We start from the raw sequence: 57671 nt of genomic DNA on the forward strand, positions 1-57671 counted from the left end.
ACAACTTCACAGCCTCATTTTTGTCCATTACGCCTTTTCTGAATAACGCCATTGTGCAATATATCCATCTGATTAGGATTGTTCTCACTTTGCACTACTTTAAAACCATTATGCGTGAGTAACATCTCTAACTGCTGAAGGTTGCTAAACCTATATTGCAAAAGCTTCTCTATAGTAGCTTGGTGATTTGTGCCTAATACCTTTTCCATTGCCTTTGTTAAGGCTTGTTGGGATTTAAGTCGCTCAAAGCTGTCGTTTATCTTCTTGCCTGTGCTTTTATCTACACGGGTAGAAACAATATGCACGTGGTTGTTTTCGGTGTCCTTGTGAAAGACTACAAGATAAGGTTGCTGTCCATAGCCCATCTCTTGCATAAAATTATTGGCTATCTCAGTGAGCTGCTCCTTACTGTGTTCTTGGTACTTTGTTGATATTACAGCGTGAAATTGTGGTTTTCGGGTGCGTTCACTTTCTGAGATGGCTTTAAAGTAATTTCTTACCTCCTCTTGAGAGCTGCTCTCATTGATAAATGAAGGAAAGTTTTTCATCAGCATTAGCTCGCCCTTCTCGTTATGTACTTTCTTGTCGTTGTACTTTACTCCGTGAAAGTCCCTGCTTGCTGAGCTAAGAATTTTTACTATCATTCGCAATGAGTTTATATATCTGCCTAAAGATTTGGTTTTGTTCAGCCTTGAGCTTTACAATCTCGTCTAAACGCTGAGTAAAAGCAATGAGTTCTACTCGGTGTACCTCTTTCTTAGCGTTGGCTATATAAGCGAACTGATTGATATTGTTTTCAATCTTAGCAAAGATGTTGTCTTGCTTTTCAATGAACTTTAAAACCTCACGTCGTTCTTGTACGTTCATATTACCTTCCACGGCTGATATTATCAAATCGGTGAGGGTAGTTTTTCTTTCTGCGCTTAACCTTTTCCACCGTTCTTTCTGACTTTCAGTAATTCTAAGAATAAGGTATTTTGATTTGTTAAGTGATGTCTTTTCCAACGCTTTTAGGTTTAATTTTGAGGCAAAGTAAGGGAGGATTTTTAAGGTGCACAATAGGTGAAGAGGGGGTGTAGACTATAATAGACTATAAACAACATAAAAGGACGTTAGAATTTGAAAAATAGACTATTTTATACATAAATAGACGTAAATAGATAGTATTGGTATTTATTGGACTCTATTAGACTCTATTGGTATATGAAATATTAGATTTTTGAAGAATTTTAAATGTATGATTGTTATTTTCGTTGTAGAAAGAAAAACAAGTTCCGCAGTTTTTCTCCCCTTTTAGCTTCTTTGTGAAAATGCAGACGATAGGCTAAATTTTTCAAAGAAGCTAAAAGGCAAGATGAGTCTTTGTATACCGGTTTTTTCAAAACTGTGTATATACAAAGACACATCTTGCCCCTAAAACCGCGATAGAATATAAAGCTAAAAATATGTTTCTGATTAATAGTGAGTTATAATTTTAGAAGATTTTGCTTGCAAAAAAAGAAGATATGGGGTGTAGTGTGTGTATCAAGTCTTTTAATATATAATTATAATATATATGGGAGCGTTATTTACTTACTTTTGAAAAATCAAAGTATTTATTTGTAAATCAGAAGTTTATAAATTAATAAGTAGTATCAAAATTAAGCTACTTCGTAGGTAGGTAGTATTAAAATTAAGCTATCTAATAGAGTAGGTAGTATCAAAATTAAGCTACCTAATGAGGTGGGTAGTATTAAAATTAAGCTACCTAATAGGGTGGGTAGTATCAAAATTAAGCTACCTATAGTTTTTTAATAAGACAAGGACTAAAAATAAGGTTAGTCCCTATTTTAGTCCCTGCTATAGTATAAAACATTGATTTTCAATGTTGTTTGCGGAGAGAGAGGGATTCGAACCCCCGGAGGTGTTACCCTCAACGGTTTTCAAGACCGCCGCATTCAACCGCTCTGCCATCTCTCCAATTGCACAATTGCTATTGTTATTTCAATTATGCGGGTGCAAAGGTACAACTATTTTTATTACTTGCAAATTTTTGAGACAAAAAATTGCGATGTTTTTTTAACTTATTTTATAACTTATTGTTTTACAAGAAATACAAAAATAACTTTTTAATAATTAGTTATTCATTGTCGCTAAAAACTCTTCGTTATTTCGAGTTTGTTTGATTTGTTTTTCCATAAATTCCATTGCTTCTATAGGATTCATATCGGCTAAATATTTACGTAATACCCAGATGCGATTGAGCGTATTTTCGTCTAAAAGCAAATCGTCGCGACGAGTAGATGAAGCCATTAGATCAATAGCAGGGAACACACGGCGGTTGGCAATACGGCGGTCTAACTGCAATTCCATATTACCGGTTCCTTTAAACTCTTCAAAAATCACCTCATCCATTTTAGAACCTGTTTCGGTAAGTGCGGTAGCTATGATAGAAAGAGATCCTCCGTTTTCTATATTGCGAGCAGCCCCAAAGAAACGTTTGGGTTTGTGAAGTGCATTGGCATCTACCCCACCTGTAAGCCCTTTACCTGAAGCAGGCTGCACAGTATTGTAAGCACGAGCCAAGCGTGTAATAGAATCTAACAAAATTACCACATCGTGACCACATTCTACTAATCGTTTGGCTTTTTCAAGAACTATATTGGCTATTTTCACGTGTTCAGAGGCTTCTTTATCAAAGGTAGACGAAATAATTTCACCACGTACACTTCGTTGCATATCGGTTACTTCCTCAGGGCGTTCATCAATGAGAAGCACCATCAAATATACTTCAGGATGGTTTTTGCTAATAGCATTAGCTATATCCTTTAGTAACATTGTTTTCCCCGTTTTAGGTTGTGCTACAATCATCCCACGCTGTCCTTTTCCTATAGGCGCAAAAAGGTCGATGAGGCGTGTAGAAGGCGTTGCTCCTTTTCCTGCTAATTCAAATTTTTCAGTAGGAAAAAGTGGTGTAAGGTGTTCAAAGAGCACGCGATCTCGTACCACTTGAGGATCTAAACCATTAATTTTGATTACTTTGAGAAGAGGATAGTATTTTTCACCATCTTTAGGCGGACGCACTTCACCGTGAACTGTATCACCTGTTTGTAAGCCAAACAAACGGATTTGAGAAGCTGATACATAGATATCATCGGGGGAAGCTAAGTAGTTATAATCAGACGAGCGCAAGAAACCATACCCTTCTGGAGTAATATCTAAAACTCCTTCGCAATCTACAATACTATCAAACTCAAAATCAGGAGCTCTATAACGATTCTTTTTCTCCTTATCGAAGTTTTCATTATTGATATTCAAATAGTTATTGCTATTATTGTTTGCAATATTACCATTATTATTGTTATTGTTGTTATTATTTGAAAGGGGGAGTGTTTTAGATTGATTATTGTTAGTAGAAGAAGAGGTAGGAGAATTATTTTTTCGTTGAAAATTAGATTTAGCATCTGTTTTTATTTCTACTTTATTATCTTCTGCAGTTTCTTTATTTATTGTATTTTTAGACAAATTTTCTTGTTTAGAGCTTCCTACTTTTTGAGGGGCATCTATTTTTTTCTTTCGTTCTTTTTTAGATGGTGAATTAGTGTTTTCGGCTGTTGTAGCAGCATTTTTTTTAGGAAGTTCTTGAGAAGTTTGATTGGTTTGTTTTTCTTGAAAATCAATAATTTGATTAATAAGTTCAGGCTTGTTTAAGTAGCGATACTTAGGCACATTTAGCCCCTTTGCTATTTCCTGCAATTCAGGTAGCTTTTTAGATTTTAAATCTGTAATGTTAGACATTTTATAAAATAGTTGTTAATAAAGTAAATGATTTTTTTCAGTAGAATAAGATAGTGTTTTTCCTCTTTTTAAATTAAGATATTATTGAATAGAATTTTGTAGAGGGACTGAAAACGCGGCAAAGGTACGAAATATTTTTGATATACAAAATATTAATTTGCTAAATTGATAGATTATTTATATCTTTGCCGAATAATTTAGATTTTTAAACTAATCAAAGATGAGTAAAGGACATATTTCTCAATTCATTGAGAAAAACTTTTTACACTTCAATGCAGCAGCTTTAGTAGATGCTGCTAAAGGGTATGAAACCCATATTACTGAAGGCGGAAAAATGCTCGTGGCACTTGCTGGAGCAATGAGTACGGCAGAATTAGGAATTTCATTTGCTGAGATGATTCGCGCAGGTAAGGTAGATATCATCTCGTGTACAGGAGCTAACCTTGAAGAGGATGTAATGAACCTTGTGGCACACTCTCATTACAAACGTGTACCTCACTATCGCGACCTCACTCCTGAGCAAGAAAGAGAACTCCTTGATGGTCATTACAACCGTGTAACTGATACTTGTATTCCTGAGGAAGAAGCTTTTCGTCGTTTACAAAAGCACTTGGAAGATGTATGGCACACAGCCGAAAGTAAAGGTGAACGCTATTTTCCTCACGAATTTTTATACCAAGTAGTAAAATCAGGAGTATTAGAGCAATATTACGAAATTGACCCTAAAAATTCTTGGATATTAGCAGCTGCCGAAAAGAATTTGCCTATCGTTTGTCCAGGTTGGGAAGATTCAACCACTGGTAATATTTTTGCAGCTAATGTAATCAAAGGGAATTTAAAAGCCTCTACTGTGAAAACAGGTATTGAATATATGATTTACCTCACCGAATGGTATCGTGCAAATTCAGGAGGTAAAGGCGTAGGGTTCTTCCAAATAGGAGGTGGTATTGCAGGAGATTTTCCTATTTGTGTAGTACCTATGATGTATCAAGACTTAGAATGGGAAGGCGTACCTTTCTGGTCGTATTTCTGTCAGATTTCTGACTCAACTACTAGCTATGGCTCATACTCAGGAGCTGTGCCTAATGAGAAAATCACTTGGGGTAAATTAGATATTGACACCCCTAAATTTATTGTAGAATCGGATGCTACTATTGTAGCTCCACTTATTTTTGCCTATCTTCTTAGCAAATAAGAAATAGAAATAAGAGGTAAGATTTTATATTTCTTACCTCTTATCTTATATAAAAAACCTCTTTAGGCTGTTCTCTTCTTATAAAAATATACCCTTGATAATATACATCTATACAAGCGGTAACTTTTTCATTTTCTATAACTTTTTTCCATAAAGGTTCATTTTCTTTTCGGTGAATATTATTGATGATGAGAGTGCTATCGTTGTGCATATAATTCAGATAAAAATCCAAATTCTCTTTGGGATAATTGATAAAAATAAGATCGTAAGTCGTTGCAGTTTGTAATTCGGTTATAAGACTGCAATTTTCGTTTATAGAAAGTTCCTTTTCATCTGTAAAAATAGTTTTTACTTCCAAATAACGAATAATCTTCAGCAATGAAATAAATTGTTTTTTAGATATAATTGATGAATAATCAGTAATTTCACTTGGTTTTACCAACTGTTTATTGTACAAGCAACGAGTTACAAAGTTGTAGATAAAAGGAGAATGCACTCCGTGTTGATTCGTTGATTTTATAAGAAATTTTAAATAACTTATGAGCGACATATTTTTCTTTGTTTTACAAACACGGCAAAGATAAAAAAAATTCACGAGTTTATAAATTTACAATTGATTATTTTTTTTGCGGATGTAAAATATTATTTGTACATTTGCAGACTATGAGAGAAATTTTATTTAAATATTTACCCGAAAACGCTGTAACTCCTTGTTTCGAACTCATTAAGGCAAACAATATTTATTTGCGTATTGTAAACGAGCGAAAAACAAGGCACGGAGATTATCGGCAACTTCCTAACGGGCAACATCTCATTACAATGAATGCTTCTGCTAATAAATACCGCTTTTTGATAACCTTTATTCACGAAGTAGCACATTTGATAGCTTTTGAACGGTTTGGCAGACTTATCAAGCCACACGGTAATGAATGGAAATACACTTTCCAACAACTAATGAGACCTTTTATCACTCCAGAAATATTTCCTCAACAATTATTAGGCGTATTGCAACGACATTTTTTAAACCCTATGTCCAGCAGTGATGTTGACCCTGTGTTGGCTATAGCCCTCAAACAATTTGACACGAGTGAAAATGTAAGTTTTATTTATGAAATTCCAATAGGAAGTACTTTTCGTATCAAGGATGGACGTGTATTTCGCAAAGGGCAACGCCGTGTGAAATGTTATGATTGTATAGAAATAAGCTCTGGCAAAAAATACATCTTTCAACCTCACGCTGAAGTTGAACTTATTAAAAGTTAAAAAACTGAATTAAAATATTACAAATATATGGTGAACAATTATTATGCAGTGATTATGGCTGGCGGAGTAGGTTCGCGCTTTTGGCCTGTAAGTACTACTGAATACCCTAAACAATTCCACGATATGCTCGGCACAGGGCAAACACTCTTGCAACGCACCTATTCCCGCTTGCAGAAGTTTATCCCTCAGGAAAATATCCTCATTCTCACAAACGAGCGATACAAGGAAATTGTAGAAGAACAAATCCCTAATATATTGCCTAAAAACTTGGTATTAGAACCTTGTATGCGCAATACAGCTCCTTGCATACTCTATGCGGCAATGAAAGTGAACAAGCGTAACCCTAATGGAGTAATGATTGTAGCCCCCAGTGATGCGTGGATTGAAGACGAAAAGGCTTTTATGCACAATGTGATTACGTGTTTCAATGCTGCACAAAAGGCTAACAACATCCTCACTTTAGGAATCGTACCTACTTTCCCTAACACAGGTTATGGCTATATACAATACGACAAAGACGACAATACTAACATCAAGAAAGTAAATCAATTTCGTGAGAAACCCGATTATGCCACTGCCAAAGAGTTTTTAAAACAAGGTAATTTTTTATGGAATGCAGGTATTTTTATATGGAGTACCCAAACCGTACTCAACGCTTATAAAACCTATCAACCTGCTATGTATGAACTCTTTGAAAAAGGGGAAGACACTTATAATACCGAAAACGAAGTAGACTTTATAGCTAAAGCCTACCCTGAAGCTGAAAATATATCGGTAGACTACGCTATTTTAGAGCCTTCTACTAATATTTATGTACTCCCTGCCAATTTTGATTGGAATGACTTAGGATCTTGGGGCTCTTTACACGAGAAATCACCAAAAGATAGTGCTCAAAATGCCGTTATCAACGCAAGAGTATTACTCAAAGATGCTGAAAACAATATTATCCGCACTGAAGGCGCTAAATGTGTGGTAATAGATGGACTCAAAAACTACATTGTAGTAGATAGAGATGATGTGTTACTTATCTACCCCAAAGCAAAAGAACAAAACATTAAGGAAATAGTAAATGAAGTAAAAAGCAAATGGGACTTACATTAAACAAATTACTCATAGAGAAAGGATATATTGCTATTCCGCTTGAGTTTACTCTTACCCAACACCTTGTAGTGCAAGCTAAAATTAATGGTATTGAAGGACGTTTTATTTTAGACTCTGGAGCTTCTAATACTTGTGTAGGAATAGAGTGGATAACCTATTTCAATTTAGAAGCTGAAGCCTCAGAGATAAAAGCTGCTGGTGCAGGAGCAAGTGCTATGGAAACACAGGTCGCTATAAAAAATCACTTAGAAATAGGTTCATTAAGCATCCGTAGAGTTCCTTTAGTTTTATTTAATTTGACCCACGTAAACGAAGCATTACAACAATTTAACTTGCTTCCTGTACACGGTGTTATAGGAGCTGATTTACTACTGAAGAAAAAAGCTGTGATAGATTACTCCAAAAAAAAGTTATATTTACTTCGTTAAAACTTATAAAAAGAGGCTACCTGATTTTGTTTAGGTAGCCTTTTTTCTTCTATGATTTGATATGGGATTTTCTTACTTCATTGTCTCTAACTTCCCTTGTGATTTTAGCAGTTCAATTTCTGCCAACTTATAGTCTAACAAGGCAGTAGTATAGTTATTCTTAGCATCGGATAGAGAGCGTTCAGCTTCTAATAAATCAGTGAGAGAAGCTAACCCTTGTTGATAGTTGTTTTGAGTATTGAGTAACACCTCTTCAGCGAGTTTTACGTTTTCTTTTTGTGAATCAATAGTAAGGAGGTTGTTAGTGAGTTGGCTACGAGCATTTTCATAAGCCAAATCCATTGCCAAACGAGTATCTTTGAGTGTAGCTTCAAGCGCTTGACTTTCTATCTGAGCTTGACGTATTTTAGCACGTGTACCAAAACCTGAAAAAATAGGTATATTCACTCCTAAAGTGATAGCTGAATAATCAGAACCGTATACTTTATCTTTTTTACCGTAAAAAATTGGTGTTTTAGGTCCCATACTCAAATAACCATAAGTTGCTTGCAATGCTAATGATGGATAGAGCGCTGCACGTTGTACCTTTACATTAATATCTAAAAGTTGTTTTTGTTTTTCAAGTACTTGTAACTCTATACGGTTATTGGTATTTCCTTTATCGAAAGCCAAATCATAATTAGCTTCAAATCCTTCTTTAGGCAATGTAATAGCCTCATTCATAGGCATACCAATCATATATTTAAGTGCATTTTCGGAAAGTTGTAATCCGTTAAGTGCTTGCTGCCGTGCCGATTTAAGATTGTTTACAGCTACTGTAGTACGATCGACATCTATTTTTTTAGATAAACCTGATTGGTTTAAGCCTTTTACTACATTAGCTGTTTTCTCAGTAAGAGCTAAATTACTTTCTATATTTTCTAATGTTTGTCGGGTTTGGTATACTTGATAGTAAGCTTTGGCTACCTTTTCTATAATGTCATTTTCAGTAAGTTGTTGATTGAGCATATAGAACTCACGGGTAGTACGCGCTGCTTTTAGTCCCATAAATACCGATTGATTGAAGAGTACTTGGGTAAGTTTAGCTTCGGCATTAGCTGTCCATTTTTGTCCCATTTCCATTTTTAATGGTTCATCACTTGCGGGCATACCTGGAAAAGCAAAGGTACTAGCATCAATATAAGTAGCTTGTAGTTTATGATTATAGACCATACCTCCAGAAGCTGAAATATTAGGAAGTGCATTAGCACGTACTTCTTGTATTTGGTATTCACTTTTCTTTACTTCTAAGCGAGCTTTTTCGGCATCAGCTTTATTTTCTAAAGCATAACTAATAGCATCTTTCAAAGTCAATTCTTTTTGTTGTGCAAAGCTCACAAAACTGAGGCACAACAAAGCACTCGTAATGATTTTTTTCATTGATATTTGTTTTTAGTCATTAGTTGTTAGCAACTGAAATTAGTTTATTTTTTTTGCTTTCTTTCTTGTTCTAATACCCGTTCTAATTCTTTAAGTCCTTTTTCATTGACAAGTATCCTGAAAAAGTACTCTATAATAGTATAAATAGTTTCCCAGAAAGGAAATTCTCTTTCAGGAAAAGTGCGGGTTATAGAACGAAGACGTTGTACACTAGTATAAAAAATCTTATAGAAGTCTACATTAATATCTTTTCTAAAAAGGCCTTCTTTCCATCCTTTTTCTAAGAGTTTATCTATAAAAAGTGCATCAGATTTAGCGAACTCACTTTCCATACGTTCGTATGTTTTAGGATAGTATTTTTGTAGCTCCCAGATAGGGCGATCGCTATTGATGTTGAAAACTTCCTGAACCTTTTTTTGGTTGCGGTATACATTTTCTATCACTGAACCTTCTCCTTGTACAAAAGTATCTGCATTTTTACAACTCATCTCTAAAGCGTAATCTAATGTAGCTTCTACCAAGTCGCTTTTAGAGGGAAAATGTTCGTAAAGTGTCTTTTTAGACATCCCCATTTTGTTAGCCAAATCGTCCATTGTAAAGGTTTTAAACCCGTACTGCATAAAGTCGTTTAAGGCTCTTTTCACGATTTCTTCTTTCATACGCTGTTTTCTCTAATTCGGGGGCAAAGGTATAACAAAAAAACTTAATAAACAAAAAAAGTTTCCTTTATTTTAGATAAGAAGTAAGAGGTAAGAGATAAGATTGGTTTATTTAAAGGCTTAAGAAGGTAAATCCTACGCCTACAACTGTTTGTTTATAATTATAATCGATGAGGGAATCGCCATAACCGTGAGATGCTTGCAACAAAATACGCAGGTCGCGACTCAGCGGATATACCCAATTCAGCTCTATGTGTCCGCGATTATGATTAAAATTTAAATTATTTCTCACTCGCAAATTAAAAACATTTTTACGGAATGGATAAGCAATGCCCAATTCACAACGTCCTATATAATTCTCAATATCGGGATTGTCATCTTCTCTTGCTTTTTCTGAAAAACGCCACCAGAAACGGCTATTAATCATTAAATCATTCCATAGGAAAATACCTGATAAAATAATTCTGTTCCAACTGCGGGAATGTGCCGCTTCTTTACCATTAGATTGGTGATTTACGGATAAGCCTATCATTTTCATTTTTAGGTTACCTGCTGAGAAGTTTAGCGGATAGGTAAAGATGAGTTCAGGTTCGTAATTCAGTTCCCTAAACGGACGTGAAAGCTCACCGTTGTACATCTGCCAATACAATTGCTGGGTGAAAGCGACCCACACATCGCCTTTACCAAAAGCGTCTTGCATAATTTTAGCTTTTAGGCTGACTTGGAATTTTGTTTCTACGTGTTGATAATCTCTCCATTCGGGGATGGGTCGGTCGGGGTTGAGACTTATGGGTTGCTCGGTAGGGACATCGGTATAGCGGAAGGGCATTATATACATAGGGAGGTATTCTACGAGTTTAAAAGTACCACGTTGGTCTTCGCGGTCGAGTTCCCACATTTTTGACAAAGTACGTTCTAATTGTGCTTTTCTATGAGCTCTCTGTTCTGCTTTAGGGAGTTCTTGTAGAGAATCATTTATTGCTTCTTGGGCAAAAATAAAAGGTGATGCTGCTAAAAATAGTATAAATAAGGAGTGTTTCATTATTCTGTTCTTTGTTTTGCGGGTGCAAAGGTATGGATAAAAACTTTATAAACAAAAAAAGTTTTTTTAAATAAAAAAGAAGGTCATTTACTTTTTAAAACAAAATAACGCAGAGCGGAAACTCTGCGTTATTTCGAACATAAATTTTAATACAAAATGAAACAAATTCTCGTGATCACGACAGGATTCGAACCTGTGACCGTCTGCTTAGAAGGCAGATGCTCTATCCAGCTGAGCTACGTGACCCTATATTTCAAAAAAAATATTTCAAAAATGCTACTTAAAGGAACATTAATGAAATATTTTATTGTCGGGGCGGCAGGATTCGAACCTGCGACCTCCTGGTCCCAAACCAGGCGCGATGACCGGACTACGCTACGCCCCGAGAAACTTATCTAATGAGTACATTTAGATGCGGAGAGACTGGGACTCGAACCCAGGCGACGGTTACCCGCCGACAGATTAGCAATCTGCTCCGTTACCACTCCGGCACCTCTCCGTTTATGTATATGAACTTATTATTTCTGTTTTGCGGTTGCAAAGGTATAACGATTTTTCATTTCTTGCAAGTTTTTCGCAAACTTTTTTTAATATTTTTTATAAAACATTTAGTAAACAGTTATTTATCAAACACATAGTATTTACATATTTTTATTTTAGAAAAATATATCACTTATTTTTCTATACATTTCTTCTTCAAAAAATGCACTTCATCATTTATTTATACTAAATGTAACAATCAACAAAATATTAAAAAACTCCAAGCAATTGTATTACTTGGAGTTTTTAGATATTTGTTTAAATTTGTAGGTACTAATTAAATATCAATAGCTTCACCATAAGCAGCGGCTACAGCTTCTTTTACGCCTTCGCTCATAGTAGGGTGAGGGTGTACAGCTTTGATGATTTCGTGACCTGTAGTTTCTAATTTACGAGCTACTACAGCTTCAGCAATCATATCGGTAACACCAGCTCCAATCATATGGCAGCCTAACCATTCACCATATTTAGCATCGAAGATTACTTTGATAAAACCTTCAGTAGTTCCTGCGGCATTAGCTTTACCAGAGGCTGTGAATGGGAATTTACCTACTTTTATTTCATAGCCTTTTTCTTTAGCTTGTTTTTCGGTCAGACCTACTGAAGCAATTTCAGGAGTACAGTAAGTACAACCAGGGATATTACCATAGTTAAGTGGCTCTACGTGCATTCCTTTAATCTTTTCAACGCAAATAATACCTTCAGCAGAAGCTACGTGTGCTAAGGCTTGTCCTGGTACTACGTCACCAATAGCATAATAACCAGGAACGTTAGTTTGATAGAATTCATTTACTTGAATTTTGTCGCGTTCGGTTTTGATACCAACTGCTTCTAAACCAATATTTTCTATATTTGTTTTGATCCCCACAGCAGAGAGTAAGATATCAGCTTCAAGTATTTCTTCACCTTTAGCGGTTTTTACGAATGCTTTTACTCCTTTACCTGAAGTATCTACTTTTGTTACCTCAGCAGAAGTCATAATATTAATACCTGATTTTTTGAGGCTCTTTTCGAGTTGTTTTGAAATATCCTCATCTTCTACAGGAACGATATTAGGCATAAACTCTACAATAGTTACTTCGGTACCCATAGCATTGTAGAAGTAAGCAAACTCAATACCAATAGCACCACTACCTACTACAATCATTTTTTTAGGTTGCTCAGGAAGAGTAAGTGCTTGACGATAACCGATGATTTTTTTACCGTCTTGAGGAAGTGCAGGTAACTCACGTGAACGAGCTCCAGTAGCGATAATGATATGGTCGGCACTATATTCAGTTACTTTACCGTCTTTATCTTTTACATCTACTTTTTTGCCAGGTTTAAGAGTACCATAGCCCATAATCACGTCTATTTTGTTCTTTTTCATTAAGAACTGTACCCCTTTGCTCATTGTAGAGGCTACATCGCGACTACGTTTGATAACAGCAGGAAAATCTTTGTCGAAAGAGCCATCTTTTACTTTGATACCATAGCTTTCAGCGTGTTTAAGATATTCAAACACTTGTGCTGATTTTAGCAAAGCTTTAGTAGGGATACACCCCCAGTTGAGGCAGATACCTCCGAGGTTTTCTTTTTCGATTACAGCGGTTTTGAAACCTAATTGAGAAGCGCGAATGGCAGTGACATAACCACCAGGACCACTTCCTAATACAATAACGTCGTATTTACTCATTTCTTTTAAAATTTATCAATTTTGATATTTAGGATACAAAGTTACGAATAATATTTTGATTAGTTGCTATATAAAGCGCTTTTTTTCTTAGTTATTTTTTTTAGTTGTTTGAAAAATAGCAAATTAAAAAAGTTTTAGGTTTGGTAATTTTTAGAGTTATATTTATAGTTGTTTCATAACTATAGATTTTTAGTGAGTAACTCTACAATCTTATTATTAGGAAAAAATTCTTTTAAAACTACTTTCAGTACGGTATAGGCTGGGATAGCTACTACCATTCCTACCATACCGAAAAGCGTACCACTGATAAGCGTGATGAGAAAAATCTCTAAGGCAGTAGATTTTACGGAGTTTGAAAATATAAGAGGTTGTGAGAAAACATTATCTATAAATTGTCCTACAATAAAGCCTATAAGTACATAGATAGTAGTAGGTAGACTTACCGTCATAAAATCGTTTTGCAGATTACTGCTCATTGTAAGGAGTGCCATTAATACAAAGCCTATCATTGGTCCTACGTAAGGAATAAGGTTTAGCAATGCACAAAGTAGTGCGATAATAAAGGCGTTCTCTACTCCAAAAATAAGCAATATAACAGTGTAAATCACAAAAAGTATGGTGATTTGAAGTATCAATCCTACAAAATAACGCGATAAGAGGTTGTTTATTTTGAAAATAGAGGTTTTGAGTTTTCGTTTTCTGTGGACAGAAAAAGTTGAAAGAAGGGCTATAAGAATTTTTTCACCATCTTTCATAAAGAAAAAGCTGATAAAGAGTACTGAAAAGACTCCCACTCCAAAATCACTAATAAAAGAGATAAAAGAATTAAGAAAGTTAGGAATATCAATAAAATTCAACATTTCTTGTACTCCAAAAGAATAATCTTCTTTTTGAAGACCTACCTTACTGAGGGTTTGTTGAATAAGGTTGTCTATATTAGTTTTGAGTAAATCGATATTAAGCCCTGATAGGTTCTTGCCTTGTGAAACAAGTAGTGGGATAAACAAGCTAAAAACACTCAAGGCTAACAAGATAAAAATTGTCATTGTAAGAATAACACAGACGGTTTTACTCTTTATTTTTAACCTTTTATAGAAGAACTGAATAAGAGGTTTCCCCATTAGTGTCAGTACCAATGATACAATGAGATAAATAATAATAGATTGCAGTAAGTAGAGTGTATAGAGCCCTAATACTACTAAAACAATGATTCCTACGGCACGAAGTATGCCATTTGCTATTTCTTTTGAGTTCATAATTAATTTATTGATAACCAAAATCCTCTCCGTCTTCATCTTGAAAAACGATAGGGGTTTGCTTTCTTATCCAATTTAAAAATTGTGTAAGGGTTCTCTCTATACTTGGGGGATGTGCACTGATTTCTATAAAAATATAGTCCTCTTGATCTAAAAAGATACGTACATTATATGGCCAATCAGCTGGTGGAGGCTTACTCTCAATACCTTTTAGCCAATATTCACCTTCTCTCATTAGATAGGAGCCTATTTGCATTGGATGATGTACATAAGTATCTAATGAAATAATCTGTTCTTTAATTTCTTCTTTATGCTTTTGATACCAAGTAGCATCTTCAAATATTACATATCCTTCGGCTGCCATAGTTAATGTGTAAAAAATGAAAAACTTACAATTTCTTTATTTGTCCAAGCTGATAGAATATCTATTTGGCAAATGGTATCATTTTCTTCTTTCCAAAAAGAAGAATGTATCTCACTAATATCTTCATTGAGATAATTCTCAAATGATAATGCAATGACATTCTCAAAAAGGTACTTATGTATTGTGTTTTGATAGTCTTTTAATGCTAATTGTAAGGTTCCTTTCTGATAGGACACCTCTACTATTTGTGCATCACTCCAATTATTTTTGAGGATATCAAGCTCCATAATTGCTAATAAAACTATAATACGTTGCAAATATACTTCTTTTAGATTTATAGTTCCAAATTTTTAGTTAGTTTTTTATCTTTTACCATCTTACCTAACAAGCGAAGAATCAATGTTAAATTTGCTAATTTGCTAATTATCTCTTACCTTTGCGCGGTGATTTTAGATAAGCCGTTATGCAAATACCTAACACTTTCAATATCAATACCAAAGCAAACATTTACCTCCCTATACACAACGAAGAGGCTTTAGTTGAGGCTTTGCAACAACACAAAAATCCTTTTGTTTTAGGTGGAGGGAGCAATATGTTACTCACCCAAGATATCACACAACCTGTATTACATATTCTTCTAAAGGGTATTAGCATTGTAAAAGAAAATAACGATAATGTATGGATTAAAGCACAAGCAGGTGAAAACTGGCATCAGTTTGTGCAATATACTTTATCTCAAGGTTATGGTGGACTTGAAAACCTCTCACTTATCTATGGAAATGTAGGAACTACCCCTGTGCAAAACATTGGAGCTTATGGGGTTGAAATCAAAGATGTAATGGAGAGTTGCGAGGCTATCAATATTCACAGTTTGCAAAAGCAAAATTTTACTAACGCTGAATGTAGTTTTGGCTATCGTGAATCTATCTTCAAAGGAAAAGAAAAAGGCAATTATATTATTACAGCAGTTACCTTTAAACTCACCAAACGCAATCATCTTTTGCATACCGAATATGGGGCTATCCAACAGCTACTCGCCGAAAGAAGGCTCTCCTCCCCTACTCCTAAACAACTCTCGGAAATAGTAATAAGTATACGCCAAAGCAAACTGCCTAATCCTGATACATTAGGGAACTGTGGTAGTTTTTTCAAAAATCCTATTATTTCAAAAACAAATTACGAAGAATTAAAAATTCAATATCCAGATATTCCTTCTTATTCTATTGATGAAACACAAGTGAAAGTGCCTGCTGGTTGGTTGATAGATCGCGCAGGACTCAAAGGATATAGAAAGGGAGATGCAGGGGTACACAACTTACAAGCCTTAGTGCTTGTGAACTATGGAAAAGCTACTGGCAAAGAAATTTTAGCTGTGGCTCATTATGTACAAGCAACTGTACTCAAGCAATTTGGCATCACTTTAGAATTTGAAGTAAATATTTTCTAATGAATATATCAATTGTCATACCACTACTCAATGAACAAGAATCATTACCCGAACTTTATCAGTGGCTACATAAAGTACTTACTGAACATAGTTATTCCTACGAAATTATTTTTGTAGATGACGGTAGTACTGATAATTCTTGGCAGGTGATTGAAGAATTATCGGCTAAAGATAGCAACATAAAGGGTATTCGCTTTTTGCGCAACTACGGTAAATCACAAGCACTACACGCTGGCTTTAAACAAGCACAAGGAGATGTGGTGATTACTATGGATGCCGACCTGCAGGACAGTCCTGATGAGATTCCTGCGCTTTACAATATGATTACCCAAGGAGGATATGACCTCGTATCAGGCTGGAAGAAAAAGCGTTACGATTCAGTTTTAACAAAGAACTTACCTTCTAAACTTTTCAACTGGGCAGCACGTAAAACCTCAGGTCTCACACTTCACGACTTTAATTGTGGGCTTAAAGCCTACAAACAAGAGGTTGTAAAGAATGTTGAAGTATCAGGAGAGATGCATCGCTATATTCCCGTATTAGCAAAGAATGCGGGGTTCAATCGTATTACTGAGAAAGTTGTGCAACATCAAGCTCGCAAATATGGTGTTACAAAATTTGGTATGAGTAGGTTTATCAACGGATTTTTAGACCTTATCACTATTAGTTTCTTGTCGCATTTTGGCAAACGACCAATGCACTTTTTTGGAGCATTGGGGGTACTGATGTTCTTTATAGGTTTCTTATTCTCAGCTTACCTTGGAATTGATAAATTATTTATCAACCCTAATGGTCGCCTTATTGCTGATAGACCTCAGTTTTATCTTGCACTTACTACTATGCTTATTGGTACACAGTTATTTATTGCTGGTTTTTTAGGAGAAATCATCTTAAAGACTAAGAGTAATGAAGAGAGGTATAAAATTAGAGAAAAAACAAATAACAAATAACGAATTACAAGTTACGAAAAAATAGTAAGTATAAACTTAAATAACATCAGAATGAATCATCAATTAAAAATATTCAATTCCTTAACAGGAGAGAAAGAAGTATTTGTACCCTTACACGAAAATAATGTAGGGATGTACGTATGTGGACCTACCGTATATAGCAATGTCCACTTAGGTAATGTACGCACCTTTATGTCGTTTGATTTTGTGTATCGCACACTTAAATTTTTAGGCTACAAAGTGCGTTACGTACGTAATATCACAGATGCTGGTCACCTTACCGATGATGGCGATGTGAACAACGACCGTTTTGTGAAACAATCTCGTCTTGAAAAACTTGAGCCTATGGAAATTGTACAAAAATACACCGTTGATTTTCATAAAGTTTTGGAGATATTCAACTTACTGCCTCCTACTATTGAACCTACTGCTACAGGACATATTTTAGAACAAATACAACTTACCGAAAAACTACTGAAAGACGGCTTTGCTTACGAAAGCAATGGTTCTGTATACTTTGATGTACTTGAATACAACAAACGAGGGCTCAACTATGGAGAACTTTCTCGTCGTAATATAGAAGAACTCTTTGCCAATACTCGAGATTTAGATGGACAAGGAGAAAAACGCAATCCTCAGGACTTTGCGCTTTGGAAAAAAGCTTCTCCAGCTCATATTATGCGTTGGGCATCGCCTTGGGGGGATGGTTTTCCAGGTTGGCACTTAGAATGTACAGTAATGAGCACTAAATATCTTGGCAATCAGTTTGATATTCACGGAGGAGGTATGGATTTGAAGTTCCCACACCACGAATGTGAAATTGCACAAGGGAAAGCAGGACACGGAGAAAGTCCCGTTCGTTATTGGATGCACGCTAATATGCTCACTATGAATGGACAACGTATGAGTAAATCTACGGGTAATTATATATTGCCAATACAACTCATCAGTGGAGAGAATACTTTCTTTGAAAAACCTTTTGCTCCTGCTGTGATACGCTTCTGCTTTATGCAAGCCCACTACCGCAGTGTGCTTGACATTTCTAATGAGGCAATGCTTGCTGCTGAAAAAGGCTTCTCAAGGCTTATGGAAGCTATAAAAACATTGAATGAAATGTCTACTGATTTAGAGCACCCAGGACCTCTTTCGTATGAAATTGATCAATGGATACAAAAATGCTATGATGACCTTTTAGACGATTTCAATTCACCTATACTTATAGCTCATCTTTTTGAAGCTGTAAAATGGATTAATGGTGATGAAAAGATTTCAGTAGCTGAACTCAATGAACTGAAAACTCTAATGAATGCTTTTGTTTTTGATGTTTTAGGTCTACAAAGTGAGCAACAAACTGCTAATAACAACGACAAACTTGATGGAGTGCTCCAATTGCTTATTAATATGCGAATGGAAGCTCGTGCTAATAAAGATTGGGCACTTTCTGACAAGATTAGAGATGAACTTCTTGCAATGGGTATCCAACTCAAAGACGGTAAGGAAGGAACAAGTTACATTGTAAATTAAGAAGAATTTTTAAGCTAACTGCTATGTACAAGTTATTCATACGTCCATTACTTTTTAGTCTCGACCCCGAGAAGGCACATCATTTTACTTTCAAATATTTGAAGTTGATACACAAAATACCTTTTGTACCCTCTCTCATTCGGGCTATCTATCAAGTAGAACATCCTTCTTTGCACCGAGAGGTTTTTGGATTACAGTTCAAAAACCCTGTGGGATTAGCAGCTGGGCTCGACAAGGACGCTACTTTATACCAAGAGTTATCCAACTTAGGTTTTGGTTTTATAGAAATAGGTACCATCACCCCTAAACCACAACCAGGAAACCCCAAAAAACGACTTTTTCGCCTTATAGATGATCAAGGTATTATCAATCGTATGGGGTTTAATAATGAAGGAGTAGTAGCGGCTATAGAGAGACTCAAAAAAAACAAAGGTGTATTAATAGGAGGCAACATAGGGAAGAATAAAATTACTCCTAATGAGGAAGCTGTAAATGATTATCTCATTTGTTTTGAACAACTTTTTGATTATGTGGATTATTTTGTAGTGAATGTAAGTTCACCTAATACACCTAACCTACGTTCGCTACAAGAGAAAGAACCTCTAAAGCAGTTACTAAACACCCTTCAAGAAAAGAATTCATCCAAAGAAAACCCCAAACCTATTCTCCTAAAAATTGCTCCAGATCTCACTGATGAACAGTTGTTAGACATCATAGAAATTGTAAAAGAAACACATATTGCTGGGGTAATTGCTACTAACACTACTATCAGTAGAGAAGGATTACACTCCGATAACAAGAAAGAAACTGGTGGACTTAGTGGGAAACCACTTCGTGAGCGCGCTACCGAAGTAATTCGCTTTTTGAGTGAAAAAAGTGGTAAAGCCTTTCCTATCATAGGTGTAGGAGGTATTTTTAGTGAAGAGGATGCTCTTGAAAAATTAGAAGCAGGAGCTTCATTAGTACAACTTTACACTGGATTTATCTACGAAGGAGCTGGACTTATAAAGCGCATTAATAAAAAACTTATAAAAAAGAACCACGCCTTATAATGGGGCGTGGTTTTAATTAAACAATTGTTGAAGTGTGTAGTGTTGCGGTTACACGAAAATTTTCTATTTATTTTTCAATAAATCTCTAATTTCAGCCAATAGTTCTTCTTGAGTAGGACCTGCAGGAGCTGCTGGGGCTTCTTCTTCTTTTTTCTTCAATTTGTTAATACCTTTTACAAGCATAAACAATACAAAAGCTACAAACAAGAAATTGATCACAGCAGCAAGGAACTTACCATAAGCAACCCCATTCCAAATTAGTTTTTCTAATTCTTGAACTTGAGCAGCTTTAAGTGCTGGAGTCAATAACAAAGGAGTAATTACATCAGATACTAATGATGATACAATAGCACCAAAAGCAGCCCCAATGATAACCCCAATGGCTAAATCTACTACATTGCCTTTTACTGCAAACTCTTTAAATTCTTTTAAAAATCCCATAATAATTCAATTTTTAAGTTAAAAAAAATTTGTTTTTATTTCGGGGGCAAAAATAATATTTTTTTCTGAAATACAAAAAAGAAAAGGGACGAATTTCACAACTGTCCCTTTTCATCACTAACTAAAAAACTCAATCACTATGACGGTTAAGTATAACTTTTTAAACTGTCATACTAAATATTTTGGTGTTAGGCATTTTGCGTTGTAAATGTAAATCAAAAGCCATACATATATTTCTAATAAAAGGTTTACCTGCATCAGGAACTTCTATATGATTATTTGCTATATGCAACAATCCATCGTTTTGCATCTCCTGTAAGTGCATTATTACTTCGTTTATTTCAGGAAATTGAAGTGCCTCATCATTCCAAGAGGTCTCAAACTGACACATTAGGTTAAGAATGTGACGCCTGATAATCAAATCTTCTTTATTGAGAATATGCCCTTTACAAACAGGAATTTCATTCTTTTCAAGACGTGCGTAATAGTCGTCTAAATCTTTTTCATTCTGAGCAAAACCATACCAACTATCACTGATAGATGACATTCCTAAACCTATCATCACTTGAGTTTTAGAGGCGGTATACCCCATAAAATTACGATGTAATTGTTTGTTTTTGAATGCGTGATACATACTATCAGTAGGTAAAGCAAAGTGATCCATCCCTATTTCTATATAGCCTGCCTCAAGTAGATGCTGTTTACCCACTTCATACAATTGACGTTTCACTTCTCCTGTAGGTACATCTTCATCTTTAAAACCACGTTGCCCACTACCTTTTATCCAAGGTACATGTGCATAACTATAGAAAGCTATACGATCTGGACGAAGGGTATTACTCTTATCAATAGTAAAGAGTACATCGTCTAAGGTTTGAAACGGCAAACCAAAGATCAAATCGTGGCTTACAGAGGTATAGCCGATAGTTCTGGCTTGTTCGGTAACACGCTGTACATTTTCAAAAGGTTGAATGCGGTGAATGGCTTTTTGTACCTTAGGCGAATAATCTTGTACACCATAACTCACACGTTTGAAACCTAAATTGTAAAGTGTTTGTAAATGAGCTTCAGTGGTATTATTAGGATGCCCTTCAAAGCTAAACTCATAGTTTTTCACTCTATCAGCACGCTCAAAAATACCTTCTATCAATCGGCGTAATTGAGAAGGTTGAAAAAAGGTAGGAGTACCACCTCCTAAATGTATCTCTTTAATACGAGGGCGTTCTTTCAAAAAATCAGTATACAATTGCCACTCTTTGAGTACTGCTTCTATATAAGGTATTTCCATTTCGTGACGTTTGGTAATACGCTTATGACAACCACAAAAAGTACAAAGGCTCTCACAAAAAGGTAAATGAATGTAGAGACTAATACCTTCAGTACTATTACTCTCAGAATATGATTTGGATAAACTCTCTAACCATTTTTCAGTGGAAAAAGTACTACTATCCCAATAAGGGACAGTAGGGTAGCTAGTATAGCGAGGACCTGCTACATTGTATTTTTGAATAAGAGATATTGGCATTTTTTTGTAAAAAACGAGGCAAAGGTATAAAAAAAAGTGAAAAATGAAAAATGAAAAATGAAAAATAAATAACATCAACAATCTAATTTTCTGAAATTCAATATCTCGTATAGTTTTTTTGTATTTCTCCAAAGAAGTTTCCAAACTCTTTTTCATATAAACTTTCATCCTTGCACAAATCATTGGCAGCATATTGCATTTTGGAAATAAATCCCGTACGCCTATCCATTTGATAGAGTATTGATGCTATTCCTTCAATAGTCTGATATTTTTCTAACCAATGTTCTGCTATGATATATTTGCTCAAATTCTGTGATTTTTCACTTAACAAGAGTTGATGTTTTTGTAAAGAGTTGTAAAAACGTTGGGCATATTGTTCTAAAGATATAGTAGAATATTCTTTCCAATGCTTAGCAAGGAAGTAATCGTAGTAAATATCTACTAAAACTCCTGCGTAATGGTTGTAAGTAGGCACCAATCGGTGTTTACTTTGGCGGAAAATGGCGTGTGCATCAGTGAAAGTATCTATTCTCCGATGTAATAAAATACCCCGTTGCATTGCTTCGGGGTATTGTAAGTATTCTTTACCTCGTACGGTATCGGCAATAAAGTTACCAATAGTAAGTAATTCATCACCTTCTCCTGAGAGATAAATATGGGCTAAAAAATTCATTATAGAAAGTCTTTTACTTTAGATAATGCTTCGGAAATACCTTCAGGTTTTTTACCTCCTGCAGTTGCGAAGAATGGTTGACCACCTCCACCTCCGTGAATGTATTTACCTAATTCGCGTACTATTTTGCCAGCGTCTAATCCTTTGGCTTGTGCCAATTCTTTATTGATATAGCATAACAAGAGTGCTTTACCTTCTTCGTGAGCTGAAGCAAAAAATACAAAAGCATTTTTCACCTCATTACCTAATTCAAAAGCAAGGTCTTTAAGCGTTGCTACCTCAGCATCTACTTGTTTGATAAGGCATTGAATACCATTAATTTCAGTAAATTCAGCTTTGAGATTAGCTTTGAGTTGTTTAGCTTGTTCTTTTTTCAGTTGTTCCAATTCTCTGTGCAAAGCCACATTTTCTTCTTGTAAGTGCGTAATAGCTTTCACAGGGTCTTGTGTATTTTTAACTGTTTCTTTGATACGCTCTACCAGCTGCTCTTGTTCAATGAAATACTGCATAGCTCCTCCACGAGTGATTGCCTCAATACGACGAATACCAGCTGCTACTGCTCCTTCTGAGATAATTTTGAAAAACCAAATATCACCTGTATTTTTCACGTGAGTACCCCCACAGAGTTCTTTACTATCTCCAAACTGAATCATACGCACACGGTCGCCATATTTCTCACCAAAGAGCGCCATAGCCCCAGATTCTACCGCTTGTTGGATAGGAATATTTCGGTGTTCTTGCAAAGGAATTTTCTCAAAAATACGTTTGTTTACCAAACGCTCTACTTCTTTAAGTTCATCAGAAGTGAGTTTAGCAAAATGTGAAAAATCAAATCGCAAAGCTTCAGGGGCTACACGTGAACCTTTTTGCTCTACGTGTGTGCCTAATACCTCACGCAAAGCTTGGTGTAACAAGTGTGTTGCACTGTGGTTGGCTTCTGCCATTTCACGTGCTACTGAATGTACTTCTGCTTTGAACGGGTCGTTGAGTTCTGTAGGAAGATGCTCGGCTATGTGAATGATGAGGTTGTTTTCTTTTTTAGTATCTAAAATATAAATAAGTTCACCATTAGCAGCTTGTAATGTACCTTTATCGCCTACTTGTCCTCCTCCTTCTGGATAAAAGGGTGTAGTGTTGAATACCAGCTGAAAATGAGTACCATCTTTTTGACTTTCCACTCGGCGATATTTCACTAAACGCACTACAGCCTCTAAGGCGTCATACCCTATAAACTCTTCTTCATCATCGTTACGAAGCACTACCCAATCATCAGTTTTTACTTGAGCAGCAGCACGCGAACGTTCTTTTTGCTTTTGTAATTGTACTTCAAACCCTTCTTCATCCATAGTGAGCCCTTTTTCAGAAAGAATGAGCGCAGTTAAATCTTTAGGAAAACCATAAGTATCATATAATTCAAAGGCTTTTCCACCCGATAGTTGCTTATCAGGGCTATTTTGAATCATCACATCAAGCATCAACAAACCTTGTTCAAGAGTACGCAAGAAAGAAGCCTCTTCCTCTTTTATCACACTCATAATCAATAATTGTTGTTTCTCTAATTCGGGGAAAGTAGCCCCCATTTGAGCGGCAAGGGTTTCTACTAATTTATAAATAAATGGTTCTTTTTGGTTTAAGAAAGTAAAACCATAGCGAATAGCACGACGCAAAATACGGCGTATCACATAACCAGCACCATTGTTAGAGGGCAACTGACCATCGGCTATGGCAAAAGCTACTGCTCTAATATGATCTGAAATCACACGAATTGCAATATTTATATGCTCTTGTTCAGGAGTTACACGACCATTACTATTATAATGACTTTTGGTAATCTCTTCTACTTTGTGAATAAGTGGAGTAAAAACATCGGTATCGTAGTTTGATTGTTTGTTTTGAAGTACCATACAGAGGCGCTCAAAACCCATCCCTGTATCTACATTGCGTGAAGGAAGTTTTTCAAGACTACCGTCAGCCTTGCGGTTGAACTCCATAAACACATTATTCCAAATCTCAATGACTTGAGGGTGGTCGTTATTCACAAGGTCGCGACCTGGCACTTTGGCTTTTTCTTCATCTGAACGGATATCTACGTGAATTTCGGTGCAAGGTCCACAAGGTCCTTGATCTCCCATTTCCCAAAAGTTATCCTTCTTATTCCCAAGCAAGATATGATCTTCAGCAATCCGTTCTTTCCAAATATCGAATGCTTCTTGGTCAAAGGGTACACCATCTTCTTCACTGCCTTCAAAAATGGTTACATAGAGGTTTTCTTTGGGAATTTTGTATATTTCGGTGAGCAATTCCCACGCCCAACTAATGGCTTCTCTTTTGAAGTAATCACCAAATGACCAATTGCCGAGCATCTCAAACATCGTGTGGTGATAGGTGTCGCGACCTACCTCTTCCAAATCGTTATGCTTGCCCGATACACGCAAACATTTTTGAGTATCAGCCACACGTTTGTGTTTAGGTTTTGCATGCCCTAAGAAAAATTCTTTAAACTGGTTCATACCTGCGTTGGTAAACATTAGAGTAGGGTCGTTTTTGATTACCATAGGAGCTGAAGGAACAATGGTATGTCCTTTGCTTTCGAAGAATTTTAGGAATAGATTTCTTATTTCTTGTGAAGTCATATATTTTCGATTAATAGTTGATAATTAACTTTTTCAGGGCGCAAAAGTAACAATATTTTTTTCAATTAGCAAATTTGCTCATTTACTAATTATTCACTACTTTTGCCCTTATGATTCCAGAAAATATCCTACATACTTCTATAAGTCATCTGCGCGGGGTGGGCACTCAGCGAGCTGAACTCCTAAAAACGGAACTCGGCATTTATGAGTATCAAGATTTGTTGAACCTCTTCCCAAATAGGTATATCGACCGAACTAAGTTCTACAAAATCAATGAGCTACAAAACAATAATGCTGAGGTACAACTCGTGGGTAAAATAGTAAATCTACGTACTGTAGAGTCGGCTCATCAAAAAAGCAACCGCCTTGTCGCTACCTTTGTAGACGAGACAGGGACTATGGAACTCGTGTGGTTCAAAGGGCTAAAATGGTTGCGTGATTCTCTAAAAATCAACGAGCCTTATGTTATTTTTGGCAAGTTGAATTTCTTTGGAGGAACTTTTTCTATGCCTCACCCCGAAATGGATTTACTCAGCGAGTTCAAAAAAACAGGACATAGCAGTATTCAGCCCGTTTATCCATCTACTGAAAAATTAGCTAAACGCAACATTACCAATAGAGTAATGCGACAATTAGTACAAACCGTTTTCGAAGAAATAGGGTATAATTTTAGTGAGAATCTACCTGACACAATACTCACTGCTATGAATCTCATTTCTAAACGAGAGGCAATGCGTAACATTCATTTTCCTACCAACCAATCCTTGCTTACCAAAGCCTCTATACGATTGAAATTTGAAGAACTCTTTTATATACAAGTACAATTAGTACGCAAAAATCTGTTACACAAACAGAAATTTCAAGGGCAGCCTTTCAAAAAAGTAGGTGATGCTTTTATGAACTTCTACAACCATCACCTCCCTTTTCCTCTCACCAATGCCCAAAAGCGAGTACTGAAAGAAATACGTGCTGATGTAGGCTCCAATGCCCAAATGAACCGTTTGTTACAAGGCGATGTTGGGTCTGGAAAAACAATTGTTGCCCTAATGACAATGCTTTTGGCAGTAGATAATCATTGCCAGGCTTGTTTAATGGCTCCTACCGAAATTCTCGCTAATCAGCATTATCAAACTATTAGTGAGTTACTAAAAAACACTGGGGTAACCGTTGCTCTACTCACGGGCTCCTCTAAAACAAAAGAACGCAGAATATTAGATGAACAATTACAATCTGGAGAACTTTCTATTCTCATAGGCACTCACGCTTTATTAGAAGAGAAGGTACAATTTCAGAATTTAGGACTTGCTATTATTGATGAACAACACCGTTTTGGGGTAGAACAAAGAGCAAAACTATGGCGTAAAAATACTATTCCTCCCCATATTTTGGTAATGACAGCTACTCCCATTCCACGTACTTTAGCAATGAGCGTATATGGCGATTTAGATGTATCGGTAATTGATGAACTTCCTCCTGGGCGCAAACCTATCCAAACCTTACACCAATATGAAAACCGTCGCGCAGAGACTTATGAATTTATCAAAAGAGAAATAGATAAAGGTAGACAGGCTTATGTGGTATATCCTCTCATAGAAGAATCAGAAGCTTTAGATTTTAAAAATCTTACTGAAGGTTATGAGTATATCACAGCAAGTTTTCCATTACCAAAATACAAAGTATCGATTGTGCACGGGAAACTTAAACCTGCTGAAAAAGATGCTGAAATGGAGCGTTTCCTGCGCAATGAAACACAAATAATGGTAGCTACTACCGTAATAGAAGTAGGAGTAAATGTACCTAATGCTTCAGTAATGGTAATTGAAAGTGCCGAACGTTTTGGTCTTTCACAACTACACCAATTGCGTGGACGCGTAGGGCGTGGTAGTGAACAGAGTTATTGCATATTGCTCACAGGCAATAAAATGAGTAACGAAACTCGCATCCGTATGGAAACGATGGTACGCACTAATGATGGTTTCGAAATTGCTGAAGTAGACCTTAAACTGCGAGGTCCTGGTGACCTGATGGGAACTCAACAAAGTGGAGTGCTTGCCTTAAAAATAGCCGATCTCGTGAAAGACCAAGATATACTAAAAGCTGCTCGCTTTCAAGCTATCGACCTACTCAAAACTGACCCTAATTTAGAATTACCTCAAAACCAACGGGTTGCTTATACTCTTAATCAGTTACAACGACACAAGAATTTATGGACATATATTTCGTAATCCTATAAAATAAATGAAAACATTCAGCATAAAAGAAACTACTGATAACTCATTTGAAGCACTAAAGATATTTGGAAATAGTTTACCTTATTAAAAAGAAAATGAACAAAATAAAAATTTGGATAGGTACTTTTGAAGGTACTAATGAGGAGTTTCAATCTTATTTTGATGAAGATAATAACTGCCTTTTTTGTAAAGATATTAACGAAGAAGAATATGACCCCGACTTTATAGGTATCATTCCTTTATTTGATAGGGTTTTAGATGTAGAATTCTTAGCAAAAGAAACACCTTTGGGAGCTAAAAATAGAACTTTATTAGTAGAAAAATGTAAAGAAATGGGTATTTATCAAGGAAATGCTGTTTTTTTCTATTCAGGAGATACTCGCGATATTGTAGAAGGTGAAATCTTTAACCAATTAGTATATGTAGGACAATATGATTTGTAATAAGGAACCTATTAAAATAGAAGAAATTACAAGAGGAAATATTATAGTATCTTACAAAGGTAATTACTATAAAATTTTAGGAGAAGGATTGTTGTTATCAGCAAAAAACATTTACAGTTATGTTATTTATCGCAATTCAATAGATAATACCCTCTCTTATATAGAACAAGAAGAAATATTACAAGCTATTATGGATTATTTCTCTTACAAAGGACAAAAAATAACAGTTGAATAGTGTAATGAATGTAGATAAATATACACCATTTAAAGACTTTGGCTTCTATCTAATAGTAGCCCTCTTATTATTGCTCACCAGTTATATAATACTCTTTCCTTATCTGCTACAATATGAAGAAAGTAAACATCCTTCCGAAAGAGCTATACTGAGCAACACTATTTTTGAGGTAGTTTTTTTCTCTTATAACTTCTTGGAAAAGATTACTATTTATGCTCTACCATTGGCTTTTATCACCTCCTTGTTTTCAATAGCAACATTACTATCAATTTTAGCAAATCTGATAAAATATGTATATCATAAAAACAACTGATTTCTTTACAGATAAAGGTATAAATAAAGCCTTATATGATAAAACTCTTGTTCAAACTATAGCTGATGTGTGGTCTGAAAACCAAAAAATTTTAGCGATCTACAATACTCATTACAAAATAGAGTTTAGCTTTACTAAAAACAACATACTTCGTTATGTAATGATTGAAGAAATAACTCCTCAAGAGCAAAAACAGCCCTTTCAATGTGAATTTATTGACGATATGGATATTTTTAAAAAGAGTTTAAACGATATTAAAACACTTTTTAAACGAACTACTACTGATAACAACATTACTATAGACAAAGTCCTTATCCATTTTGAAGATGAAAAAATAGATAGTTTGTACTATTTTCCTTATTCTGCAAGTATAACAAACACAGAAATTAGAACAACAGATGCACCACTGTAGGAGCTAATACAGCTGTAAAAATACCATTGAATATCATCCCTAAACTCGCGTATACAGCATATTTTTCACTGAGGTTAAACGCTGCCATTATACCCAGCGCGTGAGAAGCTGTACCTAAAGAAATTCCTTTTGCCATCGGACTCTTGATACGAAACCAATTGAGAAAAGTAATTCCAAAAATATTCCCCAAAAAGCCCGTAGTCATCACTGCCATCACGGTGATAGGCTCAATGCCGTGGAGCACACGCGATACTTCTAATGCAATAGGGGTTGTTACCGATTTTGGTGCTAAAGAAATAGCAATATCATTAGATAGTCCTAACCATTTAGCTGTTAAACATACTGTTATAATCCCCACTAAACTACCTGCAAACTGAGAGACTACTAACGGGATAAGTTGTTTTCTTATCTTAGAAAGTTGAAGATAAAGAGGTACCCCTAAGGCTACAATAGAAGGTTTGAGCCAAAAATCAATATACTGTCCAGCTTCTTCATATTTTTCAGGAGATATTTTAAAGATGATAAGATATGAAACTAATACTAAAACAGTAATGAGTACAGGGTTTAAGAATACTGAATTATATTTTTTTTGTAATAGCAATACCCCATAATAAAGGATAAAGGTAATACCTAATAAAACTACTTGATTTTCTGCGAGTGCTTTCATTTTATTTAAGACGTTTACGGAAAAATTGATATACGTGACCAGTAACTACAATCACCACTATAGTACTGATAATAATAGAAATAAAAATAGCTAAAAAGTTTTCACCTATCTGCTTGAAATAAGCCATAATACCTATGCTAGGAGGAACAAAAAAGAGACCTAAATTGGAAATTAGCAAATCGGAGAGAGCTTTAATTGATTGCAGTTTTATCCATCCGAGTTGTAAAAATAAGGTAAGAAAAAGCATTCCGATGATACTAGAAGGAAAAGGAATATGTGTAAGGGCTACAATCAATTCACCTATACCCAAACAGCCAAAAATAATAGCAAAATAACGTATTAACATAACTTGTTTCCATTAAAAAACGGTGGCAAAATTACAACTTCTTTTTTTAATGTGAATAAAAAAATGTAAAAAATTTGCATTATATACATTTTTATTACTACATTTGCAAGATTTTAAAAAGTGACTTATGAGCAATAACTACGACAAACCCCTTTTTTTAGAACAAGCTAACAACAGTTTAGCTGAAAGAGGAAGCGATCAATCTCTTCCTGCTTATGGACTCCCTGATGACGACAAGCCTAAAGGAGGCGGTGTTTTATCAAAAATACTCATCGCTATATTGGCTATTGCAACTGGTGGTTTAGGATATTACACCTATTCTCTCAATAAAGATAGACAAATTACTGAAAATGAGCTCACCTCACAAAAAAAACAAGTGATGAGTGATTTAAAATTACTGAGAGATAGCTACGACAAAGTTGTAATTGAAAACAAAGATGTAAAAGAAGATTTATTGCAAGCGCGCAATAAAATTGACCAATACATCGACTCTTTACAAAATATGAAAGTGAGTATCTCTTCTTTAGCTCGCTTCAAAAATCAAGCTTTCACTTTAGCTAAAGAACGCGACCTTTTGATAAGAAAGAATGACTCTTTAATGCGTGTGAACTCGGCTATCAAAAAAGATTTGGATAGTGTAAGCGTGAAATTAGATTTAGCAAGTGCTAAAGTAGACTCTCTCGCTCGTCAAACTAATCAACTTAAAAAGGTAGTGGAAACAGGGTCTGCTTTGCAAATTGGCAAACTCATTGCTGAAGCAGTGAAAGGCTCTAAAAATAAAACTACTGATAGAGGTAGAGCTGCCGATAAACTGAAAATATGCTTTACTGTAGGTGCTAATAAAATTGCTAAATCCGGATCAAGATACTTCTACATACAAGTAAATTCACCTTCTGGAACTATTTTAGGTAGCAATGAGAGTTTCTCTTCTGGATCAGAAAGTGTGAACTATAGCACTGCTACTCACTTTATTTACGACAACAAAAGTGTAGATATTTGTGACTTTATTGCCAAAGTAGGTAAAGAGTTTGAAAAAGGTACTTATAAAGTAACTGTTTACGACGATAAACTCAACCAAGTAGGTACTACCGATTTACTTCTGAAATAATACAACCTTTTATAAATTATGAAAACTATTAGTTTCTTTATATCATTACTAATTGGATTATTTCTTTATGCACAACCTCAAGATGTTTCAGTAGTGTTTCACGAACCTGCTAAACATTTTACCGAAAGTTTACCTATTGGCAACGGGCGCTTAGGAGCTATGCTTTTTGGCAAAACTGATATTGATAGAATTGTACTCAATGAAATCTCACTCTGGTCTGGAGGAACACAGGATGCTGATGATCCTGATGCTCATATACATCTAAAAACCATACAACAATTGCTATTAGACGGTAAAAATTTAGAAGCTCAATCCCTTTTGCAAAAACACTTTATTGCTAAAGGAAAAGGTTCTTGTAACGGTAATGGGGCAAATGGCAACTATGGTTGTTACCAAATATTGGGCGAGTTACAATTAGATTGGAAAACTAACCTCCCTATAAAAAACTATCAACGCATTCTTCGTTTAGACCAAGCTACAGCTTTTACTTCATTCAAGCGGGGTGATAACCATATTCAACAAATTGCTTTTGCTGATTTTAAAAATGACCTTATTTGGATAAAAATTACAGCTTCTCAGCCCTTAGATATGGATATTTCTCTAAATCGCAAAGAGAATGCTACAACATCTTATAAATCAAATAAAATCATACTCTCAGGTGCCCTCCCTAATAATGATATACAAGGAATGCAATTTGCTTCAGTAATAGATATTCAAACAGATGGAAATCTTCAAAATACAGCCTCTGCTACCTCTGTACAAAAAGCCAAAGAAATAGTACTTAAAATAAGTGCTGCAACCAATTATGATTTTACTAAAGGACGGCTTACACAAGATGATGTACTACAAAAAGCTAATAATTATCTACAAAAAACAACCATTCCTTTTGATAATGCTATTATAGAAAGCCAAAAGGCTTATCAAGTACTTTTTAATCGTAATCGCTGGTATAGTGATGCTAATACTGACACAAGCTCCTTTAGCACTTTTGAGCGATTACAGCGATTTTACAAAGGTAAAAAAGATGCTTTACTACCTATATTGTATTACAATTTTGGTAGATATTTACTCATCTCTTCCTCTCGTGAAGGTCTCTTACCCGCTAATTTACAAGGCTTATGGGCTGAAGAGTACCAAACCCCTTGGAATGGCGATTACCATTTGAATATCAATCTACAAATGAACTATTGGTTAGCCGAAAGCACTAATCTTTCTGAACTCACAACACCTTTACATCAGTTTACTAAAAACTTAGTTGCTAACGGACGCAAAACTGCAAAAGCTTATTACAATGCTAAGGGCTGGGTGGCACACGTGATTAGCAACCCTTGGTTTTACACCTCCCCAGGTGAATCGGCAGAATGGGGCTCTACACTTACCGGAGGTGCGTGGCTATGTGAGCACATCTGGCAACATTACCTCTACACCCTCAACACTGATTTTTTAAAAGAATATTATCCCGTACTAAAAGAAGCAGCTGATTTTTTCCAAAGTTTGTTAATCAAAGATCCTAAAACGGGCTACTGGGTTACAGCTCCCTCTAACTCACCCGAAAATGCCTATATAATGCCCCAGCTAAAAGATGGCAAAAAGCAAATAGGTAACACTTGTATAGCCCCTACTATGGATATGCAAATAGTGCGAGAACTCTTTAGTAACACTCTACAAGCTGCCAAAATATTAGGTGTCGATAGTGATCTTTACTCTCAATGGCAAGAAATAATAACACATACTGTCCCTAATCGCATCGGTAGGAAAGGAGACCTCAACGAATGGTTAGATGATTGGAAAGATGCTGAACCCAATCATCGCCACGTATCACATCTCTATGGACTATACCCTTACGACGAGATTACCCCTTGGGATACACCAGCTTTAGCTAAAGCTGCTAAAAAAACACTCAAAATACGAGGAGATGGAGGTACTGGTTGGTCACGTGCGTGGAAGATAAATTTCTGGGCGCGATTACAGGATGGCAATCACGCTTTAGTGTTATTACGACAATTGTTACATCCTGTAGATCCCAATAGTACCAGCGGACAAAATGGAGGTACTTACCCTAATCTCTTTTGTGCTCACCCTCCTTTTCAAATAGATGGCAATTTAGGAGGAGCAGCAGGTATTGCTGAGATGCTTTTGCAAAGTCACGGAAAGAATTATACCATTCGCTTTTTACCTGCACTCCCGTCCCACCCCGATTGGGAAAAAGGTACTGTGGAAGGAATGAAAGCTCGCAATGGTTTTGAAGTGAGTTTTAATTGGAAAAAACACCGCTTAAAAACAGCTACTATCACCTCTCTCTATGGCGCTGATTGCAGTGTTTTACTTCCTGCAGGTAAAAGCATTTACTACAAACAAACTTTATTAATCCCCTCTAAAAAGAAAGCACAAGTAGTGATTTTCCCTACTGAAAAAGGTGCTACTTATAGTATTCTATAAAACAAAAAAGGCTGTACAGCAATCCGCTATACAACCTTTTTTGCAAACAAATTAATACGTTATGCTTCGCAACTACTACAGTTCACAAAGTTCATTATCATCTCTTTAGCTACTGATTGACTGCGTTGGTAGTACAAGCTTTTTACTCCTAACTTCCACGCTTCTATCATCACTTTATTCACATCTTTAATAGGCATCACCGATGGAATATTTAAGTTCAAACTCTGTGTTTGATCTATATACGCTTGGCGTTGTGCAGCCTGCGATATAATTTCCATAGGAGATATTTCTTTAAAAGTTTTAAACACATTCTTCTCTTGTTGTGTAAGTTCTTGCAAGTGTTGTACCGAACCATTATTCAAACGAATGGAACGCCATACATCCTCGTTGTTAAGTCCTTTTTCTTCTAACAGTTGAGTGAGGTATTTGTTTTTGCGCATAAAGTTTCCTTTGGAAAGACCTACCTTATAGTAATTACTTGAATAAGGTTCAATACCAGGGGAAACTTGCCCTAAAATAGCTGAACTAGAAGTGGTAGGAGCGATTGCCATAGTAGTGGTATTACGTCTGCCATAACCTTTTAGCACTTCAGGTTCTCCGTAAATATGCGCCAATTCTTTAGTTGCTTTTTCTGCTTCCTCACGAATATATTTAAAAGCACGCGCATTGAATTGAGTAGCTTCAAAGCTTTCAAAAGGTATCATATTGCGTTGCAAATATGAGTGATAACCTAATACTCCTAAGCCTAAAGCACGGTGGCGAATAGCAAAGTTGCGCGCTGCCTGCAAATAGTAATTCCCTTTTGTTTTCTCTATAAATTCTGAAAGTACAGCGTCTAAGAAGAAAACTGCCAATTTCACTGCTTTAGTATCTTTCCACTCATCAAAAAGTTCTAAGTTCATTGATGAAAGACAACAGATAAACGATTCATCTTCACTTGAAGGCAGCATAATCTCACTACACAAATTACTTGAGCGGATAATCATATCTTTATCTTTGTACACCTGAGGGCGATTGCGATTAGCATTATCTGTAAAGATAATATAAGGCAAACCTTTTTGTTGGCGAGATTCTAATACCCGAGCCCACAAACGGCGTTTTTCTACATCTCCATCTATCATCTCCTGCATCCAATAATCAGGTACGCAAATCCCGAAGAAAAGGTTTTGAATAGGGAACTCTACATCTTTAATCTGCAAAAACTCTTCAGCATCGGGGTGGTCGATATCGAGATAAGCCGCAAAAGCACCGCGTCTTACCCCTCCTTGTGACACCACATCCATAGCCGAGTCGAACAATTTCATAAAACTCACTGCTCCGCTTGATTTACCATTATCGGTAACTGCCGAACCGCGACTGCGCAATTCACCAAAATAACCAGAAGTCCCCCCTCCTATTTTGGTTTGCATAATCACCTCGCCGAGTTTGTGAGTAATTCCCTCAATGCTATCAGGCACGTGCACATTGAAACACGAAATAGGTAAGCCGCGCTCAGTACCCATATTTGCCCAAATAGGAGATGAGAAACTAATCCAACCTTTGGTAATCATCTCTTTAAAAGCTGGTTGTAATTCAGGTTTGTACAAACGTTGTGCAGCAGCGCGTGTGATACGATCTATTGCTCCCTCCACACTCTCACCTTTTAATAAATAGCCTCTATTGAGGATTTGTTCAGACTCTTCGTTGAGCCACCAAATATCTTTTTCTTCGTTCATAACTTTTTATTTTCGGGCTGCAAAGTAACGGCTTTCTATTCGATTTTCACACCCTCTAACGAATAAGTTATTAACAAAGTTTTCAACAATCCATAAAAATCAGTGATTTTGAGTTGGGTATTTCAATTGAATGCTATACCTTTGCAGTCTCATTCTCACAAATATGAAAATAATCACTCTTACCACCGATTTTGGATTGCACGATTATTCAGTTGCTGCTGTGAAGGGCGCTCTCTACAGCAAGTGCCCTGATGCCACTATTGTAGATATTTCTCATTTCATCTCTCCTTTCAACATCTTAGAAACTTTTTATATCCTCCAAAATAGTTACATACACTTCCCTGAGGGTAGTATTCACATCATAGGGGTAGATACTGAACGCTCTGTTTCAAAAAAACACCTATTAATGTCACTCAACGGGCATTACTTTATAGGTGCTGATAATGGCATTTTCCACCTCCTTTCTGAAAATTATACTAATGTAGCATTGTATGAGTTTAATACCCAACCTCCTACCCCTCTTTTTTCTACACTTTATAGTTTTACTTCAATAGCCGAACAAATTTGCAAAAACACTCCTCTTAACCAAATAGGTACTCCTATTGAAAAGTGTAATCCTGTATCATATTTCAGGCCAGAAGTATCTACCGATGAAGCTTTCATTCACGGAATAATTATCTATATAGATCATTATGGTAATGCTGTGAGTAATATTTCGCGTTCTCTTTTTGAGGAAACAAGAAAAGGACGCAAATTTGAAGTTATATTCAACTTGTATTCTTTTAAAAAAGTATACAACAGCTACAGCGAAATGAACGATGATGGCAATATGATGATTCTCTTCAACGAATTGAATTTTCTACAATGTAGTATTTACAAAAGCGATACTCGTTCAGTAGGAGGAGCATCTTCTTTATTAGGTATCAATTGCCTTGATAGAGTAATTGTTCAATTCAAATAAAAAATATTTTTGGAAACTTTTTTTGTTTATTAAGTTTTTTTATCGTACCTTTGTCCCCGATTTAGAACACTTAATATATTATTGTAAGAAAAATGAAAAAAGTAATTACTATAGTTGTAATAGTAGCCCTTATGGGATTAATGGCTTTCCGCCTATATTCTAATAAGCAAAAAAATGCTGAAGAAGTGGCTATCGTTGCCCAAAAAGAAGCCCAAGTAGCCGTACGTGCTGCCAAGGTAACAGAAGAAAAAGTAGCTGACCTTTTTACGGCCAATGGTACTTTTGTAGCTGAACAAGACCTAAATGTCTCTTCAGAAATGGGGGGGCAAGTAATAAAAATCTTCGTAAAAGAGGGTGATTTTGTGAGAGCAGGACAAGTATTGGCACAAACAAAAGCCGACAGAACTAATGTGCAGTTAGACAACGCCAAAGCAGCACTCGAAACAGCAAAATCGGACTTGAAACGCTTTGAAAGTGCTTTCCAAACGGGAGGTGTTACTGCTCAACAATTAGAGCAAGCGCGCTTGCAACTCAAAAATGCTCAAGCTAATTACAACTCAGCTGCTATTGCCTCAGGAGATACTGCAATCCGCAGTAAAATCAACGGGATTGTAACCAGCAAAGAAGTAGAAGAAGGAACGCTTGTAGCAGCAGGACAAACCCTCTTCAACGTGGTAAATATTGACAATCTGAAATTGAAAATTACGGTAGACGAAAATCAAGTAGGAGAACTAAAAGTGGGGGATGTTGTTAAAATTAAACCCAGCACTTCTTCTGAATTAGTAGAGGGAAAAATTACTTTTATTGCTCCCAAATCTAACAGTGCTCTCAAATTTCCTGTAGAAATATTAGTAGCTAACAAAGATAAAAAGCTAAAAGCGGGAATGTATGCGACTGCACAGTTTGGCAGTGGTAATGATGAGGTTACAGCTCTTGTGGTACCTCATTCTGCTTTCGTGGGTAGTGTGAGCCAAAATAAAATTTTTAAAATAGTAAGTAGCAAAAATGCTAAAGGTCAGGAGGTGCTTAAAGCTGAAATGGCAAATGTGAAAAGCGGTCGCAACTTTGGTGATAAGGTAGAAATCATCAGCGGACTTACTGTTGGTGAAGAAGTGATTACCAGTGGACAAATTAATATAGATAACGGAACACCTGTGAAAATAGTAGAGTAACTTACTATTTATCTTAATATTTGAATCTCTCCGTCTGTATCAAACCTAATCAGACGTGAGGGATTTTTTATTTGGGTATCGTCTTGACGGTAAGGTACTACATAATCACATTGTGCAATAATTTGGGGATTAATGAGTTGGTAATACAAAGGTGTTGGCTCTCCACTGATATTAGCAGAGGTAGAGACTATGGGGTTGCCAAAATCGGCAATCATCTGTTGGCAGAACACATCTTGCACGACCCTAATGGCTACTGTATTATCAGCAGCTATCACATTCTTAGCCAAATGCAAAGGGTGACTATAAATAATAGTGGTAGGCTCTTGCAAGGTTTGAAGATAGGTAAGCACCTTAGGAGGTATATCTGTTACATAGTGCTGTAACATCTCTGTATCACTCACTAAAATGATGAGGCTTTTGCTCTCTCTGCGTTGTTTTATTTGGAAAATTTTAGCTACCGCTTCAGGATTTGTAGCATCACAACCCAAGCCCCAAACGGTATCGGTGGGGTATAGAATTACCTTTCCTGCCTTTAATATTTCAGTTATCAGATGGTTATTTGCCATTAGTTTTGTAATTTTGCCCGCAAATATATGTAAAAAATGTATACCTCCATCATATCATTCTTTAAAAGTTTTTCTTTCTTCAAAGGGTGCCTCAAAACTATTGCGGTGCTTATTCCCTTAGGGTTGGGCTATTGCTTTGACCTAATGGATATTGGTATACCTATAGCTTTGAGTATTGTTGCGATTTCGCCCAGCGATATTCCAGGGAATCAAAAACACCTCTATGGTGGTCTTTTCATAGCAACGCTATTAGCGATTCTCAGTTGTGTTTTAATAAATCTCACGGCTCCTTACGAATACTTATTACTGCCTACCATATTTCTACTCACCTTCGGAAACGCTTATATTTCGTTATACGGACATCGCGCTACAATGGTAGCTTTCGCGGGATTATTTGAGATAGCCTCTACTTTAGCCCACTTGCAAACAGGGTGGGGTATCGTGTTGTACAGTGGTTGTGTGTTATTAGGAGGTTTGTGGTACAGTGTATTAGTGTATATATTCCTAAAAATACGTCCGCGTTTGTACAGTGAACAGCTGTTAGGGAAGTGCTTTGCTCTTACGGCAGAGTTTTTTTCGGTAAGAGCTGACTTACTCATCGCCAAAGACAGAAGCGAGGGACTCAAAAAGCTCATCAACCTGCAAACAAGCCTCAATGAAAAATATGAAAAGCTCCGCGAAGCCGTACTTGATTCACGGAGCAAATCAGGAAAAACCGATTACCTGCAACGCCAATTTTTGATGTTTATAGAGCTAGTGGATATCTTCGAGCTAGCTTTAGCCAACCCCGTACAATATGAGAAAGTGGACAAGGCTTTTGCCGAGCATCGTGAATATTTACAAACTTATGTAGATTTTCTCAAAGAGCTATCGAGGCAGTTGCAACAAATGTCGGAATACATTGGGTCGCGCAAGAAGATACAATTAGACAACTGTTTAAAAGACTTATTAGCACAAACCAAAGAGAAGAACGAAGCCTTGAAAGCACTTTCAGAAGTATCGGAAGAAGATAAAGAACGTGCTTTGCTGTTGCGAAATTTTTATATTTATATAGAAAGTCAGTATCATTCTATTGAAAATATCCGACATATTTTTGAGAACTACTATAGCAACGATGCAGGGGTACGCGATGAGAGTACTTATCGCAAGTTTGTGAGTTACCAAAACTACTCGTGGCGACGGCTCAAAGACCATATATCTTTAAAATCTACCTTTTTTAGGCACGCAATGCGCCTATCTATAGTGGTATTTTTGGGTTATCTCATAGGTGATATATTCCCTATCAACAATGCCTACTGGATTATCCTTACCATCTTCATTATTATGCGCCCTGGTTTTGGTATCACACAAGAACGTTCGCTCAGCAGGGTTTATGGCACTATGATTGGTGGGGTTGCGTCGTTTGCAGTGATTTACCTACTCCCCTACCCTAGCTTGTACCTCTATGTCGCTATTTTGTGTATGCCTATTGCTTTTGGGTTGATTCAAGAGAACTATATGTATGCCTCTATATTCATCACTATCAGTGCGATATTTATTTTTGCACTGATTACACCTAATGTTTACAGCCTTATTTATGACCGCCTATTGGATACCGTTATAGGGGTTGGGCTATCGTTTGCAGGGAATTATCTCATTTTGCCTACGTGGGAACACAATACTTATAGGGAAGCGGTTACCAAATCAGTAAAAGCTAATATCGGTTACTTACAGCAAGTAAAAGAGATTTTTAACACCGGAGAAGGAATTACCACTGCCTATAAAGTATCGCGCAAAGAAGCTGTGTTAGCACTCTCAAACCTAAATACCACTTTCCAACGAATGTTACAAGAGCCGAAGTTTATGCAGTATAAAAATCCATCGGTATACGGGATTATCGTGATACAGCAAACTTTCTTAGCCTCTGTGGCTTCGTTTGGCATTAGGTTGAACAGCAAGAAAGTAACCTTCCCTAAATCGGTATTCAACGAGGCAATTGAGAGTCTTATAGCGGCCTTGCAACACTCTTTGACGTTACTTGTTGAACCTACGGCTACTGCTCAAACCGATTATAAAACGCCTATTGAGAAATTCAATCAAGCAATTAAAGAAATTATGGATACCTCTCAAAATACAAATAATTCTTTACCAATTTCAAGGCGTGAGATACAATTCTATGGAGAGCAGTTTAATTATTTATTTGGATTAGCAAAGAACTTAGAACAAAGTATAAAAACAATTAACAATTGATAATTATTAACGGAATTTAAAGATAATACGAGATTGAAAATAAGAAGGTATTGGTCTGCCTCTGTGTTGAGCTGGTATAAACTTAGGAAGTTTTTGAACTGCAAGAATAGTCTCTTTACGAGCATATTCAGTAGTACCTCTACAACTAAGTACTTTCACAGATCCATCAGTGTTTACACAAAATTGAATAACAGCTTCACCTGCATCCTCAAAAGGTCTTTCAAGATGTACTACCGATTGTAAATGCTTGTTATAGTATTCATTAAAACACTTATCTTCTTCAGATTCAGGAACTGCTTTACATTCTATAAATCTAACTTTTCGAGTAATCAATGGATAGTTACAAGCTACCATTTCAGATACTTCAAAAACAGAAGAATCAACTATAATATTATTAGACATTTTATCTTTTAATTGAGCATAATTTTTAAGACTCAAAAAACAACAACATAAACATATAAAGATTCTCATAGTAAAACATTTTTTAAAACTATGAACAAGGAATATGCCAAGAATTACACAATCATAAAGGAGAATATATGTACGAAAAAGTTGAAGCTATTGTAATATCAAACTTAAAATACAGTGATAACAGTCTCATTGTAAAGTGTTTTACTAAAACGCTTGGCACACGTAGTTATCTACAGCAAGGTATACTTTCTGTTAAAAAGAACAGCCAAACCATAGCACTTTTTCAACCTTTTACTCTCTTAGAGCTCGTTGCTACTCATAAGAGTAATGGTTCCTTAGGGCATATCAAAGAAGCAAAAGTAACTACCCCTTATCTCACTCTTCACACCGATATATACAAGAGTACTGTAAGCTTATTCCTCTCTGAAGTATGTGCTCATATATGTACCTCCGAAGCTCCTGATATAGAACTTTTTAACTACTTAGAAGAAAAACTCATCTATTTAGACCGCAATAATTTTTCGGCTAATTTTCATTTAAAATTCTTGCTTGACCTCAGCAAATATCTTGGTTTTTACCCCGATGATAGCGATTCATACCTTCCTTTTTTCAGTTTAGAAGAAGGCCATTTTACAACTACTGAAAATAATACAGCGGTTATTTCAGGAAATGCTCTTTCCTTGTTCAAAACACTTTTAGAAACAGATTATCCAACTCTAAATCAAATTAGAACTAACAAAAACGAACGCAATGCCTTATTGTATCTATTGCTAAAATACTACGAATGGCACTTTCCTAATTTTAAGAAAATAAAATCATTAGAAGTATTACAAGTACTTTTTTAAAATTCTTATCTGCGTTGATTTATAGATCTTTACAATAGACTATAAAAAGTTTGTATCACTAAAAAATTGTCAGTTTGTAAAAAAGTAGTACTTTTGGAAAATTTTTAGTTTAAAGATTAAAACAATGAATGCAGAATCGCTTGCTATCAATAATATAGAAACTGAAGTAACTTTTACCAAAAAACCTGAATGGATACGCGTAAAGCTCCCTACTGGAAAAAAATACACCGAATTGAGAAGCGTGGTAGATCGCTATAATCTTCACACTATCTGTACTTCAGGTAGTTGCCCTAATATGGGAGAATGCTGGGGAGAAGGTACTGCTACCTTTATGATTTTAGGAAATATTTGTACTCGTTCTTGTGGATTTTGTGGTGTAAAAACTGGACGTCCTGAAAGTTTAGACTGGGAAGAACCTGAAAAAGTAGCACGCTCTATCAAGTTGATGAATATCAAGCACGCCGTACTCACTTCAGTAGATCGTGATGATTTAAAAGATATGGGAAGCATCATTTGGGCAGAAACCGTAAGAGCAGTACGCCGTATGAATCCTAATACTACTATGGAAACCCTCATCCCTGATTTTCAAGGAGTAGAACGTAATTTAAACCGCATTTTAGATGCTGCACCTGAAATTATCTCTCACAATATGGAAACTGTACGCCGATTAACGCGTGAGGTACGCATTCAAGCTAAGTATGACCGTAGTTTAGGAGTATTGCGCTATTTAAAAGAAAACGGCGCTAATCGTACCAAATCAGGAATTATGTTAGGGTTAGGAGAAAAAGAAGAAGAAGTGATAGAAACCCTTCATGACTTAAAAGAAGCTAAAGTAGATATTGTAACTATAGGTCAATATTTGCAACCCTCTAAAAAACACTTACCTGTGAAACGATTTATAACTCCTGAACAATTTGCTAAATACAAAGAAATAGGCTTAGAATTAGGATTCCGCCACATAGAGAGTGGAGCATTAGTTCGCTCGTCCTACCGTGCTCATAAACACTTATTATAATAATAGGTAATGATACAAACAAAAAAGGCTGCCCCATTGAAAGGACAGCCTTTTGTTTATAATAATAACATATTCTCCTATGCGAGCATTGTTACAGGGTTCTCAATGTATGTTTTGAGAGTTTGTAAAAATTGAGCACCTGTAGCACCATCAATAGTACGGTGGTCACAAGCAAGGGTTACTTGCATAGTGTGACCTACTACTATTTGTCCGTTTTTCACTACAGGCTTCTCAACAATTGCACCTACTGAAAGAATAGCTGAGTTAGGCTGATTGATAATAGAAGTAAATACATCTACACCAAACATACCTAAGTTAGACACAGTGAATGTGCTACCTTCCATTTCGGCAGGAGTCAATTTTTTGTTGCGTGCCTTACCAGCCAAGTCTTTTACCAAAGCACCTATTTGAGTAAGCGTTAAAGTATCCGTAAACTTGATAACAGGTACTACCAAGCCATCTTCAATAGCCACAGCCACCCCTACATTCACGTGCTTGTTGTAAAGGGTTGTATCGCCTTTCCAAGAAGTATTTACTTGAGGGTGTTTTTTAAGTGCCATTGCGCAGGCTTTCACTACCATATCGTTAAAAGATATTTTGGTGTCTGGTAAATTGTTGATTTGAGCACGAGATTCCATCGCGTTATCCATATCAATTTCTATTGCCAAATAGTAGTGAGGTGCAGTGAATTTAGACTCTGCCAAACGTTTCGCAATCGTTTTGCGCATTTGTGAGTTCTTCACTTCCTCAGTTACTTCTACACCTACAGGAATTACTGTTGGGATAGCTGGATTTGCTGAAGCTGTAGCAGGAGCTGCTGTCGCTTTAGCACTTGGAGTAAAGTTTTCTACGTCTTTCTTCACAATACGTCCGTTTTCACCTGTTCCTTTCACCTCAGTAAGGTTAATACCTTTATCTTGAGCAATTTTCTTAGCCAAAGGTGAAGCAAACACACGGTCGTTAGCATTAACTACTGGAGCAGCTGCTGGAGCTACTGTTTCAGTAGGTTTGCTTTCGGATTTAGGAGCTGCTGCTGGAGCACTACTCCCTCCTTGTAATGCAGCTAATACTGCATTCACATCAGTACCTGCAGGGCCTATAATAGCCAACAATGAATCCACTGAAGCACTTTCTCCTTCTTTTAGACCTATATACAATAAGGTTCCTGAGTAGAAAGATTCAAATTCCATTGTAGCTTTATCAGTTTCAATTTCAGCTAAAATATCGCCTTCTTTTACTGTATCTCCTACTTTTTTAAGCCAAGAAGCTACAGTACCTTCTGTCATTGTATCGCTGAGTCGAGGCATTGTTACCACCTCTACACCTGCAGGCATAGCAACACCTGCAGCGGGAGTATTAGTTACCTCAGCAACAGGTTTTGCTTCTTCAGCTTTAGGAGCTGCTGCAGGAGCTCCACCTCCAATAAGTGCTGAGATATCTTCACCTTCTTTACCTATGATAGCCAAAAGTGTATCTACTTTGGCTCCTTCACCTTCTTGTAACCCTATATATAATAAGGTACCTGAGTGAAATGATTCAAACTCCATTGTAGCTTTATCAGTCTCAATTTCAGCTAAAATGTCGCCTTCGTTTACTTTATCGCCTACTTTTTTAAGCCACTTTGCAACAACACCTTCTTCCATAGTGTCGCTCAGGCGTGGCATAGTAATAATTTCTGCCATTTATGTTCTTGTATTTAATTAGTGTTTTTAGTTTATTTAAAGTCTACTTGGCAAGAAAGGATAATTTTCTTGTTCGTAAACCACATCGTACATAATGTGTTTTTCTGGATAAGGTGATTCTTCAGCGAATTTTTCACACTCTGCCACACGTTCTTTTACACGTTCATCGATAGCTTCTAATTCAGCATCGGTAGCGTATTTTTTCTCTTTGATAACAGCAAGTACATTTGTGATAGGATCTTGTTTTTTGTACTCTTCTACCTCTTCTTTAGTACGGTAGTGTTGTGCATCCGACATAGAGTGACCTCGATAACGATATGTACGGATATCAAGTAAAGTAGGACCATCGCCACGGCGAGCTCGTTCTATAGCTTCGTATACAGCTTCTGCTACGGTTTCAGGGTGCATACCATCTACCTCTTGGCTGGGCATTTCATAACCCAAACCAAGTTTCCAAATATTTACGTGGTTTGCAGTTCTTTCTACGGAAGTACCCATTGCATAGTGGTTGTTTTCTACGATGAAAACTACTGGCAATTTCCACAACATTGCCAAGTTAAGTGTTTCGTGGAAAGCTCCTTGTCGCACGGCACCATCTCCCATAAAAGTAAGAGTTACTGCTTCACGATTGAAGTATTTATCGGCAAAAGCTAAACCTGCTCCAAGAGCAATTTGTCCTCCTACGATACCGTGTCCACCATAAAAGCGGTGCTCTTTAGAAAAGATGTGCATAGAACCTCCTAAACCGTGAGAAGTACCTGTGCCTTTACCGTACAACTCAGCCATAATACGTTTAGGGTCTACGCCCAAACCTATAGGATGCACGTGGCAACGGTAAGAAGTAATCATCTTGTCTTTGGTCAAATCCATTGCATGGAGGCAACCAGCAGCTACAGCTTCTTGTCCATTGTAGAGATGCAAGAAACCTCTTACTTTTTGTTGGATATAAACTGCGGCGAGTTTATCTTCAAATTTTCTCCAAAAAAGCATATCCTCGTACCATTTTAGGTACACTTCTTTATCAAATTTTTTCATTTGTTAATGTATATAAAAGTCTATTCGTTTTAAAAATATTTGCAAAGGTGCAAAAAAAAAATAACGTAACCAAAAAATATTTAAAAAAAATTTATACCTTTGTCCCATTAATTCAAATTTATAAACTTAATGAAGATAAAATTAACTTCCGCACTTTTGTTATTGATGACGATGATTTCTTGTAAATCAACGACTACCAATGAGGAGGGGAGTACTGCTAACTACGAAATAGTTCCAGCTCCCGAAATGATTACCACCCTTCAAGCTGATGCCGATAAACCCTTCGTTCTTACAGCTGATACTAAGCTTACTTATCCTGAAAATGATGCTGCTTTGCAACAGTACGCTGGGTTCCTGCAAGAGTACATCAAAAAACAGGCAGGAATAGAAGTGAAAGTAGCTCCTAACCAAAACAACGAAACTAACACTATTTCTCTATCACAAAACTACTCTAACGACAACAAAGAGGCTTACCAAGTAACAATTACTGCTAACAATATTACTATAAACGGAGCTTCTAAAGCTGGCACTTTCTATGGAATACAATTTTTGAGAAAATCAATCCCTGTACAAAAAGTAAATAAAATAACTTTCCCCGCTAAAAAAATCACCGATAAACCTTACTTTGCTTATCGCGGTGCTCATTTAGACAGCGCTCGCCACTTCTTTTCTGCGGACTCTGTGCGCATCTATATAGATATGCTTGCTCTTCACAATATCAACAAATTCCATTGGCATCTCACTGATGACCAAGGTTGGCGTTTTGAATCTAAAAAATATCCTGAACTCACTGTGGTAGGTAGTACCCGTAGCCAAACGATGTTAGGTAAAGAATGGAATAAGTTCGACGGCAAACCACACGGTGGTTTTTATACCCAACAAGAGATGAAAGAGCTTGTAAAATACGCTGCCGATCGCAATATTACTATCATCCCTGAAATCGATCTCCCTGGTCACATGGTAGCTGTTTTGGCAACTTATCCAAAATTAGGCTGCACTGGAGGTCCCTACAAAGTGAGAGAAACTTGGGGGGTTGCTGAAGATGTACTTTGTGCAGGTAACGACGAAACGTACGATTTTATCAAAAATATATTGGAAGAAGTAACCGATATATTTCCTTCTGAATACATTCATATCGGGGGAGATGAATGCCCTAAAAACAGTTGGAAAAAATGTCCTAAATGTCAAGCTAAAATAAAAGCTTTAGGTATCAAAGGCGACACAAAACACACTGCTGAAGAATATTTACAAAGCCACGTAATCAGCTTTGCTGAAGAAGTGTTAGCTAAAAAAGGGCGCAAGATGATTGGCTGGGACGAAATTCTCGAAGGTGGTTTAGCTCCTAATGCTACAGTGATGTCTTGGAGAGGTATTGGCGGTGCTATTGAAGCTGCTAAATCTAACCACGATGCGATTATGACCCCTATGTCTTTCTGCTATTTCGATTACTATCAAACTGATAAAACTGATAAAGAACCTCTTGCTATAGGTAATTATCTTCCTGTAGAACGTGTATATTCTTTCAATCCTTATCCTGAAGCTCTGAATAAAGAGCAGCTAAAACATATTTTAGGAGTGCAAGCTAATATTTGGACAGAGTATATCAAAACTTTCAAACACGTTGAATATATGGCTTTGCCACGTATGGCTGCTTTAGCTGAAGTTCAATGGGTAGATCCTGCTAAACCTAAAGATTATCAAGGATTTTTACAACGCTTAATGCGCTTACTTCCTATCTATGATGTTGAAGGTTACACTTATGCTAAACATATTTTTGATCTTCGTGCAGAAGTAAAACCTGGTGTAGATGAAATCAATGTTACTCTCTCTTGTTTGCAAGATACTCCTATTTATTATACTACCGATGGTAGTGAGCCCTCTAAAAATTCTAATATATACAAAGAACCTTTAAAACTCACTCAAAATACAAATTTGAAAGCCAAAGTATTTGGCAAAGAAGGTGAAAGTGAGTTTAATCAAGAGTTCTTTTTTAATAAAGCAACTGTACGTCCTATAGAGTTTTTGAGCAAACCCACTCAAAACTATGCTTATAATGGTGCTATTACCTTAGTAGATGGAAGAAAAGGAGGTACAAACTCTCGTTCTAGTGAATGGTTAGGTTTTAGTGAAGCTCCTTGTGAAGTACTTATTACCTTAAAAGATAATACTTTAGTAAAAGAAGTGAGTTTCAATGCTTTCATTGAAACTGGTGATTGGATTTATCCTCCTACTAATTTTGAAGTATGGGGCTCTAAGGATGGTAAAAACTACGTGTTACTAGGCAAAGAAAGTTACGATCTACCTAAAGAACATTTTAAAGAAATAAAAACTTATACTCTATCTTTTCCTGAAAAAGAAGTTACTTATCTAAAAGTAAAAATCAATGAAGTAAACAAGATTCCTGCTTTTCACGAAGGTGCTGCAGGCAAACCTGGTTTCCTTTTTATTGATGAAATACAAGTAAACTAAGTTTTTTATACTCATAAAAAGAAGCTGTCTGAATAGTTTTTAGGCAGCTTTTCTTTTTGTCACAAACAATCAAACTCTATAATTTTTCCCAAAAACCCAAAAAAACACCAACTTTACTTTCGTAACGGCACAATATTTGTACAATAGATAAACACTAAAAATAATTTATACTATGGAACAAAGAACATCTGTAGATATCAGTCAGATAAACGAAAAAATTGAGCGTGAAAGCGTATTCATTGATGCTCTCACCAATGAAATGAATAAAGTAATTGTAGGGCAAAAGCATATGGTTAACGCCCTACTTATTGGTTTATTAGGTAAAGGGCATATCCTTTTAGAAGGAGTACCTGGATTAGCCAAAACGCTTTCTATCAACACTCTTGCTAAATCAGTACACGGGTCATTTAGCCGTATTCAGTTCACTCCCGATTTGCTACCTGCCGATGTGATAGGTACAATGACCTACAACATCAAACAAAATGAATTCTCCATTAAAAAAGGCCCTATCTTCGCAAATTTTGTCTTAGCCGACGAAATCAACCGTGCTCCTGCTAAAGTACAATCTGCCCTATTAGAGGCTATGCAAGAGCGACAAGTAACCATAGGTGACTCCACTTTTAAACTCGATGCTCCTTTTATGGTAATGGCTACTCAAAACCCTGTAGAGCAAGAAGGTACTTACCCACTCCCTGAAGCCCAAGTAGACCGTTTTATGCTCAAAACAGTTATCGACTATCCTAAATTAGACGAGGAACAACAGATTATGCGCGATAATCTTAGCAATAGTTATGCTGTAGTGAATCAAACGGTGAGTTTAGAGCAAATTCTCAAAGCTCAAACAACAGTACGTGAAGTGTATATGGATGAAAAAATTGAAAAATACATCTTAAACATCATTTTTGCAACTCGTTATCCTGAAAAGTATAATTTAGCTGAACTTAAGCCTCTTATTAGCTTTGGAGCATCACCTCGTGGTAGTATCAATTTAGCTATGGCTGCTAAATGTTATGCTTTCATCAAACGTCGTGGTTATGTAATTCCTGAAGATGTACGAGCTGTAGTGTTCGATGTATTGCGCCATCGTATTGGCATCACCTACGAAGCAGAGGCTGAGAATATTACCTCAGTAGAGATGATTCACAAAATAGTAAATACAATAGAAGTGCCTTAAAAGTTAAATATCAAGAATTATAAATGGCATACACATTAAAAATCAGTATTGAAGGCTCAAGAAAGCCTATAATATGGCGACGTGTGAAAGTGAATAATAACATCACTTTTGAAACACTACATTATATCATTCAAACCCTTTTCAACTGGGACAATGCGCATTTATATCAATTTTACAAATTTCCGAAAAACGACTCTCGTTTGTTTATCAAAACTGAAAAGGATATGGAGTTTGGGAGAGAAATGGGCTTTGTAGGTAATGAGGATGAGGACGATAACTTCGACCCTAATGACCCTATGTCTGTTTTCTTGCACTCACACCGAGATATTTACAAACTGGTGAACAAGCCCCTCCTTTCTGATATATTAAAAAAAGAAAAGGATTATATTATCTATGAGTATGATTTTGGTGATTCGTGGGAACACAAAATTGTGTTAGAAGCTATTGATGATGAAACTCTTATCTACCCTATATGCATCAAAGGAAAAGGTAAAACTCCCCCTGAAGATTGCGGCGGTATTTGGGGTTACCAAGCAATGCTTGAAGTACTTAAAGCTGGTAAACCTAAAACTGAAGTAAAAAATTACAAGGAATGGCTCTCTTTCTGTGGTTACAGCTTCCCTTGGGACGAAAATGAGTTTGATATCAATGCCATCAATGAAACTCTCATTATTGATGCTCAAAATAATTACGAAGATTTTCAGTTGGACTTTCAATAATCCCTAACTACATAATTGCTAATTAATTTTGGATACTAAAGAATTATTAAAAAAAGTACGCAAGATAGAGATAAAAACGCGTAAACTCTCCGATAATATCTTCGGAGGGGAATATCACTCTACTTTTAAAGGTCGTGGTATGACTTTCAGTGAAGTTCGCCCCTATCAATTTGGTGACGACATTCGCAATATCGATTGGAATGTGACAGCTCGCTACAACGAGCCTTTCGTAAAAGTATTTGAAGAAGAACGCGAACTTACCCTTATGTTGATGATAGATGTGAGTGGTAGTGAGCTCTTTGGTACCGAACAGCAATTCAAAAGTGAACTCATCACTGAAATAGCAGCTACTTTAGCTTTTTCTGCCCTACAAAACAACGACAAAACAGGTTTGATTCTCTTCTCCGACCAAATAGAACTGTATATACCCCCTAAAAAAGGAAAATCTCACGTATTACGTATTATCAGAGAACTTATAGAGTTTCAACCCAAAAGTTTAAGAACAAATATTTCTGAGGCTCTACAATTTCTCAGCAGAGTGAGCAAGAAAAAAGCTATTGTGTTTATGCTCTCCGATTTTATGGACAAAGGTTATGAGAAACCTATACAAATAGCCGCTAAAAAGCACGATATTACAGGGATTCGAATTTACGACAAAAAAGAAACTGAATTACCTAATTTAGGCTACATAATGGTAAAAGATGCTGAAACAGGAACATTGATGCGTGTCAACACCTCTTCAGCTGCTGTGCGAAATGAGTACACCAAACAATATCGTGAAACGGTGAACTACTTTGAAGCTCTTTGGCAGAAATCGGGTGCTGGTGTAGTGAGTTGTAGAGACGATGAGAGTTACACCCAAAAACTATTAGGATACTTCAAAAATAGGAGTTAGGATTTAGAAAGATAAAGGACTAAAAAATGAAACGAATATTATATTTCATATTAATATTATTTGTATTGCCTACTCTTCACGCACAAGAAGTGAAAGTAGCAACTAGTACAAAAAACATAAAGATAGGAGAACAAATAGAGTATAAAATATCCATACAAGCTCCTGCCGATGCAGTCGTGGTATTCCCTGAAGGTCAAACTTTTGGAGCTTTGGAAATGGTAAAAACTAATCCTACCGATACCTTAAAAGAGAAAGGTAAATTCCGTTTGGAAAAAGCCTATTACCTCACTCAATTCGACGAGGGTAAATACACCATCCCACAACAAAAAATACAGATTAGCCATAAAGATTTTTATACTGATTCACTACTCGTAGAAGTACATAATGTAGCCGTAGATACGCTCAAACAGCCTTTATATGACGCTAAACCTATTGCCGAAGTAACCTCTCCCTCCTCTTCTCACCTTTGGTTATGGATTGTTTTAGGTATAGTTGCTTTTCTTTTAACTGCTGCCGCTTTATACTTTTTTGTATTTCGCAAGAAAAAACTATCTGCTGAAGAAGAACGTAAAAAACTACCTCCTTTTGAACGCGCTATTCAGGATTTAAAAGATTTACAGAACTCCAAATACCTTATAGAATCACAACATAAAGCCTATTACACACGCCTTACGGATATTGTAAAAGAATATTTGGAAGACGAGGTACATATTTTAGCTAAAGAAAGTACTACTGATGAACTCTTAGCTAAAATCAACAACTTACAAAAAACTGGAAAATTATACTTATCGACAGAAACTATCAATAATCTCAAACGTGTATTACAAAATGCCGATTTAGTGAAGTTTGCTAAGAGCAAACCTTCAGATAACAACGCTGAATACGACCGTGAAACTATTGAAAATGTAGTCATTAAAACTAAAGAAGCTATCCCTATTGTAGAAACAGAAGCTGAAACAAATCAAATAGCAGAAGAAGCGAAGGTTACACGCCCTAATAGAAAATTAAGTCGTTGGCAGAAACGCTTAATTATTGGTCTATGTTCATTAGTATTATTTCTCATTTTTATATTTGGCTACAATAAGATACGATTAAAATATTTCAGTATATATGCTCAATATAATAAAGTGGAGTGGGTAACAAGTGATTATGGCTATCCTATTACCGAGCTTACTACCCCCGAAGTACTCATTCGCAAGCAAATAGTAGATATAGTTGAGTATAAATCGATTATAGACAAACAATACACTTTCTATTACGGTAGTCTCAATTCACCACTCTATATAATGACTAATATCATTACCTTCAAGAAAGATGCCCAAAATACAGCATCTCAGCAAGAAGGACAAGACGGTGGACTTACTTTAGACCCCAAAAAAGTGAATGAAATTGTACTTTCACAATTGGATAAAGCCAAAGCAAAAAACATCACTACCTTAACGGAAGAATATACTTCTCCGAATGGAGCTAAGGGTATGAAAGTATTTGGTAAAATGAGTATCCCTAATGAAAAAGGTAAGTATTTTAATGCTTCGTATGAGCTCTATAGTTTTACTGAAAACAATGCACTCCAACAAGTACTTATTACCTACATCAACGAACCTAATGCTAATAAAATAGCTCAAAGGGTCATCAATTCTATAGTTTTTAAAACAGAATAATATGCTTAAAAATATTACATTTGCCAATCCTCAGTTCTTTTGGTTGCTGTTAGTTTTACCGCTAATGGTAGCTTGGTATGTGTATTGGAATAAAAAATCTAAACCAAATGTTACACTATCGTCTACCATCGCTTTTAGAAAGATAAGTTCGTGGAAGGATTACTTATACCATTCTCTTTTTGCTTTGCGTCTATTAGCCGTTGCCTTAATTACTATAGCTTTAGCACGCCCTCAAACACATTCTGAAAATGCACAAACTAAAATTACTGATGGGATAGATATTGTGATGGCAATAGATGTTTCATCAAGTATGCTTTCTCAAGACTTGAAACCTAACCGCTTTGAAGCCTTGAAAAAAGTAGCCTCTCAGTTTGTTAAAGATCGTCCTAATGACCGCATTGGATTGGTAGTATACGCTGGAGAAAGCTATACCAAAACACCTGTAACTACCGATAAGAGTATCATTCTTAACTCATTAGCTGAACTTACTTATGGACAAGTAGAAGATGGAACTGCTATAGGTATGGGGTTAGCAACTGCTGTAAATCGACTCAAAGAGAGCAAAGCTAAAAGTAGAGTGATTATCCTCCTTACCGATGGGGTAAACAACACTGGGGTAATCGACCCGCTTATCGCTGCCGAATTAGCTGCCGAATATGGTATCAAAGTATATACCGTAGGTATTGGTACTAATGGTATGGCGCTTTCGCCTTACGCTCTCAACCCCGATGGTAGCATAATGTACCGAATGCTACAAGTAGAAATAGATGAATCGTTGATGAAAAAAATTGCACAAATAACTCACGGACGTTATTTCCGCGCTACTAACAACCAAAAACTCCAACAAATTTACGACGAAATCAACAAATTAGAAACCTCTAAAATTGAAGAGTTTAAATACACTGAAGTAGACGAAAAATTCCGCTTATTAGTAATCATTGCTACTGTTCTATTGTTACTTGAATTCCTTTTAAAACACACTGTTTTTAGGAATGAAATATAATACAAATGAAAAAAAAAGAAAAAGTAAAATTCATCATTGATACACTTGAAAGTATCTATCCTGAAATCACTATACCTCTACAGCACAAAGACCCTTATACCTTACTAATAGCCGTACTCTTATCGGCTCAAACTACCGATGCACGGGTGAACCAAATCACGCCTATTCTATTTAGCAAAGCGGACAATCCGTATGATATGGTACTACTTTCGGTAGACGAAATACAGGAAATTATCAAACCCTTAGGGCTTGCCCCTATGAAATCTAAAGGTATTCACGGGCTTTCCCAAATACTCATAGACAAATACAACGGTGAAGTTCCTCAAACCTTTGAGGCTTTAGAGGCTCTCCCCTCAGTAGGACATAAAACTGCTAGTGTTGTTCTTGCACAAGCCTTTGGCATTCCGACCTTCCCTGTTGATACCCATATACACCGACTGATGCACCGCTGGAAGCTTTCCGACGGTAGTTCGGTAGTGCAAACGGAGAAAGATGCTAAACGACTCTTCCCCAAAGAAAAATGGAACAAACTGCACGTGCAAATCATCTTGTACGGGCGCGAATACAGTCCGGCGAGAGGCTGGAATATGGAAAAAGATATTATAACCAAAACCATTATACAATCGAAAAAATGAATTTACAACAGCGAGACGAAAAACATTTGTGGCACCCGTATACCCAACATCAAACGGCTGCCAAACCTATCGGAATTGTGAAAGGAAAAGATGCTCTCCTTTGGGACGAGGACGGCAAAGAATACATAGATGCCATTGCCAGTTGGTGGGTAAACCCCTATGGGCATAGCAACGAGCGATTAGCCCAAGCTGCCTACAAACAACTCACCCAATTAGAGCACGTGCTCTTTGGTGTCTTTACACACCGACCTGCGGTAGAGCTTGCTGAAAAGCTTATCAGTATCCTGCCTAAAAACCAACAGAAAGTATTCTTCTCGGACAACGGTTCGACAGCAGTGGAAGTAGGTATCAAAATGGCGTTACAGTACTTTTTCAATAAAGGCGAGAAACGCTTTACGGTAATTGCTTTTGAAGATGCATTTCACGGAGATACCTTTGCCGCTATGGCAGCTTCGGGTATTTCATTCTTTACTGATGCTTTTAAAGAACACTTGTTAAAAGTAGTGCGCATACCGTTACCCAAAAAAGGAAGCGATGAAGCTGCTAAAAAACTAAAAAAAGTGATTGCCGAACATCACCCTGCCGCCTTTATATTTGAAGCCTTAGTACAAGGAGCCTCAGGAATGCAAATCTATGAACCTGAAGCCTTAGACGAATTGATTCATATCGCACAAGAAAATGGCGTGATTACCATTGCCGATGAGGTAATGACAGGCTTTGGGCGTACAGGGCGCACTTTTGCTTCGGACTATCTCACTCATAAACCCGATATTATGTGCTTATCGAAAGCTCTTACAGGAGGAACAATTCCGTTGGCGGTAACTACTGCTACCCAAGAGATATTCGACGGTTTTTACAGTGAAGACGTGAACAAAGCTCTTTTCCACGGACATACCTTTACAGCAAACCCCACGGGCTGTGCGATTGCCTTAGAAGCTATTCGCATATTGGAAAGTGACGAAATGCAAGCCAACTTAAAACGTATTGCACGCCGTCATCAGGAGTTTTTAGCCCGTATTGCGAAATATCCATCGGTAGAGAATGCACGTACCTTAGGTGTTATTTTGGCATTCGACCTCAAAACCTCTCAAAATACTGACTACTACGTCTCATTCAGGGATAAACTGGACAACTTCTTTATCTCAGAAGGCGTAATACTGCGTCCGGTGGGAAATATTATCTACATTTTGCCCCCTTACATCATTACAGATGCTCAATTAGACCGAGTGTACGATGTTTTAGAAGAAGCGATACAGAAGTTTTCTGATTTGTAAAAAACAAAACCTTGCCAAATATTTGATTATCTCTCCACAAGATATATATCTTTAGCAAGGTCATTTTATTATCATTTGTTTAAGTGAAAAAAAAAGAGTACTTTTGCCGCTTAATTGTAACATTTTTTTCATACAATGAAATTTAAACTCTACTTTTTAATAGCTGCTCTTGCTATACTCCAAAGCTGTAAGAAAAATCCTGCTTCACACCCTGATTCATCACTGAGAGAAACTGGTGAAGAAATTTATGCCGAAGCTCTTACTATAGCAGTAGATACTACGGCTGCTACTTTTGAAAATCTTCCCATCTTGGACACTCACAACAAAAAAGGTATCCAATCTGAAACTTACACCTATTATATACAAAATGGTGGCAAAACACGTTGGCTCTACCAAGATATTCCTTCACGCCTATTTAAAGAGTATCTTTCTGTTTTAGACAGTGTTGCTAACGATGGCTTGGTACCTGAAACTTATAGGCGTACTGCTCTCAAAAAAGCAGTGGATAGTAGTTATGCTCACCAGCTATCCGATGATTACAAAGCTTCCTTAGACAAGGAAATTACTGCCTCGTTCTTATTGTTTACCAAACACCTTACCAGCGGTAGATTTACAAGAATTGCTTATGGCAAACACACTTGGCTCAAGCCTAAATATGATGCTCAGAAAAATATTGACCTATTATTGTATATAGGTGATAAAACCTCTTTAGCAAGCGTTATTATACCACTGTTTCCTCAAAACAAGCAGTATGAGCAGATGAAAGCACTTTATCTACAACTCAAAAAACAAGCGGTAGATACTTTTATTACCATTGATTTTCCCGCAAAGGATTTTGTATATGGCTATACTTCCCCTATAGTGGTACATTTGCGCAATGGACTCAAACAGAAGGGTTTTTATGCTACTCCTGAAATTGAGGCTCAAATGGTAGATAGTACCCTTATCAAAACAGTACAACGTTTCCAAAAAAGCAACGGACTTACAGCTGATGGCTTGTTAGGAAAACAAACACTTTACTTCCTGAATATGAACAAAAGTCGTAAACGCGATTTGTTACAACTGAATATGGAACGTATGCGCGTGTTCAATAACGATTTAGGCGAACACTACGCTTTGGTGAACATCCCCGATTTCAAATTATTGCTCTTTCACAAGGACTCGTTACAATTTCAAACACGTGTAGTAGTAGGTAGAACAGAAACCCCTACACCTATTTTTACCGATACCATTCGCTATGTAGAATTCCGCCCTACGTGGTCGGTACCACAAAGTATTATAAAAAAGGAAATGCTCCCACAGATTATATCACAAGCCGATCCCGAAAAATACCAAAAAAGAGGTTATACTATGTATGAAAAGGGCAAAAAGGTAGACCCTACTACCATTGATTGGACAGACCCTTCTGTACACAAACGCGGTTTCCACTTTGTAGAAGCTCCATCAGCCTATAACTCCTTGGGGTTAGTGAAGTTCATACTTACTAATGGTATGAGTATTTACCTGCACGACACTCCTTCTAAATATTTCTTTCAGCGTGATGATCGCGCCTTAAGTCACGGTTGTGTGCGTGTGCAAAACCCTAATGAATTAGCTTATCAGCTATTGAAAAATGAAGCTACTGAAACACCTTGGACTTTAGAAAAAGTAAATGAAGCTATGAATGGCAAGCGATCTCAATATCGCATTGCTTTAAAAACGAAGTACAAAATAAATATTCTTTACTACACCGCTTTTATAGATGAAAACGGCGAATTGACTTTAAAAAACGACATCTATGATCTCGATAACGAACAGTTAAAAGAAATAAAGCGATTTGAAAGTTAATCTTTCAAATCGCTTATTGCTTTTTTCAATTCTTCTGATGCCTCTACTAAAGGCAAACGCACATAAGGTTCGCACAAACCTTTAGCCGCTAACATAGCTTTAATTCCTATAGGATTTCCTTCTTTAAAAGCTAATGCTGTTCTAGGAAGCAATTTATATTGAAGTTTGTTAGCCTCAACTGTTTTTCCTTGTCGTCCTAAACGCACCATTTCTGAAAATTCTTTAGGATAAGCAATGCCTATCACAGAAATTGCTCCACTTCCTCCCATATACACCGCAGGCAAAGTAGTAGCATCGTCACCAGAGAGCAAAATAAAATCTTTAGGCATATCTTTGATGATATTCATATCGAGCAGCAAATTACCCGATGCTTCTTTAATTGCTACAATATTCTCAAAATCATTTGCTAAACGCACGACAGTTTCAGTCGTCATCGATACTCCTGTACGTCCTGGTACATTATACAAAATAATAGGGAGTGTACTTTCTTTCGCAATGGCGGCAAAGTGTGCATATAAGCCGTTTTGCGAAGGCTTGTTGTAATAAGGTGTTACTGATAAAATTGCTACAAACGGAGACAAATCGGTCTGTTTGATTTCGTCAATTACATTTTGGGTATTGTTACCACCTATACCTAAAACTAAAGGCAAACGTCCTTTATTAGCCTTGATAATTGTCTCGCGTACGATGCGTTTTTCATCTTTAGTAAGCGTAGGGGCTTCACTGGTAGTACCTAAGGCTACTATAAATTCCACTCCGCCTTCGGTTACATAGTCCACAATGCGGGCAAGTGCTTCAGTATCCACCTGATTGTCTTTTGTAAAAGGTGTAATGAGAGCTACACCAGTTCCTGTTAGTTGGTTTGTCATAACTTCTTATTTATGAATAATGGTTCCTAATACTTTTTTTACTTCTTCAGTAAAAACTCTTTCTTCAGTAAGAGGGCAAGCAATAGTAATATCGTTATACTGCATATCAATTCCTTGAAACCCTATTCTCAATTTTGCTTTTATTGATGAGGATAGTAAGAGCAAGGGCAATTTAGGTTCATTGAAATAGTTGATGAGCAAATCATATTCCTGTTCTGCTAAACGATCAGCGTGATAATTTCTCACCTTTCCTTGCCAATTAATTTCTTTATCTACTAAAAAAGGAACTCCATTAGCGTGAGTTTCTTCTGAAGTGTGCTTATATCCTAAAACAATATAGTTTTCAGGACGTATGG

The 57671-nt window shown here is 36.5% G+C and carries 52 protein-coding genes, 4 tRNA genes and 1 pseudogene (1 of these 57 running past the window's edge); 29 read left to right on the forward strand and 28 right to left on the reverse strand.

What is annotated here, in order from left to right; all coding sequences use genetic code 11:
- Positions 1-35 precede the first annotated feature (35 nt).
- The 4 genes and pseudogenes from HMPREF9073_RS00860 to rho form a co-directional block, all read right to left on the reverse strand.
- Positions 36-644, reverse strand: a pseudogene (locus HMPREF9073_RS00860) (relaxase/mobilization nuclease domain-containing protein); the annotation flags it as partial.
- The gene (locus HMPREF9073_RS00865; protein WP_009412087.1) at positions 625-1005 is read right to left on the reverse strand and encodes a hypothetical protein; all 381 of its coding nucleotides are present in this window, start codon (positions 1003-1005) and stop codon (positions 625-627) included. The gene HMPREF9073_RS00865 and the pseudogene HMPREF9073_RS00860, both read right to left, overlap by 20 nt.
- A gap of 869 nt (positions 1006-1874) precedes the next feature.
- Positions 1875-1959, reverse strand: a tRNA-Ser gene (locus HMPREF9073_RS00870).
- A gap of 156 nt (positions 1960-2115) precedes the next feature.
- Positions 2116-3777 (reverse strand): transcription termination factor Rho, encoded by a 1662-nt coding sequence (rho, locus tag HMPREF9073_RS00875; RefSeq protein ID WP_009412089.1) that lies wholly within the window; start codon positions 3775-3777, stop codon positions 2116-2118.
- A gap of 220 nt (positions 3778-3997) precedes the next feature.
- Between rho and HMPREF9073_RS00880 the strand changes: the two genes are divergently transcribed.
- Positions 3998-4972 (forward strand): deoxyhypusine synthase family protein, encoded by a 975-nt coding sequence (locus HMPREF9073_RS00880; protein WP_009412090.1) that lies wholly within the window; start codon positions 3998-4000, stop codon positions 4970-4972.
- 40 nt (positions 4973-5012) lie between these two features.
- Here the strand turns inward: HMPREF9073_RS00880 and HMPREF9073_RS00885 are convergent, their stop codons facing one another.
- Positions 5013-5522: a hypothetical protein gene (locus HMPREF9073_RS00885; RefSeq protein ID WP_009412091.1), complete on the reverse strand. Its 510-nt coding sequence runs from the start codon at positions 5520-5522 to the stop codon at positions 5013-5015.
- Between the two features lie 113 nt (positions 5523-5635).
- Between HMPREF9073_RS00885 and HMPREF9073_RS00890 the strand changes: the two genes are divergently transcribed.
- The 3 genes from HMPREF9073_RS00890 to HMPREF9073_RS00900 are packed head-to-tail and all read left to right on the forward strand — an operon-like array spanning position 5636 to position 7764.
- Positions 5636-6235: a SprT-like domain-containing protein gene (locus HMPREF9073_RS00890; RefSeq protein WP_009412092.1), complete on the forward strand. Its 600-nt coding sequence runs from the start codon at positions 5636-5638 to the stop codon at positions 6233-6235.
- Between the two features lie 27 nt (positions 6236-6262).
- On the forward strand, positions 6263-7336 hold the full coding sequence (locus HMPREF9073_RS00895; RefSeq protein WP_009412093.1) for a mannose-1-phosphate guanylyltransferase: 1074 nt from the start codon (positions 6263-6265) through the stop codon (positions 7334-7336).
- The gene (locus HMPREF9073_RS00900; RefSeq protein WP_009412094.1) at positions 7321-7764 is read left to right on the forward strand and encodes a retropepsin-like aspartic protease; all 444 of its coding nucleotides are present in this window, start codon (positions 7321-7323) and stop codon (positions 7762-7764) included. The genes HMPREF9073_RS00895 and HMPREF9073_RS00900 overlap by 16 nt, the downstream gene beginning before the upstream one ends.
- A gap of 72 nt (positions 7765-7836) precedes the next feature.
- Here the strand turns inward: HMPREF9073_RS00900 and HMPREF9073_RS00905 are convergent, their stop codons facing one another.
- From HMPREF9073_RS00905 to HMPREF9073_RS00950, 10 genes are all read right to left on the reverse strand, one after another.
- Positions 7837-9183: a TolC family protein gene (locus tag HMPREF9073_RS00905; RefSeq protein ID WP_009412095.1), complete on the reverse strand. Its 1347-nt coding sequence runs from the start codon at positions 9181-9183 to the stop codon at positions 7837-7839.
- Positions 9184-9227: 44 nt separating this feature from the next.
- A complete protein-coding gene (locus HMPREF9073_RS00910) occupies positions 9228-9842 on the reverse strand; it encodes a TetR/AcrR family transcriptional regulator (RefSeq protein ID WP_009412096.1) in 615 nt (204 codons plus the stop codon).
- 112 nt (positions 9843-9954) lie between these two features.
- On the reverse strand, positions 9955-10887 hold the full coding sequence (locus tag HMPREF9073_RS00915; protein WP_198005878.1) for a phospholipase A: 933 nt from the start codon (positions 10885-10887) through the stop codon (positions 9955-9957).
- 169 nt (positions 10888-11056) lie between these two features.
- A tRNA-Arg gene (locus tag HMPREF9073_RS00920) sits at positions 11057-11130 on the reverse strand.
- Positions 11131-11194: 64 nt separating this feature from the next.
- Positions 11195-11269 (reverse strand) — tRNA-Pro (locus HMPREF9073_RS00925).
- Positions 11270-11299: 30 nt separating this feature from the next.
- Positions 11300-11383 (reverse strand) — tRNA-Ser (locus HMPREF9073_RS00930).
- A 318-nt stretch (positions 11384-11701) separates the two neighbouring features.
- A complete protein-coding gene (gene lpdA, locus HMPREF9073_RS00935) occupies positions 11702-13099 on the reverse strand; it encodes a dihydrolipoyl dehydrogenase (RefSeq protein ID WP_009412098.1) in 1398 nt (465 codons plus the stop codon).
- 179 nt (positions 13100-13278) lie between these two features.
- Positions 13279-14355: an AI-2E family transporter gene (locus HMPREF9073_RS00940; RefSeq protein WP_034555059.1), complete on the reverse strand. Its 1077-nt coding sequence runs from the start codon at positions 14353-14355 to the stop codon at positions 13279-13281.
- 7 nt (positions 14356-14362) lie between these two features.
- A complete protein-coding gene (locus tag HMPREF9073_RS00945; RefSeq protein ID WP_009412100.1) occupies positions 14363-14719 on the reverse strand; it encodes a hypothetical protein in 357 nt (118 codons plus the stop codon).
- A 2-nt stretch (positions 14720-14721) separates the two neighbouring features.
- Positions 14722-15036: a hypothetical protein gene (locus HMPREF9073_RS00950; RefSeq protein WP_232212847.1), complete on the reverse strand. Its 315-nt coding sequence runs from the start codon at positions 15034-15036 to the stop codon at positions 14722-14724.
- 146 nt (positions 15037-15182) lie between these two features.
- Here HMPREF9073_RS00950 and murB point away from each other — a divergent pair, with 146 nt between their 5' ends.
- Genes murB through HMPREF9073_RS00970 form a run of 4 tightly spaced genes read left to right on the forward strand, consistent with a single transcriptional unit; the run spans position 15183 to position 19692 of the window.
- Positions 15183-16166, forward strand: coding sequence for a UDP-N-acetylmuramate dehydrogenase (gene murB, locus HMPREF9073_RS00955; protein WP_009412102.1), 984 nt, complete (start codon positions 15183-15185; stop codon positions 16164-16166).
- Positions 16166-17116 (forward strand): glycosyltransferase family 2 protein, encoded by a 951-nt coding sequence (locus tag HMPREF9073_RS00960; protein ID WP_009412103.1) that lies wholly within the window; start codon positions 16166-16168, stop codon positions 17114-17116. The genes murB and HMPREF9073_RS00960 overlap by 1 nt, the downstream gene beginning before the upstream one ends.
- A 51-nt stretch (positions 17117-17167) precedes the next feature.
- Positions 17168-18640 (forward strand): cysteine--tRNA ligase, encoded by a 1473-nt coding sequence (cysS, locus tag HMPREF9073_RS00965; RefSeq protein ID WP_009412104.1) that lies wholly within the window; start codon positions 17168-17170, stop codon positions 18638-18640.
- Positions 18641-18663: 23 nt separating this feature from the next.
- Positions 18664-19692 carry a quinone-dependent dihydroorotate dehydrogenase gene (locus HMPREF9073_RS00970; protein WP_009412105.1) on the forward strand — a complete coding sequence of 343 codons (1029 nt, stop codon included), beginning with the start codon at positions 18664-18666 and terminating at the stop codon, positions 19690-19692.
- 63 nt (positions 19693-19755) lie between these two features.
- Here the strand turns inward: HMPREF9073_RS00970 and mscL are convergent, their stop codons facing one another.
- The 4 genes from mscL to alaS form a co-directional block, all read right to left on the reverse strand.
- Positions 19756-20133, reverse strand: a complete 378-nt coding sequence (mscL, locus tag HMPREF9073_RS00975; protein WP_009412106.1) for a large conductance mechanosensitive channel protein MscL — start codon at positions 20131-20133, stop codon at positions 19756-19758.
- Positions 20134-20293: 160 nt separating this feature from the next.
- Positions 20294-21658: an oxygen-independent coproporphyrinogen III oxidase gene (gene hemN / locus HMPREF9073_RS00980; protein WP_034555062.1), complete on the reverse strand. Its 1365-nt coding sequence runs from the start codon at positions 21656-21658 to the stop codon at positions 20294-20296.
- Positions 21659-21755: 97 nt separating this feature from the next.
- Positions 21756-22331 carry an ACP phosphodiesterase gene (locus HMPREF9073_RS00985; protein WP_009412108.1) on the reverse strand — a complete coding sequence of 192 codons (576 nt, stop codon included), beginning with the start codon at positions 22329-22331 and terminating at the stop codon, positions 21756-21758.
- Positions 22331-24964 carry an alanine--tRNA ligase gene (gene alaS, locus HMPREF9073_RS00990; RefSeq protein ID WP_009412109.1) on the reverse strand — a complete coding sequence of 878 codons (2634 nt, stop codon included), beginning with the start codon at positions 24962-24964 and terminating at the stop codon, positions 22331-22333. Before alaS ends, HMPREF9073_RS00985 begins: the two co-directional genes overlap by 1 nt.
- 110 nt (positions 24965-25074) lie before the next feature.
- On the opposite strand from alaS, the gene recG reads away from it, so the two are divergent.
- The 5 genes from recG to HMPREF9073_RS01015 all read left to right on the forward strand — a co-directional run bounded on the left by recG (position 25075) and on the right by HMPREF9073_RS01015 (position 28598).
- Positions 25075-27189, forward strand: coding sequence for an ATP-dependent DNA helicase RecG (gene recG / locus HMPREF9073_RS00995; protein WP_009412110.1), 2115 nt, complete (start codon positions 25075-25077; stop codon positions 27187-27189).
- 101 nt (positions 27190-27290) lie between these two features.
- Entirely contained in the window at positions 27291-27638 is a 348-nt protein-coding gene (locus HMPREF9073_RS01000; protein ID WP_034555046.1) for an immunity 22 family protein, read from the forward strand.
- Complete coding sequence (locus HMPREF9073_RS01005; RefSeq protein ID WP_009412112.1) at positions 27628-27873, forward strand: hypothetical protein; 246 nt, start codon at positions 27628-27630, stop codon at positions 27871-27873. The genes HMPREF9073_RS01000 and HMPREF9073_RS01005 overlap by 11 nt, the downstream gene beginning before the upstream one ends.
- Before the next feature lie 4 nt (positions 27874-27877).
- Positions 27878-28186 (forward strand): hypothetical protein, encoded by a 309-nt coding sequence (locus HMPREF9073_RS01010; RefSeq protein WP_009412113.1) that lies wholly within the window; start codon positions 27878-27880, stop codon positions 28184-28186.
- Positions 28164-28598, forward strand: coding sequence for a hypothetical protein (locus tag HMPREF9073_RS01015; RefSeq protein ID WP_009412114.1), 435 nt, complete (start codon positions 28164-28166; stop codon positions 28596-28598). Before HMPREF9073_RS01010 ends, HMPREF9073_RS01015 begins: the two co-directional genes overlap by 23 nt.
- Here the strand turns inward: HMPREF9073_RS01015 and HMPREF9073_RS01020 are convergent.
- Positions 28573-29265, reverse strand: coding sequence for an LrgB family protein (locus HMPREF9073_RS01020; RefSeq protein WP_009412115.1), 693 nt, complete (start codon positions 29263-29265; stop codon positions 28573-28575). The two genes, HMPREF9073_RS01015 and HMPREF9073_RS01020, sit on opposite strands and share 26 nt — an antisense overlap.
- A gap of 1 nt (position 29266) precedes the next feature.
- Positions 29267-29611, reverse strand: coding sequence for a CidA/LrgA family protein (locus HMPREF9073_RS01025; RefSeq protein WP_009412116.1), 345 nt, complete (start codon positions 29609-29611; stop codon positions 29267-29269).
- 127 nt (positions 29612-29738) lie between these two features.
- On the opposite strand from HMPREF9073_RS01025, the gene HMPREF9073_RS01030 reads away from it, so the two are divergent.
- Together HMPREF9073_RS01030 and HMPREF9073_RS01035 are read left to right on the forward strand one after the other, a co-directional pair.
- A complete protein-coding gene (locus HMPREF9073_RS01030; protein ID WP_009412117.1) occupies positions 29739-30719 on the forward strand; it encodes a hypothetical protein in 981 nt (326 codons plus the stop codon).
- Between the two features lie 18 nt (positions 30720-30737).
- The gene (locus HMPREF9073_RS01035) at positions 30738-33158 is read left to right on the forward strand and encodes a glycoside hydrolase N-terminal domain-containing protein (protein WP_009412118.1); all 2421 of its coding nucleotides are present in this window, start codon (positions 30738-30740) and stop codon (positions 33156-33158) included.
- 59 nt (positions 33159-33217) lie between these two features.
- On the opposite strand, the gene HMPREF9073_RS01040 is transcribed toward HMPREF9073_RS01035, so the two are convergent.
- Positions 33218-34873, reverse strand: coding sequence for a ribonucleoside-diphosphate reductase subunit alpha (locus HMPREF9073_RS01040; protein ID WP_002681210.1), 1656 nt, complete (start codon positions 34871-34873; stop codon positions 33218-33220).
- A gap of 163 nt (positions 34874-35036) precedes the next feature.
- On the opposite strand from HMPREF9073_RS01040, the gene HMPREF9073_RS01045 reads away from it, so the two are divergent.
- On the forward strand, positions 35037-35834 hold the full coding sequence (locus HMPREF9073_RS01045) for an S-adenosyl-l-methionine hydroxide adenosyltransferase family protein (protein ID WP_009412119.1): 798 nt from the start codon (positions 35037-35039) through the stop codon (positions 35832-35834).
- Between the two features lie 92 nt (positions 35835-35926).
- Entirely contained in the window at positions 35927-37006 is a 1080-nt protein-coding gene (locus tag HMPREF9073_RS01050; RefSeq protein WP_009412120.1) for an efflux RND transporter periplasmic adaptor subunit, read from the forward strand.
- Positions 37007-37014: 8 nt separating this feature from the next.
- On the opposite strand, the gene HMPREF9073_RS01055 is transcribed toward HMPREF9073_RS01050, so the two are convergent.
- Positions 37015-37572 (reverse strand): L-threonylcarbamoyladenylate synthase, encoded by a 558-nt coding sequence (locus HMPREF9073_RS01055; protein WP_009412121.1) that lies wholly within the window; start codon positions 37570-37572, stop codon positions 37015-37017.
- Positions 37573-37608: 36 nt separating this feature from the next.
- On the opposite strand from HMPREF9073_RS01055, the gene HMPREF9073_RS01060 reads away from it, so the two are divergent.
- The gene (locus HMPREF9073_RS01060) at positions 37609-39801 is read left to right on the forward strand and encodes an FUSC family membrane protein (RefSeq protein WP_034555049.1); all 2193 of its coding nucleotides are present in this window, start codon (positions 37609-37611) and stop codon (positions 39799-39801) included.
- A gap of 6 nt (positions 39802-39807) precedes the next feature.
- Here the strand turns inward: HMPREF9073_RS01060 and HMPREF9073_RS01065 are convergent, their stop codons facing one another.
- Positions 39808-40272 (reverse strand): energy transducer TonB, encoded by a 465-nt coding sequence (locus HMPREF9073_RS01065; protein ID WP_034555051.1) that lies wholly within the window; start codon positions 40270-40272, stop codon positions 39808-39810.
- A 68-nt stretch (positions 40273-40340) separates the two neighbouring features.
- Between HMPREF9073_RS01065 and recO the strand changes: the two genes are divergently transcribed.
- Together recO and lipA are read left to right on the forward strand one after the other, a co-directional pair.
- Positions 40341-41057 carry a DNA repair protein RecO gene (recO, locus tag HMPREF9073_RS01070; protein WP_009412124.1) on the forward strand — a complete coding sequence of 239 codons (717 nt, stop codon included), beginning with the start codon at positions 40341-40343 and terminating at the stop codon, positions 41055-41057.
- A 124-nt stretch (positions 41058-41181) separates the two neighbouring features.
- Complete coding sequence (lipA, locus tag HMPREF9073_RS01075; protein WP_009412125.1) at positions 41182-42072, forward strand: lipoyl synthase; 891 nt, start codon at positions 41182-41184, stop codon at positions 42070-42072.
- Between the two features lie 77 nt (positions 42073-42149).
- Here the strand turns inward: lipA and HMPREF9073_RS01080 are convergent, their stop codons facing one another.
- Entirely contained in the window at positions 42150-43754 is a 1605-nt protein-coding gene (locus HMPREF9073_RS01080; RefSeq protein ID WP_009412126.1) for a pyruvate dehydrogenase complex dihydrolipoamide acetyltransferase, read from the reverse strand.
- Between the two features lie 36 nt (positions 43755-43790).
- Positions 43791-44789 (reverse strand): pyruvate dehydrogenase (acetyl-transferring) E1 component subunit alpha, encoded by a 999-nt coding sequence (pdhA, locus tag HMPREF9073_RS01085; RefSeq protein ID WP_009412127.1) that lies wholly within the window; start codon positions 44787-44789, stop codon positions 43791-43793.
- Between the two features lie 129 nt (positions 44790-44918).
- On the opposite strand from pdhA, the gene HMPREF9073_RS01090 reads away from it, so the two are divergent.
- From HMPREF9073_RS01090 to HMPREF9073_RS01130, 9 genes are all read left to right on the forward strand, one after another.
- Positions 44919-47258 (forward strand): family 20 glycosylhydrolase, encoded by a 2340-nt coding sequence (locus HMPREF9073_RS01090; RefSeq protein WP_009412128.1) that lies wholly within the window; start codon positions 44919-44921, stop codon positions 47256-47258.
- A 172-nt stretch (positions 47259-47430) separates the two neighbouring features.
- On the forward strand, positions 47431-48432 hold the full coding sequence (locus HMPREF9073_RS01095) for a MoxR family ATPase (RefSeq protein WP_009412129.1): 1002 nt from the start codon (positions 47431-47433) through the stop codon (positions 48430-48432).
- 23 nt (positions 48433-48455) lie between these two features.
- Positions 48456-49151: a plasmid pRiA4b ORF-3 family protein gene (locus HMPREF9073_RS01100; RefSeq protein WP_009412130.1), complete on the forward strand. Its 696-nt coding sequence runs from the start codon at positions 48456-48458 to the stop codon at positions 49149-49151.
- A 28-nt stretch (positions 49152-49179) separates the two neighbouring features.
- Complete coding sequence (locus HMPREF9073_RS01105) at positions 49180-50046, forward strand: DUF58 domain-containing protein (protein ID WP_009412131.1); 867 nt, start codon at positions 49180-49182, stop codon at positions 50044-50046.
- Between the two features lie 26 nt (positions 50047-50072).
- A complete protein-coding gene (locus HMPREF9073_RS01110; protein WP_009412132.1) occupies positions 50073-51707 on the forward strand; it encodes a hypothetical protein in 1635 nt (544 codons plus the stop codon).
- Position 51708: 1 nt separating this feature from the next.
- The gene (locus HMPREF9073_RS01115; RefSeq protein WP_009412133.1) at positions 51709-52710 is read left to right on the forward strand and encodes a VWA domain-containing protein; all 1002 of its coding nucleotides are present in this window, start codon (positions 51709-51711) and stop codon (positions 52708-52710) included.
- Positions 52711-52715: 5 nt separating this feature from the next.
- Positions 52716-53345: an endonuclease III gene (nth, locus tag HMPREF9073_RS01120; protein WP_009412134.1), complete on the forward strand. Its 630-nt coding sequence runs from the start codon at positions 52716-52718 to the stop codon at positions 53343-53345.
- Positions 53342-54619, forward strand: a complete 1278-nt coding sequence (bioA, locus tag HMPREF9073_RS01125) for an adenosylmethionine--8-amino-7-oxononanoate transaminase (RefSeq protein WP_009412135.1) — start codon at positions 53342-53344, stop codon at positions 54617-54619. The genes nth and bioA overlap by 4 nt, the downstream gene beginning before the upstream one ends.
- A gap of 135 nt (positions 54620-54754) precedes the next feature.
- On the forward strand, positions 54755-56446 hold the full coding sequence (locus HMPREF9073_RS01130) for a murein L,D-transpeptidase (protein WP_009412136.1): 1692 nt from the start codon (positions 54755-54757) through the stop codon (positions 56444-56446).
- Here the strand turns inward: HMPREF9073_RS01130 and dapA are convergent.
- Positions 56443-57315, reverse strand: coding sequence for a 4-hydroxy-tetrahydrodipicolinate synthase (gene dapA / locus HMPREF9073_RS01135; RefSeq protein WP_009412137.1), 873 nt, complete (start codon positions 57313-57315; stop codon positions 56443-56445). The two genes, HMPREF9073_RS01130 and dapA, sit on opposite strands and share 4 nt — an antisense overlap.
- 6 nt (positions 57316-57321) lie before the next feature.
- Positions 57322-57671, reverse strand: partial view of a hypothetical protein gene (locus HMPREF9073_RS01140; protein WP_009412138.1) — the 3' portion only. The gene runs 199 nt beyond the window's last position; only the last 350 of its 549 coding nucleotides appear in the window; its start codon lies off the right edge, out of view; its stop codon occupies positions 57322-57324.

Origin of the sequence: Capnocytophaga sp. oral taxon 326 str. F0382 (assembly GCF_000318295.1) — a bacterium.
In the GTDB taxonomy this organism is placed as follows: Bacteria; Bacteroidota; Bacteroidia; order Flavobacteriales; family Flavobacteriaceae; genus Capnocytophaga; species Capnocytophaga periodontitidis.

Excerpts from the sequence above, each read along its gene's own strand:
- rho (WP_009412089.1), bottom strand. The coding sequence starts at position 3,777 with ATGTCTAACATTACAGATTTAAAATCTAAAAAGCTACCTGAATTGCAG.
- HMPREF9073_RS00880 (WP_009412090.1), top strand. The coding sequence starts at position 3,998 with ATGAGTAAAGGACATATTTCTCAATTCATTGAGAAAAACTTTTTACAC.
- HMPREF9073_RS00885 (WP_009412091.1), bottom strand. The coding sequence starts at position 5,522 with ATGTCGCTCATAAGTTATTTAAAATTTCTTATAAAATCAACGAATCAA.
- HMPREF9073_RS00890 (WP_009412092.1), top strand. The coding sequence starts at position 5,636 with ATGAGAGAAATTTTATTTAAATATTTACCCGAAAACGCTGTAACTCCT.
- HMPREF9073_RS00895 (WP_009412093.1), top strand. The coding sequence starts at position 6,263 with ATGGTGAACAATTATTATGCAGTGATTATGGCTGGCGGAGTAGGTTCG.
- HMPREF9073_RS00900 (WP_009412094.1), top strand. The coding sequence starts at position 7,321 with ATGGGACTTACATTAAACAAATTACTCATAGAGAAAGGATATATTGCT.
- HMPREF9073_RS00905 (WP_009412095.1), bottom strand. The coding sequence starts at position 9,183 with ATGAAAAAAATCATTACGAGTGCTTTGTTGTGCCTCAGTTTTGTGAGC.
- HMPREF9073_RS00910 (WP_009412096.1), bottom strand. The coding sequence starts at position 9,842 with ATGAAAGAAGAAATCGTGAAAAGAGCCTTAAACGACTTTATGCAGTAC.
- lpdA (WP_009412098.1), bottom strand. The coding sequence starts at position 13,099 with ATGAGTAAATACGACGTTATTGTATTAGGAAGTGGTCCTGGTGGTTAT.
- HMPREF9073_RS00940 (WP_034555059.1), bottom strand. The coding sequence starts at position 14,355 with ATGAACTCAAAAGAAATAGCAAATGGCATACTTCGTGCCGTAGGAATC.
- HMPREF9073_RS00945 (WP_009412100.1), bottom strand. The coding sequence starts at position 14,719 with ATGGCAGCCGAAGGATATGTAATATTTGAAGATGCTACTTGGTATCAA.
- murB (WP_009412102.1), top strand. The coding sequence starts at position 15,183 with ATGCAAATACCTAACACTTTCAATATCAATACCAAAGCAAACATTTAC.
- HMPREF9073_RS00960 (WP_009412103.1), top strand. The coding sequence starts at position 16,166 with ATGAATATATCAATTGTCATACCACTACTCAATGAACAAGAATCATTA.
- cysS (WP_009412104.1), top strand. The coding sequence starts at position 17,168 with ATGAATCATCAATTAAAAATATTCAATTCCTTAACAGGAGAGAAAGAA.
- HMPREF9073_RS00970 (WP_009412105.1), top strand. The coding sequence starts at position 18,664 with ATGTACAAGTTATTCATACGTCCATTACTTTTTAGTCTCGACCCCGAG.
- mscL (WP_009412106.1), bottom strand. The coding sequence starts at position 20,133 with ATGGGATTTTTAAAAGAATTTAAAGAGTTTGCAGTAAAAGGCAATGTA.
- hemN (WP_034555062.1), bottom strand. The coding sequence starts at position 21,658 with ATGCCAATATCTCTTATTCAAAAATACAATGTAGCAGGTCCTCGCTAT.
- HMPREF9073_RS00985 (WP_009412108.1), bottom strand. The coding sequence starts at position 22,331 with ATGAATTTTTTAGCCCATATTTATCTCTCAGGAGAAGGTGATGAATTA.
- alaS (WP_009412109.1), bottom strand. The coding sequence starts at position 24,964 with ATGACTTCACAAGAAATAAGAAATCTATTCCTAAAATTCTTCGAAAGC.
- recG (WP_009412110.1), top strand. The coding sequence starts at position 25,075 with ATGATTCCAGAAAATATCCTACATACTTCTATAAGTCATCTGCGCGGG.
- HMPREF9073_RS01000 (WP_034555046.1), top strand. The coding sequence starts at position 27,291 with ATGAACAAAATAAAAATTTGGATAGGTACTTTTGAAGGTACTAATGAG.
- HMPREF9073_RS01005 (WP_009412112.1), top strand. The coding sequence starts at position 27,628 with ATGATTTGTAATAAGGAACCTATTAAAATAGAAGAAATTACAAGAGGA.
- HMPREF9073_RS01010 (WP_009412113.1), top strand. The coding sequence starts at position 27,878 with ATGAATGTAGATAAATATACACCATTTAAAGACTTTGGCTTCTATCTA.
- HMPREF9073_RS01015 (WP_009412114.1), top strand. The coding sequence starts at position 28,164 with ATGTATATCATAAAAACAACTGATTTCTTTACAGATAAAGGTATAAAT.
- HMPREF9073_RS01020 (WP_009412115.1), bottom strand. The coding sequence starts at position 29,265 with ATGAAAGCACTCGCAGAAAATCAAGTAGTTTTATTAGGTATTACCTTT.
- HMPREF9073_RS01025 (WP_009412116.1), bottom strand. The coding sequence starts at position 29,611 with ATGTTAATACGTTATTTTGCTATTATTTTTGGCTGTTTGGGTATAGGT.
- HMPREF9073_RS01030 (WP_009412117.1), top strand. The coding sequence starts at position 29,739 with ATGAGCAATAACTACGACAAACCCCTTTTTTTAGAACAAGCTAACAAC.
- HMPREF9073_RS01035 (WP_009412118.1), top strand. The coding sequence starts at position 30,738 with ATGAAAACTATTAGTTTCTTTATATCATTACTAATTGGATTATTTCTT.
- HMPREF9073_RS01040 (WP_002681210.1), bottom strand. The coding sequence starts at position 34,873 with ATGAACGAAGAAAAAGATATTTGGTGGCTCAACGAAGAGTCTGAACAA.
- HMPREF9073_RS01045 (WP_009412119.1), top strand. The coding sequence starts at position 35,037 with ATGAAAATAATCACTCTTACCACCGATTTTGGATTGCACGATTATTCA.
- HMPREF9073_RS01050 (WP_009412120.1), top strand. The coding sequence starts at position 35,927 with ATGAAAAAAGTAATTACTATAGTTGTAATAGTAGCCCTTATGGGATTA.
- HMPREF9073_RS01055 (WP_009412121.1), bottom strand. The coding sequence starts at position 37,572 with ATGGCAAATAACCATCTGATAACTGAAATATTAAAGGCAGGAAAGGTA.
- HMPREF9073_RS01060 (WP_034555049.1), top strand. The coding sequence starts at position 37,609 with ATGTATACCTCCATCATATCATTCTTTAAAAGTTTTTCTTTCTTCAAA.
- HMPREF9073_RS01065 (WP_034555051.1), bottom strand. The coding sequence starts at position 40,272 with ATGAGAATCTTTATATGTTTATGTTGTTGTTTTTTGAGTCTTAAAAAT.
- recO (WP_009412124.1), top strand. The coding sequence starts at position 40,341 with ATGTACGAAAAAGTTGAAGCTATTGTAATATCAAACTTAAAATACAGT.
- lipA (WP_009412125.1), top strand. The coding sequence starts at position 41,182 with ATGAATGCAGAATCGCTTGCTATCAATAATATAGAAACTGAAGTAACT.
- HMPREF9073_RS01080 (WP_009412126.1), bottom strand. The coding sequence starts at position 43,754 with ATGGCAGAAATTATTACTATGCCACGCCTGAGCGACACTATGGAAGAA.
- pdhA (WP_009412127.1), bottom strand. The coding sequence starts at position 44,789 with ATGAAAAAATTTGATAAAGAAGTGTACCTAAAATGGTACGAGGATATG.
- HMPREF9073_RS01090 (WP_009412128.1), top strand. The coding sequence starts at position 44,919 with ATGAAGATAAAATTAACTTCCGCACTTTTGTTATTGATGACGATGATT.
- HMPREF9073_RS01095 (WP_009412129.1), top strand. The coding sequence starts at position 47,431 with ATGGAACAAAGAACATCTGTAGATATCAGTCAGATAAACGAAAAAATT.
- HMPREF9073_RS01100 (WP_009412130.1), top strand. The coding sequence starts at position 48,456 with ATGGCATACACATTAAAAATCAGTATTGAAGGCTCAAGAAAGCCTATA.
- HMPREF9073_RS01110 (WP_009412132.1), top strand. The coding sequence starts at position 50,073 with ATGAAACGAATATTATATTTCATATTAATATTATTTGTATTGCCTACT.
- HMPREF9073_RS01115 (WP_009412133.1), top strand. The coding sequence starts at position 51,709 with ATGCTTAAAAATATTACATTTGCCAATCCTCAGTTCTTTTGGTTGCTG.
- nth (WP_009412134.1), top strand. The coding sequence starts at position 52,716 with ATGAAAAAAAAAGAAAAAGTAAAATTCATCATTGATACACTTGAAAGT.
- bioA (WP_009412135.1), top strand. The coding sequence starts at position 53,342 with ATGAATTTACAACAGCGAGACGAAAAACATTTGTGGCACCCGTATACC.
- HMPREF9073_RS01130 (WP_009412136.1), top strand. The coding sequence starts at position 54,755 with ATGAAATTTAAACTCTACTTTTTAATAGCTGCTCTTGCTATACTCCAA.
- dapA (WP_009412137.1), bottom strand. The coding sequence starts at position 57,315 with ATGACAAACCAACTAACAGGAACTGGTGTAGCTCTCATTACACCTTTT.